The sequence below is a fragment of the Kitasatospora sp. NPDC022785 genome (genome assembly GCF_055561295.1).
Window position 1 is genome coordinate 113108 of the sequence record NZ_JBVHHB010000017.1, and the last position, 54551, is coordinate 167658.

Annotated in this window: 56 protein-coding genes and 1 pseudogene (1 of these 57 cut by a window edge); 26 read left to right on the forward strand and 31 right to left on the reverse strand. The window is 74.6% G+C overall.

The genetic code is table 11. The features are described 5' to 3' along the window. Positions 1–6 carry the 3' end of a hypothetical protein gene (locus ACZ3YO_RS24785; RefSeq protein WP_465573068.1) on the forward strand. 909 nt of this gene lie to the left of the window's left edge, so the window shows 6 of its 915 coding nt (coding positions 910–915); its start codon lies beyond the left edge, outside the window; it ends in the stop codon at positions 4–6. A gap of 183 nt (positions 7–189) precedes the next feature. Here ACZ3YO_RS24785 and ACZ3YO_RS24790 read toward each other — a convergent pair whose 3' ends face one another. Genes ACZ3YO_RS24790 through ACZ3YO_RS24805 form a run of 4 tightly spaced genes read right to left on the reverse strand, consistent with a single transcriptional unit; the run spans position 190 to position 8697 of the window. Continuing rightward, on the reverse strand, positions 190–4203 hold the full coding sequence (locus ACZ3YO_RS24790; protein ID WP_465573070.1) for a TIR-like protein FxsC: 4014 nt from the start codon (positions 4201–4203) through the stop codon (positions 190–192). After that, entirely contained in the window at positions 4200–5279 is a 1080-nt protein-coding gene (locus ACZ3YO_RS24795; RefSeq protein WP_465573072.1) for an AAA family ATPase, read from the reverse strand. The genes ACZ3YO_RS24790 and ACZ3YO_RS24795 overlap by 4 nt, the downstream gene beginning before the upstream one ends. 41 nt (positions 5280–5320) lie before the next feature. Beyond that, entirely contained in the window at positions 5321–7402 is a 2082-nt protein-coding gene (locus ACZ3YO_RS24800; RefSeq protein ID WP_465573074.1) for a VMAP-C domain-containing protein, read from the reverse strand. Beyond that, positions 7399–8697, reverse strand: coding sequence for a hypothetical protein (locus ACZ3YO_RS24805; RefSeq protein ID WP_465573076.1), 1299 nt, complete (start codon positions 8695–8697; stop codon positions 7399–7401). The genes ACZ3YO_RS24800 and ACZ3YO_RS24805 overlap by 4 nt, the downstream gene beginning before the upstream one ends. Positions 8698–8995: 298 nt before the next feature. On the opposite strand from ACZ3YO_RS24805, the gene ACZ3YO_RS24810 reads away from it, so the two are divergent. Continuing rightward, the gene (locus ACZ3YO_RS24810) at positions 8996–9421 is read left to right on the forward strand and encodes a nuclear transport factor 2 family protein (protein ID WP_465573078.1); all 426 of its coding nucleotides are present in this window, start codon (positions 8996–8998) and stop codon (positions 9419–9421) included. Positions 9422–9471: 50 nt separating this feature from the next. Here the strand turns inward: ACZ3YO_RS24810 and ACZ3YO_RS24815 are convergent, their stop codons facing one another. After that, positions 9472–10572 carry a baeRF3 domain-containing protein gene (locus tag ACZ3YO_RS24815; RefSeq protein WP_465573080.1) on the reverse strand — a complete coding sequence of 367 codons (1101 nt, stop codon included), beginning with the start codon at positions 10570–10572 and terminating at the stop codon, positions 9472–9474. A 177-nt stretch (positions 10573–10749) separates the two neighbouring features. On the opposite strand from ACZ3YO_RS24815, the gene ACZ3YO_RS24820 reads away from it, so the two are divergent. Then, complete coding sequence (locus ACZ3YO_RS24820; protein WP_465573082.1) at positions 10750–11001, forward strand: hypothetical protein; 252 nt, start codon at positions 10750–10752, stop codon at positions 10999–11001. A gap of 87 nt (positions 11002–11088) precedes the next feature. Here ACZ3YO_RS24820 and ACZ3YO_RS24825 read toward each other — a convergent pair whose 3' ends face one another. From ACZ3YO_RS24825 to ACZ3YO_RS24835, 3 genes are all read right to left on the reverse strand, one after another. After that, positions 11089–12747, reverse strand: a complete 1659-nt coding sequence (locus ACZ3YO_RS24825; RefSeq protein WP_465573084.1) for a sigma-70 family RNA polymerase sigma factor — start codon at positions 12745–12747, stop codon at positions 11089–11091. A gap of 204 nt (positions 12748–12951) precedes the next feature. Then, on the reverse strand, positions 12952–13926 hold the full coding sequence (locus ACZ3YO_RS24830; RefSeq protein ID WP_465573086.1) for a CAP domain-containing protein: 975 nt from the start codon (positions 13924–13926) through the stop codon (positions 12952–12954). 222 nt (positions 13927–14148) lie between these two features. Next, complete coding sequence (locus ACZ3YO_RS24835) at positions 14149–14682, reverse strand: GNAT family N-acetyltransferase (protein ID WP_465573088.1); 534 nt, start codon at positions 14680–14682, stop codon at positions 14149–14151. 378 nt (positions 14683–15060) lie between these two features. Between ACZ3YO_RS24835 and ACZ3YO_RS24840 the strand changes: the two genes are divergently transcribed. The 5 genes from ACZ3YO_RS24840 to ACZ3YO_RS24860 all read left to right on the forward strand — a co-directional run bounded on the left by ACZ3YO_RS24840 (position 15061) and on the right by ACZ3YO_RS24860 (position 19362). Then, a complete protein-coding gene (locus ACZ3YO_RS24840; RefSeq protein WP_465573090.1) occupies positions 15061–16602 on the forward strand; it encodes an ATP-dependent DNA ligase in 1542 nt (513 codons plus the stop codon). A gap of 225 nt (positions 16603–16827) precedes the next feature. Beyond that, entirely contained in the window at positions 16828–17037 is a 210-nt protein-coding gene (locus ACZ3YO_RS24845; RefSeq protein WP_465573092.1) for a ferredoxin, read from the forward strand. 172 nt (positions 17038–17209) lie between these two features. After that, on the forward strand, positions 17210–18421 hold the full coding sequence (locus tag ACZ3YO_RS24850) for a cytochrome P450 (RefSeq protein ID WP_465573225.1): 1212 nt from the start codon (positions 17210–17212) through the stop codon (positions 18419–18421). Positions 18422–18734: 313 nt separating this feature from the next. Next, positions 18735–18896, forward strand: coding sequence for a hypothetical protein (locus ACZ3YO_RS24855; RefSeq protein WP_331741147.1), 162 nt, complete (start codon positions 18735–18737; stop codon positions 18894–18896). Between the two features lie 181 nt (positions 18897–19077). Then, a complete protein-coding gene (locus ACZ3YO_RS24860; protein WP_331742599.1) occupies positions 19078–19362 on the forward strand; it encodes a hypothetical protein in 285 nt (94 codons plus the stop codon). Positions 19363–19518: 156 nt separating this feature from the next. Here ACZ3YO_RS24860 and ACZ3YO_RS24865 read toward each other — a convergent pair whose 3' ends face one another. The 4 genes from ACZ3YO_RS24865 to ACZ3YO_RS24880 form a co-directional block, all read right to left on the reverse strand. Next, positions 19519–20427, reverse strand: coding sequence for a hypothetical protein (locus ACZ3YO_RS24865; RefSeq protein ID WP_465573094.1), 909 nt, complete (start codon positions 20425–20427; stop codon positions 19519–19521). 36 nt (positions 20428–20463) lie between these two features. Beyond that, positions 20464–20748 carry a DUF427 domain-containing protein gene (locus ACZ3YO_RS24870; RefSeq protein ID WP_331741145.1) on the reverse strand — a complete coding sequence of 95 codons (285 nt, stop codon included), beginning with the start codon at positions 20746–20748 and terminating at the stop codon, positions 20464–20466. Positions 20749–20901: 153 nt separating this feature from the next. Beyond that, positions 20902–21138: a DUF6296 family protein gene (locus ACZ3YO_RS24875; RefSeq protein ID WP_331741144.1), complete on the reverse strand. Its 237-nt coding sequence runs from the start codon at positions 21136–21138 to the stop codon at positions 20902–20904. Positions 21139–21207: 69 nt separating this feature from the next. Further along, positions 21208–21444, reverse strand: a complete 237-nt coding sequence (locus tag ACZ3YO_RS24880; protein WP_331741143.1) for a DUF2277 domain-containing protein — start codon at positions 21442–21444, stop codon at positions 21208–21210. A gap of 245 nt (positions 21445–21689) precedes the next feature. On the opposite strand from ACZ3YO_RS24880, the pseudogene ACZ3YO_RS24885 reads away from it, so the two are divergent. Next, positions 21690–22091: pseudogene (locus ACZ3YO_RS24885) on the forward strand (MFS transporter); the annotation flags it as partial. Between the two features lie 238 nt (positions 22092–22329). Here ACZ3YO_RS24885 and ACZ3YO_RS24890 read toward each other — a convergent pair. The 3 genes from ACZ3YO_RS24890 to ACZ3YO_RS24900 form a co-directional block, all read right to left on the reverse strand. Further along, positions 22330–22485, reverse strand: coding sequence for a DUF6131 family protein (locus ACZ3YO_RS24890; RefSeq protein WP_465573097.1), 156 nt, complete (start codon positions 22483–22485; stop codon positions 22330–22332). A 301-nt stretch (positions 22486–22786) separates the two neighbouring features. Beyond that, complete coding sequence (locus tag ACZ3YO_RS24895) at positions 22787–23350, reverse strand: Asp23/Gls24 family envelope stress response protein (RefSeq protein WP_465573099.1); 564 nt, start codon at positions 23348–23350, stop codon at positions 22787–22789. Then, a complete protein-coding gene (locus ACZ3YO_RS24900) occupies positions 23341–24024 on the reverse strand; it encodes an RNA polymerase sigma factor (protein ID WP_465573101.1) in 684 nt (227 codons plus the stop codon). The genes ACZ3YO_RS24895 and ACZ3YO_RS24900 overlap by 10 nt, the downstream gene beginning before the upstream one ends. A gap of 159 nt (positions 24025–24183) precedes the next feature. Between ACZ3YO_RS24900 and ACZ3YO_RS24905 the strand changes: the two genes are divergently transcribed. From ACZ3YO_RS24905 to ACZ3YO_RS24940, 8 genes are all read left to right on the forward strand, one after another. Then, positions 24184–24654: an Asp23/Gls24 family envelope stress response protein gene (locus ACZ3YO_RS24905; RefSeq protein WP_465573104.1), complete on the forward strand. Its 471-nt coding sequence runs from the start codon at positions 24184–24186 to the stop codon at positions 24652–24654. 91 nt (positions 24655–24745) lie between these two features. Continuing rightward, complete coding sequence (locus tag ACZ3YO_RS24910; RefSeq protein ID WP_465573106.1) at positions 24746–24931, forward strand: hypothetical protein; 186 nt, start codon at positions 24746–24748, stop codon at positions 24929–24931. Beyond that, complete coding sequence (locus tag ACZ3YO_RS24915) at positions 24928–25287, forward strand: Asp23/Gls24 family envelope stress response protein (RefSeq protein WP_465573108.1); 360 nt, start codon at positions 24928–24930, stop codon at positions 25285–25287. The genes ACZ3YO_RS24910 and ACZ3YO_RS24915 overlap by 4 nt, the downstream gene beginning before the upstream one ends. A gap of 94 nt (positions 25288–25381) precedes the next feature. Then, entirely contained in the window at positions 25382–26041 is a 660-nt protein-coding gene (locus tag ACZ3YO_RS24920; RefSeq protein ID WP_465573111.1) for a DUF6286 domain-containing protein, read from the forward strand. Between the two features lie 54 nt (positions 26042–26095). After that, positions 26096–26695 carry an alkaline shock response membrane anchor protein AmaP gene (locus ACZ3YO_RS24925; RefSeq protein ID WP_465573113.1) on the forward strand — a complete coding sequence of 200 codons (600 nt, stop codon included), beginning with the start codon at positions 26096–26098 and terminating at the stop codon, positions 26693–26695. A gap of 437 nt (positions 26696–27132) precedes the next feature. Beyond that, positions 27133–27936, forward strand: a complete 804-nt coding sequence (locus ACZ3YO_RS24930; RefSeq protein WP_465573115.1) for a DUF1206 domain-containing protein — start codon at positions 27133–27135, stop codon at positions 27934–27936. A gap of 186 nt (positions 27937–28122) precedes the next feature. Then, positions 28123–28956: a YhjD/YihY/BrkB family envelope integrity protein gene (locus ACZ3YO_RS24935; protein WP_465573118.1), complete on the forward strand. Its 834-nt coding sequence runs from the start codon at positions 28123–28125 to the stop codon at positions 28954–28956. Positions 28957–29157: 201 nt separating this feature from the next. After that, on the forward strand, positions 29158–29433 hold the full coding sequence (locus ACZ3YO_RS24940; RefSeq protein WP_465573120.1) for a hypothetical protein: 276 nt from the start codon (positions 29158–29160) through the stop codon (positions 29431–29433). Positions 29434–29532: 99 nt separating this feature from the next. Here ACZ3YO_RS24940 and ACZ3YO_RS24945 read toward each other — a convergent pair whose 3' ends face one another. The 3 genes from ACZ3YO_RS24945 to ACZ3YO_RS24955 all read right to left on the reverse strand — a co-directional run bounded on the left by ACZ3YO_RS24945 (position 29533) and on the right by ACZ3YO_RS24955 (position 32457). After that, the gene (locus ACZ3YO_RS24945; protein ID WP_465553492.1) at positions 29533–30075 is read right to left on the reverse strand and encodes a gamma carbonic anhydrase family protein; all 543 of its coding nucleotides are present in this window, start codon (positions 30073–30075) and stop codon (positions 29533–29535) included. A 91-nt stretch (positions 30076–30166) separates the two neighbouring features. Beyond that, entirely contained in the window at positions 30167–31513 is a 1347-nt protein-coding gene (locus ACZ3YO_RS24950; protein ID WP_465573124.1) for a serine hydrolase domain-containing protein, read from the reverse strand. 377 nt (positions 31514–31890) lie between these two features. Continuing rightward, positions 31891–32457 (reverse strand): DJ-1/PfpI family protein, encoded by a 567-nt coding sequence (locus ACZ3YO_RS24955; RefSeq protein ID WP_465573127.1) that lies wholly within the window; start codon positions 32455–32457, stop codon positions 31891–31893. Between the two features lie 262 nt (positions 32458–32719). Between ACZ3YO_RS24955 and ACZ3YO_RS24960 the strand changes: the two genes are divergently transcribed. Next, on the forward strand, positions 32720–33265 hold the full coding sequence (locus ACZ3YO_RS24960) for an RBBP9/YdeN family alpha/beta hydrolase (protein WP_331741137.1): 546 nt from the start codon (positions 32720–32722) through the stop codon (positions 33263–33265). 36 nt (positions 33266–33301) lie between these two features. On the opposite strand, the gene ACZ3YO_RS24965 is transcribed toward ACZ3YO_RS24960, so the two are convergent. Further along, positions 33302–33901, reverse strand: coding sequence for a hypothetical protein (locus ACZ3YO_RS24965; RefSeq protein ID WP_465573130.1), 600 nt, complete (start codon positions 33899–33901; stop codon positions 33302–33304). A 2-nt stretch (positions 33902–33903) separates the two neighbouring features. Between ACZ3YO_RS24965 and ACZ3YO_RS24970 the strand changes: the two genes are divergently transcribed. Then, positions 33904–35187 (forward strand): glycerophosphodiester phosphodiesterase, encoded by a 1284-nt coding sequence (locus ACZ3YO_RS24970; protein ID WP_465573133.1) that lies wholly within the window; start codon positions 33904–33906, stop codon positions 35185–35187. Between the two features lie 77 nt (positions 35188–35264). Here the strand turns inward: ACZ3YO_RS24970 and ACZ3YO_RS24975 are convergent, their stop codons facing one another. Together ACZ3YO_RS24975 and ACZ3YO_RS24980 are read right to left on the reverse strand one after the other, a co-directional pair. Further along, the gene (locus ACZ3YO_RS24975) at positions 35265–37577 is read right to left on the reverse strand and encodes a transglycosylase domain-containing protein (protein WP_465573136.1); all 2313 of its coding nucleotides are present in this window, start codon (positions 37575–37577) and stop codon (positions 35265–35267) included. A 185-nt stretch (positions 37578–37762) separates the two neighbouring features. After that, on the reverse strand, positions 37763–38842 hold the full coding sequence (locus tag ACZ3YO_RS24980) for a hypothetical protein (RefSeq protein WP_465573139.1): 1080 nt from the start codon (positions 38840–38842) through the stop codon (positions 37763–37765). A 118-nt stretch (positions 38843–38960) separates the two neighbouring features. Between ACZ3YO_RS24980 and ACZ3YO_RS24985 the strand changes: the two genes are divergently transcribed. The 3 genes from ACZ3YO_RS24985 (at position 38961) to ACZ3YO_RS24995 (ending at position 41726) form a co-directional block, all read left to right on the forward strand. Beyond that, complete coding sequence (locus tag ACZ3YO_RS24985; protein ID WP_465573142.1) at positions 38961–40001, forward strand: SPFH domain-containing protein; 1041 nt, start codon at positions 38961–38963, stop codon at positions 39999–40001. After that, positions 39998–40897, forward strand: a complete 900-nt coding sequence (locus ACZ3YO_RS24990; RefSeq protein WP_465573144.1) for an NAD(+)/NADH kinase — start codon at positions 39998–40000, stop codon at positions 40895–40897. Before ACZ3YO_RS24985 ends, ACZ3YO_RS24990 begins: the two co-directional genes overlap by 4 nt. Before the next feature lie 181 nt (positions 40898–41078). Further along, on the forward strand, positions 41079–41726 hold the full coding sequence (locus ACZ3YO_RS24995; protein WP_465573228.1) for an HAD family acid phosphatase: 648 nt from the start codon (positions 41079–41081) through the stop codon (positions 41724–41726). Between the two features lie 80 nt (positions 41727–41806). Here ACZ3YO_RS24995 and ACZ3YO_RS25000 read toward each other — a convergent pair whose 3' ends face one another. The 3 genes from ACZ3YO_RS25000 to map form a co-directional block, all read right to left on the reverse strand. After that, positions 41807–43153, reverse strand: coding sequence for a DUF2254 domain-containing protein (locus ACZ3YO_RS25000; protein WP_465573147.1), 1347 nt, complete (start codon positions 43151–43153; stop codon positions 41807–41809). 294 nt (positions 43154–43447) lie between these two features. Then, the gene (locus tag ACZ3YO_RS25005; protein ID WP_465573149.1) at positions 43448–43873 is read right to left on the reverse strand and encodes an acyl-CoA thioesterase; all 426 of its coding nucleotides are present in this window, start codon (positions 43871–43873) and stop codon (positions 43448–43450) included. A 96-nt stretch (positions 43874–43969) separates the two neighbouring features. After that, positions 43970–44737, reverse strand: coding sequence for a type I methionyl aminopeptidase (map, locus tag ACZ3YO_RS25010; RefSeq protein ID WP_465573231.1), 768 nt, complete (start codon positions 44735–44737; stop codon positions 43970–43972). Between the two features lie 80 nt (positions 44738–44817). On the opposite strand from map, the gene ACZ3YO_RS25015 reads away from it, so the two are divergent. Continuing rightward, on the forward strand, positions 44818–45087 hold the full coding sequence (locus tag ACZ3YO_RS25015; RefSeq protein ID WP_331741122.1) for a helix-turn-helix domain-containing protein: 270 nt from the start codon (positions 44818–44820) through the stop codon (positions 45085–45087). A 167-nt stretch (positions 45088–45254) separates the two neighbouring features. Here ACZ3YO_RS25015 and sigJ read toward each other — a convergent pair whose 3' ends face one another. Next, complete coding sequence (gene sigJ / locus ACZ3YO_RS25020) at positions 45255–46199, reverse strand: RNA polymerase sigma factor SigJ (RefSeq protein WP_465573152.1); 945 nt, start codon at positions 46197–46199, stop codon at positions 45255–45257. Between the two features lie 171 nt (positions 46200–46370). Between sigJ and ACZ3YO_RS25025 the strand changes: the two genes are divergently transcribed. Further along, positions 46371–46775 (forward strand): hypothetical protein, encoded by a 405-nt coding sequence (locus ACZ3YO_RS25025; RefSeq protein ID WP_465573155.1) that lies wholly within the window; start codon positions 46371–46373, stop codon positions 46773–46775. A gap of 380 nt (positions 46776–47155) precedes the next feature. Here the strand turns inward: ACZ3YO_RS25025 and ACZ3YO_RS25030 are convergent, their stop codons facing one another. Together ACZ3YO_RS25030 and ACZ3YO_RS25035 are read right to left on the reverse strand one after the other, a co-directional pair. After that, positions 47156–48331, reverse strand: coding sequence for a serine hydrolase domain-containing protein (locus ACZ3YO_RS25030; protein WP_465573157.1), 1176 nt, complete (start codon positions 48329–48331; stop codon positions 47156–47158). A 210-nt stretch (positions 48332–48541) separates the two neighbouring features. Next, the gene (locus tag ACZ3YO_RS25035) at positions 48542–49306 is read right to left on the reverse strand and encodes a maleylpyruvate isomerase family mycothiol-dependent enzyme (RefSeq protein WP_465573160.1); all 765 of its coding nucleotides are present in this window, start codon (positions 49304–49306) and stop codon (positions 48542–48544) included. A 64-nt stretch (positions 49307–49370) separates the two neighbouring features. On the opposite strand from ACZ3YO_RS25035, the gene ACZ3YO_RS25040 reads away from it, so the two are divergent. Continuing rightward, a complete protein-coding gene (locus ACZ3YO_RS25040; protein WP_465573163.1) occupies positions 49371–50357 on the forward strand; it encodes a MerR family transcriptional regulator in 987 nt (328 codons plus the stop codon). Positions 50358–50565: 208 nt separating this feature from the next. Here the strand turns inward: ACZ3YO_RS25040 and ACZ3YO_RS25045 are convergent, their stop codons facing one another. From ACZ3YO_RS25045 to ACZ3YO_RS25055, 3 genes are all read right to left on the reverse strand, one after another. Further along, positions 50566–51327, reverse strand: a complete 762-nt coding sequence (locus tag ACZ3YO_RS25045) for an SDR family NAD(P)-dependent oxidoreductase (protein WP_465573166.1) — start codon at positions 51325–51327, stop codon at positions 50566–50568. Beyond that, on the reverse strand, positions 51324–52721 hold the full coding sequence (locus tag ACZ3YO_RS25050; RefSeq protein ID WP_465573169.1) for an MFS transporter: 1398 nt from the start codon (positions 52719–52721) through the stop codon (positions 51324–51326). Before ACZ3YO_RS25050 ends, ACZ3YO_RS25045 begins: the two co-directional genes overlap by 4 nt. A gap of 187 nt (positions 52722–52908) precedes the next feature. Then, positions 52909–53499 (reverse strand): TetR/AcrR family transcriptional regulator, encoded by a 591-nt coding sequence (locus tag ACZ3YO_RS25055; RefSeq protein ID WP_465573172.1) that lies wholly within the window; start codon positions 53497–53499, stop codon positions 52909–52911. Positions 53500–53666: 167 nt separating this feature from the next. Between ACZ3YO_RS25055 and ACZ3YO_RS25060 the strand changes: the two genes are divergently transcribed. Next, entirely contained in the window at positions 53667–54152 is a 486-nt protein-coding gene (locus tag ACZ3YO_RS25060) for a DoxX family protein (protein ID WP_465573175.1), read from the forward strand. A gap of 59 nt (positions 54153–54211) precedes the next feature. Here ACZ3YO_RS25060 and ACZ3YO_RS25065 read toward each other — a convergent pair whose 3' ends face one another. Continuing rightward, positions 54212–54505, reverse strand: a complete 294-nt coding sequence (locus tag ACZ3YO_RS25065) for an MTH1187 family thiamine-binding protein (RefSeq protein WP_465553532.1) — start codon at positions 54503–54505, stop codon at positions 54212–54214. Positions 54506–54551 lie beyond the last annotated feature (46 nt).

Genomic DNA, 54551 nt, shown 5'->3' on the forward strand with positions numbered 1-54551 from the left:
GACTGACCGCCGTATCCCCCGCCCCCCGAAGGCGGCTGCGCCGTGCCCGTACCCGGTCCTGCCCGCGCCACCGCCTCCCCGCCGGGCCGGGCTGCTCCCGGCCGGGGGCGCACCACCGCACCGGCCCGGCCGTCCGGGCGCGTGGCCCCGCGCGGTCACGGGCCCCACCGGCCGACCGGGCCGTCGCGGTCACACATCGGCGATCCGCGGGTGCCCCTCCCCGGCGCTGTCCGGGTGGCCCCACCGGCCCTCCCTGAAGGCGCGCTCCGCCCTCGCCACCACCCTCGGCAGGGCCTCCTCGAACTCGTCCAGGCCGCCGATGGTCTGCTGCCCGCTGTGGGTCTGCCCGGCCCGCAGGGCCTCCCCGGCCGACAGCGCACGGCGGCTGAGCGCGGCCGGCTCGGAGGCGTCGGCGGCCGCCCCGGGACCGTCCGCGCTCCACGGCTCGAGCACGCCCATCCAGCCCGTGTTCCGTGCGCTGACGCGCCGCAGCAGCGAGAACCGGCGGGTGTCCCGCAGCGCCCACCGGTCCAGCAGCAGGACCGTCGGGCCGGCGGGCGCCCCGTCCTCCAGAAGCCGCTCCGCCTCCGGCTCGAAGTCCTGGACCGAGGGGCTGAACCCCCACTGCCGGGCCAGGCCCTCCGTGTGCTCGGCGAGCGAGCGCGCCAGCACACCCCGGTAGGGGTTCCAGTCGGTACGCCGGGGCCCGTAGGCGTCGGGTCTCCGCCCGGGCGGCACTTCGTCCCGCCGGTAGGCGAGCACCAGGATCCGCAGCTCCCGCGGCGGCGTCGCGTCTTCGAACGCGCTGGGCAGCGTGGCGAGGTCGAGCACGCGGCCGACCGGGATCACCGTCTCCTCCGCCACCTTGACGATCCGCCGGGCCAAGCGGTGCACCGCCAGGTCGTAGGCGGACCGGAAGGAGCCGATCGTCATCAGGGCGTACATGCCCTCGGCCGCGTAGTCCGGGCCGAAGCCGCCCTGGTTGACCTGGAGTTGAGCCGCGGCCTCGGGCAGCCGGTGGCGCGTCGGCGGAGTCCACTGGACCGGGACGATGCCGCTGCTGCGCTCCGAGTCGGCGCTCACCGGGAACACCTGCCGCCGGGTGAAGGCGTGCCACTCCCGGCCGCACGGCACGCTGGCGAAGTACCGGGGCGAGTACAGCGGGACGAACACCCGGCAGGTCGCCAGCGCCTGGGCCCGCCGTTCGGACGCGCCCCGGCTGCGCCCGTCGTCCATCATCCCGACAGGCACTCCGTCGGGCACGTTGGTGAGCTGCAGGATCGCGTCGCTGAGGTCCTCGCAGAGCTTGCGCACCCAGAAGCCCGGGTCCATCCGGCCCTCGGTGGGCGGTGCGTGGGCATGGCTGAGGTAGAAGTACGGCCGGACCACGTCCTCCTCGTCCTCGCCCCCCACGGCCGGCAACCGCGGCAGTCGGCGGGTGAGGTAGGCGTCCGCCGCCGCCTCGATCGCCTCGGCACGGTCGTCCGCGCCGAGGCCCCGGGCCCCCTGGGCGAGGCGGAGAAGGTCCCCGCGGTCCGCGTGCTCGAGCAGGGCCTGCCACAGCGTCTCCGGCGGGATCAGCCCGGGTGGCCGGCGCCTGTGCTGCCAGCCCTCCACGAGCGGATGCATGGTGTACGAGAAGCCGTCGGCGGCAGCGCCGGAGGCCGTCCGACGGTCGGCGCGGAACAGCCCGACGCGGCCGGCCTCCTGCGAGGTCGCGTAGGCCATCGCGCCCCCGAACCAGTCCTCCGGCCCGCTGCTCCGCCCGTACCCGCTCAGGTAGCCGGGTGCCGCCGCCTCCAGCAGCCGGTCGGGCAACGCGCGCCGGTGCCCCAGCCGGAGGGTGTCCAGCGCCGCGTCCAGGACGGCGCGCACCATGACGGGCGCCTGTTCGAAGCCGGCCCGGAGCCCGGGTGCCGCCGCGACCACCTGGACGACCCGGCGATCCCGGGCCACCTGGACCGCCTCGGCGAGCCGGGGGTCGAGCCGGGCGGCGGCGTCGGCCTCCTCACGGGTGAACTCCTCGGGCACGTGGACCCGGGCCCGGTCCAGGAGGCGCTGCAGGAGACTGCCGGCGAACCTCGCTCGCGGGCTGTCGTCCGGGTCCTTCATCCGGAGCGTGCCGAGCACCAGGACCGGGCCTCGGGAGCGGTCGGCGAGCAGCTCCGCCAGCTGGTGGGCCGGCCCGCCGCCGCCGGCCCGCGGGGCGGCGAGCACCTCCACTGCCTCGTCGAGCCAGACGACCGTGTGGGGTCCGATCCCGTCCAGCCCGGCAGCGCCCGCCCCCGGGGGCTCGGGCTCGGGCCGCCAGAGCCGCCACCCGGCCGGCAGGCGGCGCAGCGCCTCGAAGCACGCCCTGGTCTTCCCGGTGGCCCGGGCGCCGGTGACCAGCACGACCGTGGTCCCGCTCGCCAGGCCACGCCGCACCAGCTCCGCCACGGCGGTGTCCAGTTCGCGCCGGACGTAGGGCACCAGCGTCGGCAGGGGCTCGTCCGGCGGGCGGTCCGCGGGCTTGACGCCGAGCAGTTCGGGCCGCTCCAGGGCCTCGGCGACCGACATGGCCACCCGATGCGACTCCCGGCCGGCGGCACCCCCCGCCGACTCGGCGAACGGCAGCGCTCCCGGTGCGACCGCGCGGGCCCGCGTTCCGTCCGCGACGTGGCCGGCCAAGAAGTCGGCGGCGGCGGTGCGGCGCGACCGGAGGTAGGCGGCGACCTGGTGCCGGACTGTCCGGCGGATCTCGGCGACGTCCTCGCGGCGCTGGGCACCGAGCAGGGCGTCACGGACACCGGGCAGGAAGTCGAACTCGACGCCGTCGGGGTCGGTGCCGGGCGGTGGGGCCTCCCAGGGGGCGAGCAGGCCGCCGAGCAGGACCTCGGCGAGGTGGCCGTGGTCGGCCTGCGGGAGCATCGCCCGGCGGACGAGCGTCATCACCGGGAGGACCAGCGGCACGGCGGACAGGTGGCCGGCCAGCTCCTGCGCCAGTGGAGAGGCGGTCTCGCGGAACTGCTTCAGCGCCAGTTCGGCGGTGGCCGGCGGTGTGGCGGGGGCGGCGGCCGGCGGTGCGGCGGGATCGACGGCGGGGACCGGTCCGGCCCCGCCGGCGAGCAGGCAGCTGAGCCGGCCGCGCCGGCCACCGCCGGACACCAGGGCGGCGAGCGCGGCCAGCGACGACGGGCTCGGGTCCACCACCGGCACCGGCATCGGCCGGACCCCCGTGCCGGCCCCGTCGCCCGGCGCGGCCCGCAGCCGCCGGTGGGAGCGCCCGCGCGGGCGGGTGGCGGCGGCCTCCCAGCCCGCGTTGGGGGCTGCCGGGCCGCTGGCGCGCAGCCAGAGCGGGGTGGGGCGGACGGCGCCGCGGGACCAGAGGCGTTCGGGCAGGACGTTGAGCACGGCGACGGACCCGTGCCGGCCCCACCCGCGCAGCACCGCGTCCAGGGCGGGCCCGCCCCAGCCGGCGCCGACGGTGTCGGTGACCACCAGGACCAGGCGGCGGCCGGACGGGTCGGCGATCTCCTGCGGCCGGCGCGGCGCCCCGCCGGGGCGGGCGGCGAGGCCGGGCAGTCCCCCGGCCTCGGTGCCGCTGAGGTACCAGGTGCGGACGTCGCGGAAGACGCCGGTCTGGGCGATCACCCGGCGCAGCTCGGCGACCAGGTCGTGCCAGAGGGTCATCGAGCGGTGGGTGTCGACGACGAGGGCGAGGTCGAGCCAGCGGCCGGGGGTGGGGCGCAGGACGGGCACCAGCAGGCGCTGGTCGACGCCGGCGCTGACGGTGGCCTCCTCGTCGAGTTCGGTCTCACCACGGCTGTGGGCGAGGGTGCGGCGGCCGAGCGGGCGCAGGGCGCGCATGACGGCGAGCGGGTCGGCGAGGGCGGCGGCGCGGGCGACGCGGACGAGGTCGCCGCGGGCGGCGCCGGGGCCCGGCTCCGTGCCGCCAGGGGCGGCCAGGTCGGCGGTGGCGTAGTGCTGTTCGAGCGGCCCGCCGGTGCGGCCGGGAGCGGGTCCCGGGCCGGCGGCAGCGCCTGGTCCTGGGGGCGGGTCCGCGGCCGGGTCGGCCGGGCCCGCGGGGCGCTGCGGCCGGTCGAGGGCGGCGCCGCCGAGGCAGCCGGCCAGCCAGAGGACGTCGGCCAGCTCCTCCGCGCCCAGGCCGGCGGCCGAGGCGGCGTCGGCGTCGGCGAGCGCGCGCAGCAGCCGGTCCGTCACGGCGAGGCCGGACCGGTGAGCTTCTGCAGGACGGTCTGCAGGAACACGTCGCGCTCGGTGTCGTCCGACCAGGCGCCGCTGAGCCGGAGCTGGACGGCGTTGAGGAGCTGGTCGGTGGCGAGGTCGCCCTCGGCCCGCCGCTCGTCGAAGGCGCGGATCAGGCCCTGGACGAGGTCGCGGCGCCGGTCGTCGAGGTCCGTGGGGAGGTGGAGCCGCTGTCTGATGATCTGTTCGAGCCGGGCCGGGCCGGGTGGCTGGACGTGCAGGCGGATGCAGCGGCGGAGGAAGGGCGGCGGGAAGTCGCGCTCGTTGTTGCTGGTGAGGACGACGATCGGGAAGGCGCGGCACTGGACGCGGCCGTGGTCGACGGCGACGGTGGTATCGGCGGGGCGCAGGCCCTCCGCGGCGTCCGGGGTGTCGTCGGTGCCGATCCGTACGCGTGGTTCGCGGGCGGCGATCCGGGCGAGTTCGGGGATCTCGAAGCCGCCGTCCTCGAAGACGGTGAGCAGGTCTCCGGGAAGGTCGATGTCGCTCTTGTCGATCTCGTCCACCAGCAGGACGCGCGGGCGTTCCTGCGGGAGCAGCGCGGTGCCGAGCGGGCCGAGCCGCAGGTAGGGGGCTATCGAGCGCGAGCGGTCGGGGGCCGACTGAGCCGGTGAACCGCCGTGCAGCTGCTGGAGGTTGGCGTCGTGCAGTCGGCTGATCGCGTCGTAGCGGTAGAGGCCGTCGCGCAGGGTGCTGCGGCTGGTGATCGGCCAGTGCAGGACCGGGCCGAGGCCGAGGTCGGTGGCGATGCTGTAGGCGAGGGTGGACTTGCCGACGCCGGGTTTGCCGGTGACGAGCAGCGGGCGGCTCAGGTAGAGGGCGGTGTTGACGGCGTCGGTCTCGGCCTCGTCGGCGACGTAGCCGGTGCCTCGCCGGGCGGTGCGGTCCCAGGCGTGCCCGGAGGGGCCGGGCGGCCGGTACTGCGGGTCCGGCGTGCCGTCGAAGTCGCGCCAGGGCGGCTGCTTGCCGGCCAGCCGGGCGAGGCGGGCATCCGGGGTGCCCTCGCCCTGGTAGATCCACCAGTCCTTCATATGCTGCTTCCTTCCCTTCCAGGCCGGAGGGCGATCCCCCGTCAGGACAGCGATCTGGTCCGGGGCCGGTGCTCGGGGTCGTCCCAGAGCAATCCCAGGCGTGCGCCCGCCGGGCAGTCGGCGCAGCCGCCCGGGGCCGATCCGATCCGTAACTTCCTTACTGCGTCGGGCAGCCGGTCGAGGTCGAGGGCTGGGGCGAGGGCGGGGGCAGAGCCGGCGGCCGCGTCCGCCGCGCGCGCCTCGTCGGCGTCGGCGTCGGCGTCGGCCGCGCCGGCACCGTCAGCCCCGTCGGTCACGGCGGCGAGGAGGGCGGCGAGGGTCTCGGACCCGGGGCAGCAGGCCGACTCCGCGCCGGTCCGCCGCCAGACGGCGATCGGCAGGCCCGCGTCCAGGACCAGTTCCAGCCGGTCGGCCAGCGGTGTGCCGTGCCGGTCGAGGAGGGCGCAGACCGGGTGGCCCTCGGCGCCGAGCCGGTCGGCGAGGCCGGGGCCGAGCGGGGTGCGCCCGGTGAGCGCGTGGACGGCGTCGGGGTGGCGGCCGCCGTGTTCGCGGTACCAGGCCCACTTGCGCCGCCACCGGTGGCCGGACTGGTGGGTGCGCTCCTCGGGGCAGCGGACCACCACCTCGTAGGAGGTGCCGAGTTCGGCGGAGCGGCGGCCGCGGGTGGGCAGCGGCCAGCGTTCGAACTCCTCGTCCAGCAGCGGTTCGGGGACGTGGAACTCGATCCGCCGCAGCTCGGGGCCGGCCGCGCCGAACAACTGCCGGACCAGCTCCTCCCGGACGGCGGCCAGGGCGATCGGGCGGGCGGACTCCCAGAGGGCTTCGAAGCCCCGCCGGTGGAGCCACATCCGGACCAGGTAGGCGTCCTCGTCGGCGGACTCGGTGAGCTGGACGTGCAGTTCGGCGCGGCCGTCGCGCTCCCGCGCCGGCGGTGCGGGGACGGCGTCGGCGCCGAGCCGCAGGCCGGTGCGCCGGACCCAGTCGGCCAGCCGCTCGGCCCGGGCCCGGTCCTCCTCGCGGGCGGCGAGGTAGCGGACGAAGGCGAGCGGGAGCGGGAGGCGGCGGGAGCCGGACCCGAGCCGGCGGTCGAGGTCGCGCACCACGGCCATCGGTTCGGCGGCCGGCAGCGCCGGTCCGGGCGGGGCGCAGCCGGCCGCCTCGAAGGCCCAGCGGTAGGCGCGGTAGGCGTCCGGTGGCAGGCCGGGCCCGGGGAGGAGCCCGTGCAGCTCGGCCCAGGCCTGGTCGTCGAGCCGGGGCGCGCCGGGCGGCTCCTGCGGCCAGCCGTCGTCGGTGACCGGATTGCCGTCCCAGTCGCTGATGCGCCACTGGATCTGCTGCCAGGCCTGGCCCCGGTCGGCGAGCGCGGCGAGATCGGCGTGCACCTCGCGGGCGATGTCGGGCAGGTGGCGCAGGCTCTCGTCGAGGCTGCGGGCGGCCAGCCTGGCCAGCAGGGTGTCGGTGAGCCGGCCGGCGCCGCCGATGTTCTGGGCGGGCAGGCCGGGCCGGGCGGCGTAGAGGACGAAGGTGCTGCGACTGCGCACCGGGCGGCCGTTGCCGTAGTCGACCCGGCCGAAGGTGGGGCCGGCTCCGGTGCGGACGTCGAGGCGGCAGGCGTCACCGATCGAGACCACCCGGCGGAACCGCTGGTTGACCTTGCTGGAGCGCCAGAAGCGCAGGGCGGAGTCGAGGTCGAGGTGACGGATCGGCGGAGCGGAGGCGTCGGCGAACGGCAGCAGCAGCTGGTCGTCGTCGCCCGCGTAGCCGTGACCGGCCCAGTAGATGAGGAGCAGGTCGCCGTCGCACTTGGGCAGTTCGCGCAGCAGCGCGTCCTCGATCTCGTTGCCGGTGGCGGGGCGGTGGGCGGGCAGCCGTGCTGCGGCTGCGGCGGGCGCGGGCGGGCTTCCCGGGCCGGCGGGGGCGGGCAGCGGGGAGAGGAAGAGCCGGACGTTGGCGGCGGGAACGCCGGCCGGGCCGGTGAGCCACTCGGCGAAACGGACGGCGTCCCGGGCGGGGCCGCGGAGGTCCCAGTCGGCGCCCACCCCGTACGACTCGATGCCGACGACGAGGGCGAAGACCCGTTCGGGCGCGAGGTGCTCGGCGTCGTCGCCGGCGAGCTGCCTCACCCGGCGGCTCCGGCGGCCGGCCTCGCGGGCGCGCTCCCGGCCAGCGCGGCGGCGATCCGGTCGTAGAGGGCGGGGAGCTTGAAGTAGGCGCTGTGGCAGTACGGGAACGGCTGACGGCTGCTCACCTCGTGGTCGGTGACCCGCCGGTCGCCGGGGAAGACCGGCCCGGCCCGGTAGCCGAGGACGTCCCCCGGGTCGTAGACGTTCAGCCAGTCCGGGAACCCGGCCGGCAGGGCGTCGCCCGGCTCCAGACCGTTGAGCGCGCCGAGTTCGTGCAGGAACGGCGCCTGGGAGCCGACGGTGACCAGCAGCCGCAGCCCGGCCGGGGCCTCCCGGCGGACCGCGGCGAGGGCGAGGCAGTCGACCAGGGCGATGCCGCCGAGGCTGTGGCCGATCACCACGGTCGGTCCGGGGGCGGCGGCGATCCGCTCGGCCAGGAAGGCCCGGAGCGGGCCGCCGCGCGCCTGGTAGCGGAGGATGTCGCCGAGCGCGGGGGTGGCACCGACGGTCAGGGCGCCGCGGTGGCGGTCGAGCAGTCGCTGGCCGCCGAGCCGCATGCCGAGCCGGCCGAGCACCCCGGCCGCCCGGCCGAGCGGTCCGCGGGCGGCCCCGCCGAGGCGGTCGGCGAGGAGTTCGACCAGCCGGTCGCGCTCGTCGGCGGTGCAGAGTGCCCCGGGGCCGGCCGCGGTGAGGAGTTCGGCGGTGAGCGCGCGGGCGGTGACGGCGATCAGTTCGGCGCCGGCGACCGGGTCGACGGCCCGCTCGCAGGCCTCGGCGAAGTCCTCGGCGGCGGCCACCCGGCGGAGGGCCCCCGACAGGTGCGGGGTGAGCGCGGTGGCGGCCAACAGGGCTTTCAGTTCAGCGAGTTCTTCGCTGACACCGTCGAGCACGTCATGGTCCGCCCCGGGGTGCGCGAACGCAGCCAGCCGGTCCGCGACGGCCTCGCCCGGGGTCCGCGCCCCGGGGGCGCCGAACCCGTCGTCCTCGACCGGGAGCCGGGCCAGCACCCGCAGCTCGCAGAGCGGGTCGACCAGCAGCAGCGTCCAGCCGCCGTCCACCCGGTCGACCAGTGCCTCCGGCTGTGCCGGGGCCGCTGCGGCGGGCGCCGGGAGGCCGGCGAAGCCCGGGATCGAGGCGCCGCCCGCTGCCAGCGTCGCGCCGTGGTCGTCGCCCCAGTAGCAGGGCTCGACGACGGCGTCCGGGAACCGGGCCGTCAACTCGCGGGCGACCAGCTCGAACAGCGGGTCGTACCCCTCACGCCGCACCCCGGTGCCGTGTACGAACAGGAATCGCATACCGCCCCCACGCTCCGCGCCGGCTCCCCCGGGCCTGGTGGGTCCGATGGTCCGATCGTCCGCTCAGCACCCTAGCGCCGCCCGCCGGCACGCGGCAGCCGGTCCGCCGCACATCCACGCGGCGGCGGGCCCGCCGGTCGAGGCCCGGGCGACCGCCGCGGCTGCGGACCGGCCGGCGACCGGACCTTCGGGCCCCTTCGGACCCTGCGCACCCTGGATTGTCAGTCCCCCTTGCTACCGTCGCGAGCGACTGAACAGGTACGAACAGTACGAACACATACGGACAAGGGGGACGTTCATGGGTGAGGAACTGCGGCGGTTCGGCGTCGGCGCGTACGAGCGCTGGACGGCGATGTGGAACGGCGAAACGGACCTGGCGGCGGAGATCATGGCCCCGGAGTTCACCCTGCGCTACGCCCAGGCGGGCACCGAGGCCTTCGACGACGCGCACACGCCCGGGCAACTCGCCGCGCTCATCGCCGGCTGGCACGGCCGCCGCCCCGGGCTGCGCTTCGTATCCGAAGGGGTGGCGGTGGTCGACCTCGCGATGGTCGACGGCCGGCCGACCGGGCTGGTCGCCCGCCCCTACCTCGCCACGTTCACGGACGAACAGGGCGCGGACGTGGCCCGGAGCGGAACGGACACCCTGCGGATCACCGACGGCCTGATCAGCGAGGTCTGGTCGGTCTCCTCGGGCGCCGCCGGGCGCACGTTCTACCGCTGACCCGCCGGGGGCCCGGCCGGTTGTGGCCGGGCCCCCGGAACGGGCGGTGGTCAGTACCGCAGCACAGCGGCGATCCGGCCACGGTCGGCCAGCTCGCCGGCGGGGACGAACTGCACCGTGGCGCCGGTGTCCAGCGCCCGTTCGACGATCTCGTCCACCATGTCCTCGCGGACGTCCGGCTCACCGGCGGTGGCGGGCACGAGGTGGTTGTCCGTCACCCTGACGGGCTCCCAGTAGTCCTCCTCCACCGTCAGCAGGCCGACCCTGCCCTCGGAGACGTTCTGCCAGACCTCGTCGATACCGCTCGCCAGCGCCTTGACGCCGATGGCCTGGTCGAGGCGCTCGTGCAACTCGGCGACGGCCCGCCGCGCCTGCTGCTCGGCGGTGGGCCGGGCGGCCTCGGCGACGGCGGCGGCCGAGGCGTGGCCCAGGCCTCCGCGCGGCACCTGGGCCGCGGCGCGCTTGACCGCGGTGCCGACCTCGTCCAGCAGGGCGAGCGCGGCGGCCTCACCGAGCACGTAGAGCGGACGCGGGTCGGACTCCAGCAGGGCGCCGAGCGCGGTGTCCGCCTCGCGCAGGAACCGGCGGGTCTCCTCGTCGCGGAAGGTGCTCGGAACGTCGCCGATCCGCTCCTGGCGCTCGACGTCCCAGTTCGGGCGGACCTGGTCCAGCGGGAAGCGGCCCCCCGTGTGCTCGGCCAGCCGCGGCCCGGTGCCGCCGAACAGGGCGACCCGGTCGGCGGCGACCGTCAGCACCCAGTACGGCGCGCCGGCGGTGTAGGCGGAGACGAGGTTGCGGGTCAGGAAGGTCTCCGAGACCACCACCCGGGCCGGCACGGTGCGCGGCAGCGACCAGACCTGGTGCTCACCGGGCGCCGCGAAGATCGCCAGACCGTCCTCGGCGTGCACCAGGTCGACCTCCCGCAGGGCCCGGTCCAACTGCTCGACCACGTCCAGCCGGTCGGCCCGGGAGACCGCCTCGTCGGCGTGCAGCCGGTTCTTGGCCTCCGCGATCAGGTTGCGCAGGCGCACCGGGTCCTGGGTGTTGTCGGGCTCGCTGCGGTGGGTCGGCAGCAGGACGGAGACGGCCGGGTAGCGCCGGGGGCGGCGCAGCTCGGCGAGGACGGCTGGCGTGAGCTCGGCTGCGTGCATCGGTTGCCCTTCTTGTCGCGGTTGGCTGGGCGTAGTCGGAAAATTCGGCTTTCGCCGGATTTGCTCCCCGACCCCTCCCCATCCCACCGCCCTCCTATGCCACCCGCCACCGGAAACCCGTCGGTCGTCCCGATGCCCGGGCCGTAACCCGGGTGGCGGAGCATCGTTGGACGGGGCATGAAGAAGCGCAGCATGCTCGCCGTCGCCTCGCTCGCCGTGGGCGTCGTGGCCTCCCTGACCGCTCCCAGTGCGCACGCGAGTGCGGTCGGCGGGCAGGGCGACCTCACCGGGCCGCTCCAGCAGGGCGGGGCCGTCACCAAGGCCCCTGGCGCCGTCCAGGGGCCGGTCGGTGACGCCGGCGGCGTGGTCGCCGACAAGACGGGCTATGTGACGGGTCAGGCGGACGGCCTGGTCGGGCTGCCCGCCTGACCACATGCGACCGGCTGCGCGGGTGAGCAGTCGCACGGGTGGGCAACCGCGGTGCCCGGCCGGACTCAGTGGCCGGGCGTGTGCCCGTCAGCCGAGCGGGGCGCCGAGGTCCTGGGTCCAGTAGAGACCCGCGGGTCCGGTCGCGACGCCGACGCCGACGTCCTTGAAAGCGCAGTCCAGCATGTTGGTCTGGTGGATCCCGCCGTCCATCCAGCGGGAGAACACGGTGGCGGGGGCGCTGGTCCCCCGGTCGAGGTTCTCGCCCCACCGCGACCAGTGGTAGCCGGCCGCGTTCAGGCGGGCGTCGGCGCGAGCGCCGTCCGGGTTGACGTGGTCGAAGAAGTTGCGGGCCACCATGTCGTCCGCGTGCTTCTGGGCCGCCGTGTGCAGCTTCGGGTCGATCCGCAGCGGGCCGCAACCGGCCTTGGCGCGTTCGGCGTTGACCAGGTCCACCAGCTGGCGTTCCGGGCTGGGCGGGGTCGCCGTCGGGCGGGCCGCGGTCGGTGACGGCGCGGGGGCGGCGGTGGTCGGCGGTGCGCTGGGCGCCGGTTCGGCGGGCACCGAAGCTGCCGTCACCGAGGGCGTCGGCGGCGCGGACGGCTCCGGGGCGGGCGGCAGGGGCATCGCGGCCGCCGGGACGAGGTCGGGAGCGACGGCCGGCGCGGTCGGTTCGGGCGCGGCCGGTTCGGGCTGCGAGTGCTGCGGCCAGACCAGGGCGAGGGTCGCGACGGCGAGGACCGCGGCCGCGCCGCCCGCGACGGCCGCCTTCCCCCGAGTGAGCGCGCTCCACGGGCCGCTCCCGCCGCCGGTGGGGTCGGCCGGCGCTCCGGCCACGCCGTTCGCGGCGCCGCCGTTCCCTGCGCCGCCGTTCCCTGCGCCGGTGTGGGCCGCTCCGCCGTTCGCCGCTCCGCCGTCGGCCGCACTGCCCGGCGTCACGGTGGCGGCCGTGGCCTGGAACGACAACGCGACCGGCGAGTCCAGCGGGACGGGCACCAGCGCCAGGCCGGCCAGCAGCCCCTCGGCGGGGAAGAGGTCGCGGCCGAGCCGGTCGCAGGCGGCGCAGCTGCGGATGTGCCGGGCTATGCGCTTGCGCCAGACCGAGTTCGGGGTGCCGTCCCAGCCCTCCGTCAGCTCCCCCAGCTCCGGGCAGCGCGGGTAGGCGGTGAGTGCCCGGACCACGACCCGGCCGGCTTCCAGCTGCTTCTTCATCCGCTGGACGCGGACCGCCGTGTGCTGCGGCGTCAGGTCGAGCGCCTCGGCCAGTTCGGCGCGGGTGAGGTCGCCGCAGGCCTCCAGCCACCAGAGGGCGAGCAGCTCGCGGTCGTCCGGGTCCAGCCACCGGGTGGCCTCGGCGACCTCGCGCCGCTGACCGGAGAGGCCGAGGCGCAGGATGGTGAGGTCGGTGAAGTCGGCCCGGGGGTCGGCGAGCTCCCAGGCCTCGTCGAGGCCGCCGACCGTGCTCTGCTGCTGGCCGGTGCAGCGGCGGCGGACCTGGTTCATGGTGATCGCGACCAGCCAGGAGCGGAACGACTCCGGGTCGCGCAGCCCGTCGAGGCCGTCCAGCGCCCGGATCATGGTCTCCTGCGCGACGTCGTCCACGTCGGCATGGCCGTTCAGCGCGCGCCCGGCGACGTTGTAGACCAGCGGCAGCCAGGTGGCGACCAGCGCCTCCTGGGCCTGCCGGTCGCCCGCCTGGGCCGCCAGCACCAGGGTCGTCCCGGTGCGGTTCTGCACGTCAACGTTCATGGGTCCGCACTCCGTCTTGCCGTCATCCGTCCGCCGCTGCCTCCTCGGAGACCTTCGGGGAATGCTCAGATAACAACAATTTGCGCGGATTCGGAAAACGGGGTCGGGGACAGGGGCCGGGGACGGCCTCCCGACGGGGCTCCGACCGGCCCGCCCGGCGTGGCCGGCGGTGGGACCGCCGGGGCCAGGGACGGCACTCCGCGGTCAGGACGGCGAGGCGAACACCTGCGTCCACCAGGGGCCGCCGGATCCGGTCTTCACCCCTACGCCGATCTCCTTGAACGAGCAGTTGAGGATGTTGGCGCGGTGGCCGGGGCTGTTCATCCAGGCGTCCATCACGGCGGCCGGGTCCTTCTGGCCACGGGCGATGTTCTCGCCCCAGCTGCTCCAGCGGTAGCCGGTGGCTTCGATCCGGTGGTCGGCGTGGTAGCCCTCGGGGCTGGCGTGGTCGAAGTAGTTGCGGGCTGCCATGTCCTCGCTGTGGCCCTGGGCGGCGGTGGCCAGCCGCGTTTCGGCGGTCACCGGGCCGCAGCCGTGCTCGGCGCGCTGCGCGTTCACCAGGTCCACGACCTGCTGGGCGTACTGGGCTGCGGTGCCGCTCGCCGGGGCGGCCGGGGCCGGGGCGCCGGTCCGGCCGGAGGTCGCGGTGGCGCTCGCGGCCGCCTTGGCGGCGCTGCTCGTCGAGGCGACGGGGCTCTTGGCGGACGCGGCCGCGCTCGATGCGGACGCGGTGGGCTTCGCGGACCCCGTGGCCGAGGGAGTCGGAGCGGCCGTGGTCCCACCGGTGGCCGACGGGGTGGCCGGGGCACCGGAGGCGGCGTGGGCCGCGTCGGTGGCGGCCGGGCTGCCGCCGGCTGCGGCGACGGCCGGGTCGAAGCCGCCGGCGCCGGGAATCTGTATGCCCTCGTGATCGCCGGCCTCCGCCGCGATCTGCGGCTCGAACGCCACCGCGTCCCGGTCGCTCCCGGCCCCGCCGTAGACGGCGTACCCGGCTCCGGCGAGCGCCGCGAGCACCCCGGTACCCGCCACCGCGGCGACAACGGCCACCACCGGGCCGACGCCCCGGCCGCGGCGGCCCCGCCCGCGCCGCCGGTCGGCGGCGCGGCGCGCAGCACGGCCGCCGGCCGCGGCGTGGTGGCCGGACGCGGGAAGGATGGTCGTCCTGTCTTCGCTGTTCACCTGGGCACGCTTCCTGTGTCGGGTCGGCCGGTACGAGTGCCGACACCTGGGAGACCCCGTGGCGGCGTGTCGATAACAGAAAACACGAACGAATTTCCGACTGCCGGTCGGCTCCGGGGTCGCGGGCCCGCTCCGGGCCCCCGTCCGGCCCCCATGGGGGCCCCATGGGCGGGCACTCGTGGCGGGCACTCGTGGAGCGGGCGCTCCGGGCGGGCCGTTCGGTCAGGCTTCGTCCGGCGCCATGTCGTAGGTGACGAACATGGTCCGGGTCGCGACCTGGTCGTACTTGCTGCGTGCCCGGTGGTTGTCGTCGGAGGTGATCCACCGCACCACGTTCCAGCCGCGCTCGGCGGCGATCTCCCGCAGCCGGGCGAGCAGCGCGTCCACCGCGCCGCCGCCGCGCGCGTCCGGACTGACGAACAGGTCGTCCAGGAAGCCGCCGACGGCGCCGTGCAGCGGTCGGGAGAACGGGCGGTAGTGGGCCAGCCCGACCGGCGTGCCGTCGGCGTCGCGGACCAGCAGGCCGTCCAGCTCGTGCGCCGGGTCGGTCAGCCAGGACCAGACCAGCTCCGCCTTCTCCTCCGGCATCGGGACGCGGTAGAACGCGCAGTAGCCCCGGAACAGCTCGCGCCAGGCGGCGAAGTCACCGCTCTCGGGCGCGCCGACGCTCCAGCGGGCGGCGGAGGCGGTCGCGGCGGGGGTCGCGGCAGCAGTAGCAGTGACGGTCGCGGCGGCGGTGGCGGTCTGGGGAGTCATCTCGGCCTCCAGGTGTCGGGTGGACCACGGTCGGCACGCGGCGGTGCACCGCGCGCGGTATCGCGCCAGCATGACGGTCCGTCGGGCCGCCGAAGATGGACGTCGCGGACAAGAGCACGGCGGGCTTCGCTCCACAGCGGCGCAGCCAGACTGCCACCCGCGAAGGCGTGTCCTGTGGTCCGGGACGGGCTCGTCGCCGATGCTGGAGCCCGCGCACGCCCTTGCACCGACGATCTGCACCGACGATCTGCACCGACGATCTGCACCGACGATCTGCACCAACGACCTGCACCGACGACCTGCACCGACGCCCTGGCATGCCCCGGCGCATCCGACCCGACGCATCCGACCTGCACCACCACCCCCGAGGAGCCCCGTATGCTGCTCCGTCACCTGGCCCAGACCTCCCGCGCCGTGGCGGGCGAGCCCGGCCGCCGGGCCAAGATCACGCTGCTGGCCGACTGCCTCCGCGAGCTCGGCCCGGCCGAGGCCCCGGCGGCGGTGGCGCTGGTCTCCGGCGAGTCGCACCGGCTGCGCACCGGCATCGGCCCGGCCTCCCTGCGCGACCTGCCGCCGCCCGCCGCCGAGCCCTCACTGGGCGTCCGGGAGGCCGAGCGGACGCTGGAGGCGATCGCCGGGGTGCACGGCGCCGGTGCGCAGGTCGAGCGCCGCCGGCTGCTGGCCGGACTGTTCGAGCGGGCCACCGACGTCGAGCAGGCGTTCCTGCGGGCGGTGCTGGTCGGCGAGCTGCGACAGGGCGCACTCGACGCAGTGGTGGCGGACGCCGTGGCCCAGGCCGCCGGGGTGCCGGCGGCGGCGGTGCGACGGGCGCTGATGTTCCGCGGTTCGGCCCGCGCGGTCGCCGAGGCGGCGCTGACCGGCGGGGCGCCGGCGCTGGACGTCTTCCGACTGGAGGTGGGCCGCCCGGTCCGGCCGATGCTGGCCGCCTCCGCGCCGGACGTCGCGGCCGCCCTCGACCGGATCGGCCCGGCCGCGCTGGAGTGGAAGCTCGACGGCATCCGGGTCCAGGTGCACCGGGACGGCCGGGACGTCGCGGTGTTCACCCGGAGCCTGGACGACATCACCGCCCGGGTGCCCGAGGTGGCCGAGGCGGCACTCGCCCTGCCGGTCCGCTCGGCGGTGCTGGACGGCGAGGCGATCGCGCTCGGCCCGGACGGACGCCCGCGCCCGTTCCAGGAGACCGCCGCGCGGACCGCCTCCCGGCAGGACCCCGAGCGGCTGCGGGCCGAAGTGCCGCTCAGCGTCTACTTCTTCGACCTGCTGCACCGCGACGGCGAGGACCTGGTGGACCGGCCGGGTCGGGAGCGCTGGTCCGCCCTGGCCGAGTCGGTGCCGGCCGGGCTGCGGGTGTCGCGCACCGAGACCGGCGACCAGGAGCAGGCGCTGGCCTTCTTCCGGGAGACCCTGGCGCTGGGGCACGAAGGCGTGCTGGCCAAGGATCCGGCGGCGGGCTACGCGGCCGGCCGGCGCGGCGCGGGATGGGTCAAGGTCAAGCCCCGGCACACGCTGGACCTGGTGGTGCTGGCCGCCGAGTGGGGCAGCGGCCGGCGCCGTGGCCGGCTCAGCAACCTCCATCTCGGCGCCCGGGCCGCCGGGGAGCCCGGGCTCGGTCCGTGGGTGATGCTCGGCAAGACCTTCAAGGGCCTGACCGACGAGACGCTCGCCTGGCAGACCACGGAACTCCTCGCCCGCGAGGTCGAACGCGACTCGTACACCGTGCGGGTACGGCCGGAACTGGTCGTGGAGATCGCGTTCGACGGCGTCCAGCGCAGCCCCCGCTACCCCGCCGGGCTGGCCCTCCGGTTCGCCCGGGTGCTCCGCTACCGGCCGGACAAGAGCGCGGCCGAGGCGGACACCGTGGCCACCGTCCGGGAGATCGCCGCGACGGAGGGGCTCTGAGGGGCAGTCCGCCGCCACCCGGGAGCCCCGTCCGCACACCCGTGCTGACGATCTCTCAAACATCCTCCAGACCAAGGGCATTCTCCATCGGAGCGAATCGGCCATTCTGCGCGAAAGCGGCGACGCACCCTTCGTGTGCGACAGAGCGGCGGTTAGGTTGACAACGACTGCGGGGGGCGGCCGGCCCGGGCGATCCGGTGCCACACCACTGAGAGGTGTCCGTACATGCAGGTGAGCGTCGACCCGGACCGCTGCTGCAGCTCCGGCCAGTGCGTCCTGACCGTGCCGCAGGTCTTCGAACAGGACGACCAGGACGGCCTGGTGAGACTGCGCCTGACCGTCCTGCCACCGGCGCGCCACGCCGACGTGCGGCTCGCCTCCGAGCTCTGCCCGGGTGGCGCGATCACCGTCACCGAGGACGACCGGGGCGCGTAGCAGCCGCACCCGCCCGCCGGCCCGCCCCGCCGACCTCCGGACACCCCGGAGCCCGCCGCCCGCCGCCCGCCCCGCCGACCTCCGGACACCGGGGCCCGGTTGCCCATCGACACCGGCGGCCCTCAGTCACCACCTGCCACCTGCCACGCAAGGAGATCCCACCTTGACGAGCATGCCCACCGCCCCTGCCTCCGCCCCGCTGCTGCCCGCCCCCCACGACAGCCGTTGTCCGTTCAGCCCGCCGCCCGTCTACACCGAGGCCGCCCGCGCGGGCTCCGTCACCCGCGCCGAGCTGCTGGACGGCTCCTCCTGTTGGCTGGTGACCGGCTACCGCGAGGTGCGCACGGTGCTCTCCGACCACCGGTTCAGCGCGGACGTCCGCCGGCCGGAGTTCCCGAGCCTCGTCCCCGGCCGGCGCGAGCTCGCCGCCGCCAACCCCAGCTTCCTCCGCCTCGACGACCCCGAGCACGCCAGGCTGCGTCGCATGGTCACCGGGGACTTCCTGGTCAAGCGGGTGGAGGCGATGCGGCCCGGCATCCAGCAGATCGTCGACGAGGCCCTGGACCGGATGACCGAGCACGCCGGCCCCGCGGACCTGGTCACCCGCTTCGCCCTGCCGGTGCCCTCGCTGGTGATCTGCCTGCTGCTCGGCGTCCCCTACGAGGACCGGCAGATGTTCCAGGAGCTCAGCCGGGTGCTGATCAGCACCACGACCGGCCAGGACGAGGTCGCCCTGGCCCAGGGCGAGATGCTGGACTACCTCGGCGGCCTCGCCGCGCAGAAGCGGCACCGGCCCGGCGACGACATCCTCAGCCGGCTGGTCGCCCGCGACGACCTCTCGCTCCGGGAGATCGCCTCGACCGGCCTGCTGCTGCTGTTCGCCGGGCACGAGACCACCGCCAACATGATCGCGCTCTCCACCCTCCTGCTGCTCCGCGACCCCGGGCAGGCGGCCCGGCTGGCCGACCCGGCGGCCGTCCCCGGGGCGGTGGAGGAGCTGCTGCGCCACCTCACCATCGTCCACACCGGCCTGCCGAGGCTCGCCGTGGAGGACGTCGAGCTGGGCGGCACCCTGATCCGGGCCGGTGAGGGGGTGATCGCGATGCTCTCCACCGCCAACCAGGACGAGGAGCTGTTCGGCACCCCGGGCACCCGGCCCGTGGACGAACTGGACGTGGACCGGGACGCGCGGCGCCATCTCGCCTTCGGCTTCGGCGTGCACCAGTGCCTGGGTCAGCCGCTGGCCCGGGCCGAGCTGCAGATCGCGCTCCCCACCCTGTTCCGCCGGCTGCCCGGACTGCGGCTCGCGGCGCCGGATGACGAACCGGCCTTCCGCTCGAACTCGCTCATTCACGGTCTGCGGGAGCTGCCGGTCACCTGGTGAGCCGCAGTGCGGGGCCGACGGCGGGGGCGACGGCGCGCGGGACGACGGCGGGGCCGCACCTCGGGACGACTCCGCGCGGGACGACGGCGGTACGACGCCGCGCGGGCCCGGCATCGTGGGACGGCGACACCCGCGACCGGCAGCATGCGGCCCGCGAGGGCCTGGCCGAATGTCCAGGCCCGGTTGGCCGTGGGGCGGGCGCGGGGGCAGGCTGGAAGGGCGAGACAGAGACCCGGTCCGGCGCCCGCCCGGCGCCACCCGCACCACGGCGCACCCGGACGTGCCCGGTCCGGCCGAGGAGACGGAGCCCGCGATGACCGACATGAGCGCACGGTCCGAGGTGAGCGTCGACCGCGAGGAGGATGTCCGCGCCGCCGACCCGGAGGAGGGCATCACCTCGATGCAGAACCAGCACGCGCAGGACACCTCGCAGGCGGAGGGCGAGCCTCTGGACGAACCCGAGGCACGCAGCTGACCGTCCGCGACGAATGAGTTTCCACGAGGCCGCCCGGTGCACGGGCGGCCTCCGCGACCGCGGGTGTCGCTGCCGCATCGGCGGCGGACCGGCGGGGGAGGATGGGCGCATGAGCGAGCAGCAGCAGGGCGCAGCAGCGGCGCAGGGCGGCCGGCCGGCCGAGCCGCCCGGGGATCCGCGGATGTCTTGGGCCACCTGGACCACCCAGTCGATCATCAGCGGGCCCGGCGGGGTCACCACCGCGGAGGTCGGTCCGATCTCCGGCGACCTCACCGTGCACACCACCTGGGTGGACGGCGAGGCCCGCCTGACCGTGCAGTACACCGGCGCGCTGGACTGGTACACCGTGTCCGGCAGCCCCGTCCCGGCGGCGGACGAGATCACCGCCAGGGCGATCCACCAGGCCATGGTGAACGCCGTCAAGGCCGGTCGCGGGGCGGCCGCCCCGCAGGCGCCCGGTATCTGACGCGGGCCGCGTTTCCGGGCCCCCTCCTGGCTGGGCAAGCCCCCGGCCGGGGCGGGGCCCGGCCTCGTCCCGGCTCACGGAAGCCCGGGCGCCGGGGTCGGCTGCCCGAAGCCGCCGCCTGTGGGGCCGCCGCCGGGTGTCCCTCGGGGAGCCCCCTCAGGGAGCCGTCTCGCCCGGCAGGGCCGGGGCGGCGGCGGACCAGTAGGCGGCGTCGGCGGGGCGGCGGGAGCGCAGGTCATCGCGGACCTGGCGGCCCACCTTGCGGGTGTCGCGCCGGTTGACGGTGGCGCCGATGCCCGCGCCGACCATCAGCGGGATGAGTGAGGGCAGGCGGCGCAGCGTACTGCGGGTGAGCCGTTTGCGGACCTGCTGGCGGACCTCCGCGCCGAGCGCCATCGCGGCCAGCCCGGCCGGCTTCACCAGCAGCGTCGGATCGATGCCCCGGCGGTTGGCCCAGGCGGCGACGTAGGCGGACGCCCGCTGGGTGACGTTGCCCTGGGCGCGGACGCCGTAGACCTCGTGCAGCTCGGCGATCAGCTTGATCTCGACGGCCGCCACGGCGAGCGTCTCGGCGGCGATCTCCACCGCCATCGCCGGCGGCACGGGCAGCATCGCCGCCGCCCCGACGCCGGCGCCGAGCGCGGCGGACGCGCGGGAGGCGCCGGTGATCAGCAGCGCGGCCAGCCGGTCGGCGTCGGCGGCCGTGGGGTGCTGGGCCCGGAGGGTGGCGAGGTTGCGGACCGGGATGCGCGGCGCCGCCTGCATCAGCTGGTCGGCCATGGCCCGGCCGCCGTACGCCGCGCCCTTGGCGGCGGACCGGCTGCCGGCGCCGATCAGCTTGGCGATCGAGGCGACCAGCGTCGCGCCCCGCCGCCGGCCGCGCTCGGCCCGGGACTCGACCTGGTACTCGGCGACCTGCCGGGAGGGACCGCCGTCCGCCGGACCGGCGGTGGGCTCTTCCAGCTCCTCGACCAGTTCGGCCAGCTCTTCGGCGACTTGCCCCGGGGTGGGCTCCGGGGTGGGCTTCGGCTGCCCGGAGCGTCCCGGCTTCCTGAAGATTGCCATGCTGTGCGGGTACCCGGTGGCGCGCGGCGGTACGCCCTATTCGGTGATCTCCACTCCGCGCCAGAAGGCGATCCGGCCGCGGACGTGCGCCGCCTCCGCCTTCGGATCGGCGTAGTACCAGGCGGCGTCGGGGTTGACCTCCCCGTCGACGTGGAGGGTGTAGTACTCGGCGATGCCCTTCCAGCCACAGACGGTGGTGGTGTCGGACGGCCGCAGGTACTCGGTGCGGACCGATTCGGCCGGGAAGTAGTGGTTGCCCTCGACGACGGTGGTGTCATCGCTCTCGGCGATGACCGTGCCCTGCCAGCGCGCTGTGGTCATGCGGCGATTCTGCCGGACGGCCGCGTGCCGTGGGAGGGGCCCCCGGGCCCGGTGGGCGGGTGCGCTGCCGCGGCCCGGTGGGGCGGGCGCGCCGGCGCGGCCCGGTCTGCGGGTGCGCCGGCGAGGGCGTGAGGCGGGTGGCCGACGGGGGCGTCACGGGAGCGGCTGGGCGTGGACCGGGAAGTGCGGGGACTGGTGGCCGCCACTGGCGAGCATCCGGACCTCGCCCGAGTCGCTGATCTCGGCCCGGACGATGCCGCTGGCGTCCTCGTAGACAGGGTGCCCGCCGGGGCCGGTCGCGCTGGTCCGGATGACCACGACGACGTCCTGCGGGGCCTGGGTGCCGGGCGTGCCCGGGAAGGTGAGCGCGTAACGGTCCGCGGGGCTCATCGCCGACCTCCTGTTCCTGCTGGTGGGGGCCGGCCTCGGTCCGGCCCGCCGCTTGCTGTGACCGCCCGGTCAGGCGGAGGCCTGAACGGTCCGCGTGGGCGCGCCGCGCACCTCCAGCTCCGCCAGTAGCCTGGCGGTCGCCTCGGTGACGGCGTCCACGGCGCGGTCGAAGGCCTCCCGGTTGTGCGCCGCCGGGGCCCGGAACCCGGACACCTTCCGCACGTACTGGAGCGCGGCCGCCCGGTAGTCCTCCTCGGAGGGGTCGGGCGTCACGGGTGGTCTCAGGGTCTTGATACTGCGGCACATGCCCCCAGTTTCGCGCGCGGGGGCCCGGCTGGCGACCCCCGTCCTCAACCGTTCCGACGCGGAGACCACTCGGGGTCGTCATCCGCTCGGATTAGGGTTTCGGACGAACTAATCTCTTTCGCCCTTACCCTCCCTCCCCTCTTCCCCGCGCTTCCCCTCCCCTCCCCCGTCTCCCGCCGGCCCGACGACCGTGCCGGCGACCGCTCCGCCCTGCCCTCGTGCGGGCGTCACCCCGGAGTCCCGCCGTGCCACTCGCGCTGGTCGCCCTGGCCGTCACCGCGTTCGCCATCGGCACCACCGAATTCGCCGCCATGGGGCTGCTCCCCCAGGTGGCCGACAACCTCCACGTCTCCATCCCGCAGGCGGGGTGGCTGATCTCCGCCTACGCCATCGGCGTGGTGATCGGCGCCCCGCTGCTCACCGCACTCGCCGCCGGACGGCCTCGCAAGGCGGTGCTGGTCACCCTGGCCGGCCTGTTCGCGACCGGCAACCTGCTCTGCGCGGTCGCACCCGACTTCTGGTCGCTGGCCGCGGCCCGGCTGATCACCGGCCTGCCGCACGGCGCGTTCTTCGGCGCCGGGGCGGTCGCGGCCGCCGAGCTGGTCGCACCGCACCGGCGGGCCCGGGCGGTCGCCGTGATGTTCTTGCCGCCGACGCGCTCCTGGGGTGACGCACAGGCGGGCCGCCCCGCTCCGCTGCCCGTCGTACTTGCCGTTGGCGGCGACGCGCCCACAACGGCAGGACGGGGGCGCTGCCGCACGCCGAACCGCTGCCCTGCCACGCCGGTCCGGAGGGATCGGAACTGAGTGCCCCGGCGGCACGGTCGGAACCCGCTGTGCGGACTCGCGACCGTGCCGCCGGGCCTGGGATGGCCTTGGGTGCGTCTCAGTAGTAGTGGCGGCGGCTGCCGACCTGGTGGCCGACGGCGCCCAGAATCCAGAGGATCAGACCGATGACGACCAGGACGATGCCGATGGTCCACAGGATGGAAATGCTGGTGAGGAATCCGATGACGAGGAGGATGACTCCCAGGATGATCACGATGACCTCCGTTGTGCGTTCCCCCCTGCCAATGTGGGTTCTCCGTCGGTGTGGAGGTGATGCTTCCCCTTTCCTGTGTTCCGCCGGTGTCTCTGAGGAATTGCGTGCGGTGCCGTTCCGGTCCCGCCGCCGGGGCTAGCTCCCCCGTGTCCGGTGTCGGCGGTGGTCAGGGGTGTGGGGTGAGGGTGGTGGTGAGGCCGGTGAGGAGGATGTCGAGGCCGCGTTCGCGTTCGGCGGCGCCGTCGTAGGTGGCCAGGGCGGTGACGAGGCCGAGTCGAGGACCGGTTAGGGTCCGGACTCGTTATTTCCTGCCGTGGCACATGGCATCGCGGTCGGGGCTGGGGGGTGCCTTCGGGGTGTGGAGGTCGTCGATGGTGATGTCGACGCGTGTGACGGCGAGTCCCAGGGCGTGTTGTGCGTTGTGCAGGACGGCCTGGCGGACCTGGTCGGCCTGGGTGAGCAGTGGGTGGGACGGGTCGGCGGTGAGGGTCATGGTGGCGTGGATGGTTCTGCCGTCGGGGGTGGGTGTGAGGCGGCAGCTGCCGGCCCGGGCGGTGCCGGCGTTGTCGGCGGCGCGGCGCAGTGTTTTGGCGGCGGTGTTCTCGTCGATGTGATGTCCGTGGGCGGGGTCGCCACGGGAGAGTCGTCGTCCTCGTCGGTGTTCGGCCCGTACCGCGCGCATGACCCGCCCGGGCAGGGCCGTGCTCTCGATGGATCCCTGGGCGCGTAGGGCCTCGGTGGCCTGACGCAGGAGGCACTCCTTGCGGGCGTCGTCGGGGTCATCGGGACGGTCCGGGGTCCGGCCGTTGCCGGGCCCGGTCATTGTCTGGTCGGCTGCGCGGGGCGGCCGGTGTTCTAGCGCCATGGGTCCATCGCCTTCGCCAGCGACCGGCGGGTGCGGAACAGCCTGCCGCGCACTGTCTGCTCGCTGATGCCGAGGGTCCGTGCGATGTCGCCGTAGTGCATGCCGTGCAGTTCGCGCAAGATCCAGCAGGCCCGCTGGCCGGGGTCGATGCCGGCCAGTGCGCGGGAGAGAGCGCGTATGGCGGCGTGGGCCTCGGCCACCTGCTCGGGGGCTCCGAGCGCGGGGAGGGCTGCGGGTTCGGGTTGGAGGTCGAGGGGGACGGCAGGCAGGGGGCGGCTGCGCAGGAGGCTGAGGCAGCGGTTGGTGACGATGCGGTAGAGCCAGGTGCGGAACGCGGCGTCGCCCCGGAAGTCCGGCAGTCGCCTCCACGCGCTGAGGAGGGACTCCTGGACCATGTCCTCGGCGTCCTGCCGGTTGCCGGTCAGGTGCCGGGCGAGGGTGAGGAGGGCGGCGCTGTGGCGGCCGACCAGGATGGCGAAGGCGTCGTCGTCGCCTTCCGCTGCGCGGACCGCGAGGATCTGGTCACTGAGCGGGGTGGTGTGGTCCGGGCCGACTGTGGTGGACGCGGGCGGGAAGCGCCGGGGCGCGGCCGGGCGGTCGCGTCGGGCGCTGGGCCGGGGCGGCGGAGGCCGCTCGCGGAGGCCGGCGGTGGTGGGGGTCTGTGCTGTGCTCATCGTGGCGTCCGGTCGCCGGTGCTGAATGCCCCTCCTCCTCTCGTCTGTCCCTTATCCGGACGGTCATGCCGAGGGCGTGACGATTTCGTGCGGGCGGCGTCCAACAGTTAGGCGGGCCCGGCCGGGCCCACACCGGGGCGAGGTCAAGGAGGCCCTGCCATGACGGACACCTCCAGCAGTTTCCCGCAGGGCGACGGACGCCCGGAGGACGGCCTGCAAGGTCCCACCGGCGCGGACCGGATGCCCGAGGATCGGGGGAAGACGACCATCGCGGACAGCGTCGTGGAGAAGATCGTGGGCACCGCCGCCCGGGACGTTCCCGGTATCCACGCTCTGGGAGCCGGGATGTCCCGCACCCTGGGCGCGGTACGCGAGCGCGTTCCGGGCGGGGGACGGGCGAATGTCAGGGGCGGAGTGAAGGTCGAGGTGGGCGAGCGCCAGACCGCCGTCGACCTCGTCGTCGTCGTGGAGTACGGCGTCCCCATCACCGAACTGGCGGGCGACGTGCGCGTCGCTGTCATCTCGGCGGTGGAACGCCTGACCAGCCTGGAAGTCGTGGAGGTGAACATCGCCGTCGACGACGTCCACCTCCCCGACGAGGACGAGGACACCGAGAGCCGCGTCGCCTGACCCGCAGCCGCCCGGCCCCGCACCGTCGCTGCCGGGACGCTGCCGCGTGACCGGGTAACGCCCGGGCGACACCGAACAAGGAGCATGTGAGATGAGCACAGCCGCAATCGGTCTGCTCGCGGGAATGGCGCTGGGATTCGCCGGATACTTCGGAGGCTTCTGGGCCTTCCTCCTGGTCCTGGTCCTCGGCGTGGTCGGCCTCGTTATCGGGCGCATCCTGGAGGGCGAGGACATCAGGGACTGGCGTCGGCCCCGATTCGAGGACCGGCGCCGATGACCCCGCAACCCCTCGCGGCGCGCGAGCGCGGCGCCACCGTCATCCCGGACCGCGTGGTGGCCGGGATCGCCGCGCGGGCCGGCCGGGAGGCCCTCGCCGCGCAGCCGCACCGCCGCGCGCGGCCCGCGCCGCCGACCCCCGACGCGTCGGCACACGTCCACGGCGGCTCCGCCCGGATCAGGCTGGCCGTCGAACTGCCCTACCCGATCGACCTCGCCGCAGCTGCCCGCGAGTTGCAGCGCCGGGTGACCCAGCGCGTGGGCCGCCTGACCGGACTCGAGGTCACCGAGGTCGCCCTCGCGATCCGCCGCCTCATTCCCGAGGGCAGCGACGGCCGCGTCGGCCGCGTGCACTGACCCGCAGCGCACACCACCCCCTCACCGAGCCCTCCCCGCGGACCACCGCCGGGACATCCGCCCGCCCACCGCCCAGATCTCAAGGAGAGCCGGCATGACACACCAGCACCCGGCCGTCTCCGACCCCGACCCCGAATCCGCCACCGCGCAGGGTGGCCCGCCCGAAAGCAGCCCGGCCGGCACACTCGCGGCCGACACCGAGCACGGCCGTACGGCGTCACGCTGGTGGTCCGAGCGGAGGGTTCCCGCCGCGATTGTGGCCCTCGTCATCCTGGCGGCCTGCGCGTTCGTGCTGTTCGACGTCGTCCGGGTGCGCACCGGCCACACCGCCGCCGCCTGGCGCAAAACCCTTGCTGACGAACTCGCCACCCGCCCCATCGATGACCCGTGGGTCATCACCGGCGCGGCAGTGGCAGCCGCCCTGGGCCTGTGGCTGATCATCCTGGCACTCACCCCTGGCCGCCGACACCTCCTGCCCATGGCCGCCACCGACGACTCCGACGGCCCACAGGCCGCACTCGACCGCGACGGCGCCGCCCGACTGCTGCGCGATGCCGCCCTGCGCGTGCCGGGCGTCTCCCACGCCGACGTGCGAGTACGCCGACGCCGGATCAACGCCCGCGCCCAGGTCGCCTTCCGCGACCTGGACACCGTGCGCACCGAGGTCACCGAAGCACTGACAGCGCAGCTCGACGCCCTCGCCCTGGCCCGGGTACCCCGGCTCACAGTCCGGGCCCGTCGGCGCGGCCCGTGACCGTGCTGCCGCAGCGACAACGACCTCGGGCCCATCGCCACAGGAGACGACCTGATGAACTCTCACTCCGTCCTCAACCGGACCTTGCTGGCCGTCGCGGGCCTGGTCATGCTGGGCGGGGGCCTGCTCGTACTGACCGGCGCCCTGGACCTCTACCGGCGCTGGAGTCTCGATCCGCCCGCCGACTGGCCCCTCACCGGCCCGCACGACGCCCTCCTGCCGACCCAAGACCGCACCCGCTGGACGGGCGAGGACTGGTGGTGGCCGACCGTCATCGCCGCCCTGACCATCCTCACCGCCCTGGCCCTGTGGTGGCTGCTGGCACAACTCCGCCACCGGCACCCCGGACGCCTGCCGGTCGGCAACCCGCCCTGCGACGGCGTCGAACTGCACGACAGCGCCCTCGCCGACGCCCTGGCCGCCGACACCGCCCGACTCCCCGGCGTCCACAAGGCGCACGCCCGCCTGACCGGTCACGCCCACCGCCCCCAGGCCACCCTCGACCTCACCCTCGATCCGGACGCCAACCCCCGCGACGTTCTCCACGCCCTGGAAAGCACCCTGCACCGCGCCCGCCAGAGCACCGGATGGGAGCAACTCCCCGCCCGGGTCACGCTGCGCGTCGCCTCCCACCGGCCCCACCGCGCCGAGTGACCCGCGATGACCAGGTCACGGCAACACCGAGCAGGCCGGAGCGAGAGCGTCCCGTCGAAGGCCGGCACGACGCTCACACATGCCGACACCTGCCCGCCCCAGCCTCTTCACCGCCCGGCTGCGCCCGTGACACGCCGACAGCGGAACAGCCGGGCACGGCGGGGCGATGAACGGCTCCCAGAACCCCGGGTAGCCTCCGGCCGCGCCGTATGGAAGTCCCGAAAGGCGCCTTCCAGCACCAAGCACTCCACTCTGCCTGACCGGCCCAACCCCGGCAGAGCGCCCGCCGGGTGGGCGCCAAGTGTCGGGTGTTGCCGACGACGCGGGGTACGTCGGCGGGTTTGATCCGGCACAGGGAGGTGTCGCGTATGGCCGTCAGGAACGGGAATACCGCAGGGGCCGGGTCGCAGGGGCGGCGCCTGGCCGACAGCCATGCCATGAGCACTGTGGCCAGGGTCGGGCTCTGCGCCCGGGGAGCGATCAACGTACTGGTGGGGGTCCTGGCCGTGCGGATCGGGCTCGGCGTAGGGAGCGGTACCGAGGCTGACCGGTCCGGCGCGGTACGGACCATCGGCGAACAGCCCTTCGGCCGCTTCCTGCTGTGGGCGCTGGTGGTGGGGCTGGCGGCGATGGCGCTGTGGCGGCTGTCCGAGGCCGCGTTCGGATCATCGGTGCCGGGCGGCGACAAGTGGACCAGGCGCCTGGGCTCTCTGGTGCTGGCCGTGTTCTACGCGGTGATCTCCATCGGCGTGGTGCAGACCGTCCTGGTCGGCGGCTCCGCCGGGGGCCGGTCCGGCAACGAGACGTCCAAGGAGTACACCGCGAGGGTGCTGGACTGGCCGGGCGGGCGGCTCCTGGTCGGCGCGGTCGGAGCCGTCCTGGCCGTCGTGGGCGTGGTGATGGCGGTGCGCGCCGTGATGCGGAAGTTCGAGGAGGATCTCCAGACAGATGACATGAGCCCGCGAACGCGGCGGGTGGTCGCGCTGCTGGGCATCGTCGGCGGCGTGGCATGCGGCGCCGCCGCAGCGGTGGCCGGCCTGTTCATCCTGCTCGCCGCCGTGAAGTTCGACCCCAGCAAGGCCAAGGGCCTGGACGAGACGCTGCGCTCGTTCGCGGACACACCCGCCGGACCCGTGCTGCTGATCGCCGCAGCGATCGGCTTCGTGCTGTTCGGCCTCTACTCCTTCTGCGAAGCCCGCTGGCACAAAACTCCTGAACAATCAGACCCGCCCGCGCGATAAGGGAAGGTGTGCCGGCAGAGCAACCGACCCCGTTCCGGGCAACACCGACAGCGCGCCGACCCACAACCCCTGGAAAGGGGAACCCGACCCCACCCGCCACCGCAGCCGGCGGGCCCATCGAAGCCCGGCAGGCCGCTCGCCGCGCCGTTGACACAGCGACGGCATCGACCGTGGTACTCAACACCCATGCCGAAGAAGCCCCCCGGCCCCGAGGGCCATCCGTCCCTGCTCGGGCGGCTGCGCCGCAGGGTCGGCCGTTCGCCGGCCGGGCGCGGATGGAGACGGGGCAGCGCTCTCGAACTGTGGCAGCGGTCGCTGGGCTTCGCGGCGCTCGGCTTCCTCACCCTCGTGCCACTGCTGATCGTCATCTCAGCGGCCGACCCGGCGAACGGGCAGGGCTTCGCACAATGGCTGGGCGAAGGACTCGGCGTGTCGGCACCCTCCAGGAGCAAGGTCGAGCAGCTGATCGCCCTGCCCGGCCAGACACTGCGCACCACGACGGCGTTCAGCCTCGCCGCCCTCGCCGTCTTCGGCCTGTCGTTCGGAGCGGCGGTGCAGACCACCTACGAGAAGATCTGGGACCTGCCACCGGCCCGCTGGTGGGCCAGGTGGCGGCACGTCGTGTGGCTCGCCGCCCTCATCGGGCTCCTCCTCCTGTCCGCCACCACCACCCTGTGGCGACAGACCCCGGCCGGCGGCGTCGCCGCAGTGCTGAGCGCCATCCTGTTCCTCTGGTGGACGCAGCGGATGCTGCTCGGCGGACGCGTCCACTGGGGCGCCCTGCTGCCCGGCGCCGTGGCCACCACAGCCGGGCTGCTCGGCCTGAGGCTCTTCTCCCGGCTCGTCTTCTCGCCACTGATCGCCACCAACACCCTCGCCTACGGGCCAATCGGCACCGTCCTGGTCATCCAGTCCTGGCTGGTAGGCGTCGGCGCCGTGGTCTACGGCGGCGCACTGGCCGGCCGGCTGCTCCACGACGAATATCCCCACGTGGCAGGTGCACTGAAACGACGAAGGTGAGGCCGGGGCCGTCCCAGAGAGCACATCACCCCACCGAGAGTCCGCTCCGTCAGGCCACGGCCTGGCGGACCGAACGCAGGAGAACGCCGCCCACCGGCACCAGGCCGTGGCCACACGCAGGCCCGGCGGCGGTGAGCGTGGGCAGGCTGGCGAGCGGTGGGAGCAGGCCCGGCGCGGGTGGGATTTCGGGATATCAACCCTGTGATAACGCCGGACGGTCCTACAGCTCCGTCCACCCGCCCGCCCGCCAGCGAGTGCCAGACCGGCGCGGACGGCCCTTGCTGCACCAAGTCCTCGATCCCGGCGGCGCCGGCCAGCATCTCGGCGACGGCCGCGTTCTCCTCGGCGGCCAGCCGCAGGTCCGCCACCGCGCCGCGCACCCCGGCCGACGACGCGCCGACCAGGACCACCAGCAGCCTAGGGAACGAGCGCCAGCGCCGCTCCCACGCCCGACCCGCCCCGTCCTCGCCCGCCTGAGCCCCCGGCCGGTACGCCGCCCCGCCTCGCCTTGAGTCCCCCTGGGGGGTCTGGGACGGCGACCGGGACGGCGTACCGGCTCACCACTGCTCCCCCGCCCTACCCGGCCCGGCGCTCGACCGGCTCGATCTCCCGGTGCCCGTCGGCCAGCAGGCGGTAGCCCTCGCCGTTGAACTTGATCCCGGCCCGCTCCTCCTCCGTCAGCTCACGCCGGACCTTGGCCGGGACGCCGGCCACCAGCGAGCCCGGCGGCACCTGCATGCCCTGCGGCACCACCGCGCCCGCCGCGACCAGCGACCCGGAGCCGATCCGGGCGCCGTTCAGCACCGTGGAGTTCATCCCCACCAGGACGTCGTCCTCGATCGTGCAGCCGTGAAGGACGGCGTTGTGCCCGACCGAGATCCGCTCGCCGATGACCAGGGGGAAGCCCTGGTCCGCGTGGAGGGTGCAGTTGTCCTGGATGTTGCTCCCCTCCCCGACCCTGATCGACTCGGCGTCGCCGCGGATCACCGCGCCGTACCAGACGCTCGCCCCGGCGGCGACCGTCACATCGCCCACCACCACCGCGTTCGGCGCGACGAACGCCGACGGGTCGACGGCGGGCACCCGGCCCCCGACTGCGGCGATCAGCGGCTCTGCCATGTCTCGTCCTCCTGTTGACGTGCGGCCATCATGTTCCGGGCATGATCGCACCCAGGGCCCCCGGCCCGACCGCCGTCCCCCTCGTTCGAGCTCAGTCGAGCAGGGGGACGGCCGGGCCGGCGGCCGACGGTATGCCGGCCGTGGCGGGCGGGTCGAGCGGCCGGGCGGCGGCCGGCGGGCGGCCGGCGCAGGTGCCGGCGGCGACGAGGGTCTCGAAGGCGGCGTTGGTGGCGGGCAGGTCGGACATGTCGTAGGGGTTGACCGAGGCGGCGAACTGCCGCCGCCCGTCGGCCGCGCCGTACATCAGGGTGTTGTAGCCCGGGATGCCGCCGCCGTGGCCCCAGAACTCGCCGCACGCCGTCACCGTCCGCTGGAGCGCCAGGCCGTACTCGGCGGGCCCGCTCAAAGGTGTCGTCCGCTTCATCTCGGCCAGCTCGGCCGGACCGAGCAGCCGCCCACCGAGCAGGGCGGAGATGAACCTGGTGAGGTCGGCGGTGGTCGAGATCCCGGCACCCGCCGAGCCGGCCATGCTCGGGTTCAGCAGGGTGATGTCCGCCGGGCCGGCGGCGAGTTTGTAGTAGGCGTGGGCGTGCGGGCCGGGGACGAAGGGCGAGTCGACCGGCATCGAGGTGCCGCTCAGCCCGAGCGGCCGGATGATCCGCCGCTCCACCTCGTCGCCCCAGCTGCGGCCGGTGAGCCGCTCGATGAGCAGCCCCGCGACGATGTAGTTGGTGTTGGAGTAGTGCCACCCCCTCCCTGGGGCGAAGTAGGGCGGGTACTTGGCGGCGATGCCGATCAACTCCTGTGGCGTGTAGGAGCGCCAGCGGCCGGTGCTGAGCCACTGCTGCAGGGCGGCTGGGTCCTCCTCGAAGGAGAAGCTCGGGTCGTCGGTGTAGTTGGCGAGGCCGCTGGTGTGGTTGAGCAGCTGGCGGACGGTGATCTGCCCGCCGCCCGGCACCAGGCCGGGCAGGTGACGCTCGACCGGGTCGTCCAGGCCGAGCCGGTGCTCGGCGACGAGCTGGAGGACCACCGTCGCGACGAAGGTCTTGGTCACGCTGCCGATCCGGAACCGGCCCTCGGCCGTGGCCGGGGCTCCGGTGGCGAGGTCGGCGGTGCCGGCCGCGCCCTTCCAGACGGTGCGGCCGCGCTCGTCGACCCGCCCGAGCGTGGCGGAGGCTCCGCCTGGGCTCACCAGGCCGCGCACGGCGGCGTCGAGGGCCGCCCGGTCGACCCCACGGGCGGCATCTGCCGCGGAATCGGCCGCGGGGGCGGCAACACCGAGCGCCGCGCCCGGACCGCCGGTGACATCGCCGCCCGAGCCCGTTTCGTCCGTCACCGTCAACCGGTAGGGCACCGGTGGTGTGGCCCGGGCGGCGGTCATGGGGGTGAGTGCGCCCACCAGGCCCGCGCCCGCGAGCACGACGGAGGCCGCACGCACGGCCGGCCCGCGCCGTCGCCGTGCCCGCACGCTCCGATGTTCGCTCCCCCGTGCCGTGCTCCCCGCCTGTTCGTACGCTGCTTCCGCCATGCCGCCGCCCTCCCGCGGATCGAACGGACGGCCTCCCCCAACAGCCGTCCGGGTTCTGACAGCTGACACTCTGACAGTCGGACACGAAGCAGTCGTCAGCCCCAGGGCCGGAACCTCTCCGCCCCAGGTCTCATCCGCCTCCGGCGTGTCGCTCCATCTCAGGTCGAAGGCGACCCCGAGAGCACCCGGGGGTCCGCCTGCGCCGGCAAGGCCCTGCGGCCCGAGGTGGCCCCGGGCGTCCCCGGGCGTCCCGGGCGGGCGCAACCGCACCCGGGACGCCCGCCGGATCAGGAGAGCGGGGCCTTCACCCGCAGCACCTCGACGAACGCCCGGATCCACGCCGGGTGGTCGGGCCAGGCACGGGCCGAGACGACCACGCCGTCGACGACCGCCTCGCCGTCCACGTACTCCGCGCCGGCGGCGGCCACGTCCGGCTCCAGTGCCGGGTATGCGGCGCTGCGGCGGCCGGACAGCACCCCGGCGGCGGCACTGACCAGCGGGCCGTGGCAGATCTGCGCGACCGGCTTGTCGGTCTCGAAGAAGTGCCGGACGATCCGCTGCACGTCCGGGTTGTTCCGCAGGTACTCGGGGGCGCGGCCGCCCGGGATCACCAACGCGACGTAGTCGGCCGGGTCGACGTCCGCGACGGCGAGGTCGGCGGGCCACGTGTAGCCGGTCTTCTCGGTGTAGGTGTCGAAGCCGTCCACGAAGTCGTGGACCACGAACTGGAGCCGTTTCTTCGCCGGCGCCGCGATGTCGACCTGGTAGCCCTCCTCGCGCAGCCGCTGGTAGGGGTAGAACACCTCCAGCGACTCCGCGGCGTCACCGGTGACGAGCAGGATCTTCGATGTCATCGCCGACATCCCTCCACATGATCGACCGTCAGACATGGTGCGGGCCCGTCCCGGTGGCGACCGGCGCGGGCCGGGAACAACCTCCCGCACCGGGCGCCCCCGCCGCAACAGGGCGCACCGGGCGCGCAGCAGCGCGTGAGCGCCCGCGTGCGCCCGTCCCCGGCCGTGTGCGCGGAAGGTCCTCCACCTGCGCCCCCTCGCCACCAGGACCGTAAACTCCACGGTGCCCACGCCACCGTCCTCCCGGAGGGAGTCCGCACCGATGTCGGACCGCGTCACCTACCTCGTCCTGCCCGGCTACGAGAGCTCGGGGCCCGAGCACTGGCAGACCCACTGGGAGGCGGCCGACCCGGCGTTCCGGCGCGTCGAGCAGGAGGACTGGGACCACCCGGAGCCGGACGCCTGGGTCGCCACCGTGGACGCCGCCGTCGCGGCGGCGGCGGCCGACGGCCCGGTGGTCCTGGTCGCCCACAGCCTCGGCTGCGCCGCGGTGGCCCGCTGGGTGGCCACGGCGCCGGCCGAGCGGACCGGTGTCGTGCGGGGTGCGCTGCTGGTCGCGCCGGCCGACATCGACAACGCCGACGTGCCCGCGCTGTTCGGCTTCCGCCCGGTGGCGCGGGAGCCGTTCCCGTTCCCGGCCCTGGTGGTCAACAGCACCGACGACCCGTGGGTCACCCCGGAGCGCGGCCGCGGCTTCGCCGAGGCGTGGGGCGCGCGTTACGTCGAGGTCGGTGCGCACGGGCACCTCAACTCCGCGTCCGCCCTCGGCGACTGGCCGGAGGGCCGGAAGCTGCTGGCCGAGCTCTGACGGCCGGAGGTACGCGACGCGGCCGGCCCGCGGCGCTCAGCCCAGGCCGGCCGCGTGCGCGGCGAGGGTGAGCAGCGCCGCGTTGCCCACCGCGCCGGCCGCGGCGGCGGAGAGCAAACGGGCGGGCGTGCCGTCCCGGAACGGGTTGAGGGCCAGGGCGAGGAAGAAGCCCGGCATCGTCCGGAGCGCCACCGTCCACTGCCGGTACGCGCGGGCGGCGGCGACGGCGAACGCCAGGGATAACGCGAGGTACCCGGCGGCGGGCCAGAGCACGGCGGGAACGCCGGGGACGACGGGAACGCCGGGGACGACGGGGTGCGGCATGGGCCCATCCTCCGCCGGGCGCCGGGCGGCCGCATGAGTACCCGTACTCCGACGGGCGATCGGTGCGCACCCGTGCGACCCCGGCAACACACGGACGAGCGGCGGAACTTCTCCCGCAGTTCGCCCGTAGGCCACCCGGCCGCGGGCCGCTGCTCCTAGTCTGCGGGCGACGAACGCCACCTCGACGAGCTGGACATCGACGAGCACCGCCTCGACGAGCTGGACATCGACGAGCACCACCGCGACCGGCACCACCGCGGCCACCACCGTCCCGGCCACCACCGCCGCGCCACCAGCGCGGGCAAGGAGCATCCATGACGTACCGTCCGCTCGACGGCAGCACCCCGGCAGAGCCCGTGCAGGGCGCCGACTCCTCGCGCCGCCTGTTCCTGCGCGCGACCGGCGTCGCCGGCCTGGGCGCGGCCGCACTGGCCGCCGGCGTCGGGGACGCCTTCGCGGCGCCCGGCGCCGACCAGCCCGACGCCGGGCAACCCGACGCCTCCGACGAGCGCGCGGCCGCCGCCCGCCCGGCCGGGACCCGCCCGCCGGTGCGCACCGGCACCGGCCTGGACCGCCTGCCGCACCCGCTGGTCATCGGCCACCGCGGCGCCCCCGGCTACCGTCCGGAGGAGACCCTGGGCTCCTACGAGCTGGCGCTGGAGCTGGGCGCGGACGTCATCGAGCCGGACCTGGTGCCCACCAAGGACGGCCATCTGGTGATCCGGCACGAGAACAACATCGCCGAGACCACCGATGTCGCCGGCCACCCCGAGTTCGCGGGCCGCCAGACCACCAAGACCATCGACGGCACGCCGCTCACCGGCTGGTTCACCGAGGACTTCACGCTGGCCGAGCTGAAGACGCTGCGGGCCAAGGAGCGCCTGCCGCAGCAGCGCCAGCGCAACACCCTGTACGACGGCCGCTGGCAGATCCTCACCTTCCGCGAGCTGGCCGACTTCGCGCGCAAGCGCGGGCGCGAGCTGGGCCGCGAGGTCTGGCTCTACCCCGAGACCAAGCACCCGAGTTACTTCCGTTCGATAGGCCTGCCCCTGGAGGAGCGGCTCGCGGACGAGCTGCGCCGCACCGGTCTGGCGGGCAAGCGCGGGCGGGCGATCCTGCAGTCCTTCGAGCCGAGCAGCCTGCAGCGGCTGGCGAAGCTGGTCGACAACCCGCGGGTCCAGTTGCTCGGCGCCGCGACCACCCAGCCGTACGACTTCGTGCTCGCCGGTGACAAGCGGACGGTGGCCGACCTGGTGACGCCGGAGGGGCTGCGCTGGATCGCCTCCTTCGCGCACGGCATCGGCCCGACCACGCAGCTGATCGCGCCGGTGGACGCGAGCGGCAAGCTCCAGCCGCCGACCACCCTGGTGCGCGACGCGCACGCGGCCAACCTGCTGCTGCACCCGTACACGGTGCGCAACGAGAACGGCTTCCTGCCGCTGGACTACCGCCGGGGCACCGACCCGAACGCGTACGGCGACGCGATCGGCTGGGCCACGTACCTCTACGAGCTGGGCGTGGACGGCTTCTTCACCGACCAGACCGACACCTCGATCCTGGCCCGGCAGGACTTCTGGGCCGCCAAGGGCGTCAGCTGAGCAACCGCTGAGGCCCCGTACGTGACGGTGCCCCGGACCGTGGGCCGGTCCGGGGCACCGTCATCGTCGTGCAGGGGTCAGTGGTCGTCGCCCTGGTCGGTCGGCGGGGCGCTGCGGGGCCGTCCGGGCGGGGGCGTCCGGCCGCCGGGCCGTCCCGGCGCGGTCTCGGGCCGGCTGCTGCCCGGGTCGGCGGTGCCGCTCGGGCCGCTGCTGCCCGTACCGGAGCCGCCCGGGCTCGCACTCGGGTCCTTCTTCGGCGGAGGGTCCGGGATGTAGACGGTCTGGAAGTCCTCCTCCGGCATGCCCTTGACCGCCTGGCTCATCGCCATCTCCCAGATCGGGCCGGGGCCGGTGGCGCCGAAGATCTCCTCGTAGTACTTGCCGCCGATCCGGATGTTCTTCATCGGCACGCCCTTGGCCGGGCCGCCGAGCCAGACCGAGGCGGCGAGCTGCGGGGTGTAGCCGCTGAACCAGGCCGCCTTCTTCTCGTCGGCGGTGCCGGTCTTGCCGGCGATCTGCCGGCCGTCGTCCAGCCCCAGGTCACGGGCGGTGCCCTTCTCGGTCACCCCGAGCAGCACGGTGTTGATGACGTCGGCGGTGGACTCGGAGACCGCCTGGCCGCACTTGACCGGGGTGACGGGCACGTCCCGGCCGTCCACGGTGGTGATCTTGTTGATCGCAATCGGCGTGCAGTAGGTGCCCCGGGCGGCGAAGGTGGCGTAGACGTTCGCCATGACCAGCGGGCTGACCTCCTGGGTGCCGAGGCCCAGTGCGGGCAGCTCCTGGAGGGGGTCGCCGCTGGCCTTGCCCGCGACGCCCAGCTTGTTGGCCATCTGCTTGACCGAGCAGAGGCCGATCTCCTGCTCCATCTGGACGAAGTAGGTGTTGACCGAGAGGGCCATCGCCTGCTTCAGCTGGTACGGGCCGACCTCACTGGCCGACTCGTTGGGGACGGAGCCCTCCTTCTTGCCCTTCTGCAGGTTCTTCCAGTTGCCCGAGCAGGTGGACATCGTCGGCCAGTCCATCCGGTTCGGCGACGGGTACTGCTGGGTGGGCGACAGCCCGGCCTCCAGTGCGGCGGCGGCCACGATCGGCTTGAAGTTGGAGCCGGGCTGGAAGCCGTTGCCGCCGCCCATCGCCGCGTCGACGTTGTAGTTGACGACGGTCTGGTTCTTGTTCGGGTCCAGGCCGTACGGGCGGGTCTGGGCCATCGCCAGGATCTTGCCGCTGCCCGGCTCGACCATGGTCATCGCCGCCGAGACCGGGTCGGAGACGAACACCTTCTTGGTCACCGCGTTCTGCGCGGCAGCCTGCTTCTGCGGGTCCAGGGTGGTGTAGATGTTGAGACCGCCCTGGTCCCAGAGCTTCTTCCGGTCGGCGGCGGTCTTGCCGAACACCGGGTCCTGCTTGACCACGTGGCGCACGTAGTCGCAGAAGAAGCCCATCCCGGCGTTGGCGGTGATGCAGCCGTTCTGCGGCTCCTTGTAGCGCAGACCGAGCGGGGCGGCCTTGGCCTCCCTGGCCTGGTCCGCGGTGATGTGCTTGTTCTCCACCATCTTGTCGATGACGGTGTCGCGGCGCTTCTGGGCGGCGACCGGGTGCGTCTTGGGGTCGTACTGCGACGGGTTCTGCACCAGCCCGGCGAGCGTGGCCGCCTCGGGGAGGGTCAGGTCCTTGGCGTCCTTGCTGAAGTAGCGCTGGGAGGCGGCCTGGATGCCGTACGCCTGGTGGCCGTAGAAGGTGATGTTCAGGTAGTTGGAGAGGATCTGGTCCTTCGTCAGGTCCTCTTCGAGCTTGATGGCGTACTTGAGTTCCTGGATCTTGCGGCCCAGGGTCTTGCGCTGGGCCTCCAGGACGGCGGCCTGGTCGTCGCCGGCCTTCTCGACGTTGACGTTCTTCACGTACTGCTGGGTCAGCGTGGAGGCGCCCTGGACGGCGGTGCCGCTCTCGGCGTTCTTGGTGGCGGCCCGGAGCACGCCCTTCAGGTCGACCGCGCCGTGCTCGTAGAAGCGGGCGTCCTCGATGTCCACCTGCGCCTGGCGTATCAGCGGTGACATCTGGTCGGCGGGTATGACCGTGCGGTCACGCTCGTAGACCTTGGCTATCAGCACGCCCGTGGCGTCGTAGATCTGCGAAGCCTGGCTCAGCGGCGGGGTCTTGAAGTCGTCCGGGATGCTGTCGAAGCTGTCCGCCGTGCTCTTGGCGGACAGCCCGAGCGCACCCGCCGCCGGCAGGGCCACCCCTGCCAGCAGGACGCCGGCCAGCGTGCTGTAGCCGAGGAACTTCACCGCGTGGCCCACCAGGCCGAGCGGCGTCTCGCGGCGCCGGGGACGCGGGATCCAGGTGTCACCCTGTTCCGGGGAGACGGTGCGGCGGCTCTTCCGTGACATAGCCGGAACACTACGTCCACGAAAACCGCCTGTGGGGCGGGTGTTGGCCAAGGTATGTCACAAATCTGCGACAGATTCGCCGCATCCGGGCCGGTCGGACACACGTCCGCCCCAACTCCGCGCAGCCGCGCGGGTCGTTCGTCTACACCCGCTCGACGGCTCCGGGCGGGCACGGTGAACGCCCGTCAGCCCGACCGGCGCTTCTTCCGCAGCCCGAGCACCGCGCCCACCACGGCGAGCAGGAACACCACGCCCAGGGCGCGGTCCGACGGTCCCGCGGAGGAGTCGGACGAGGAGGAAGAGACCGAGGATGCCCCCGAGGGCGAGGAGCCGGCGGCCTGGCCGGGGGCCGCCGCGGCGCCGCCCGACGGCGAGGGGGACGCCAACGGCTTGACGGTGTCCGGGAGCAGGTCGTCGTCCAGCGGCTCCCGCCAGACCGGGCTGTCCTTGCCCTCGGTGCCGTAGAGCACCGCCCGGCCGTCCGCCGTGAACGTGACCGACTCGCCCTGGCGCTGCAACGGCGGGGAGAGCGCGCCGAGTTCGGCGGGCGCGCCGTCCTTCCAGCGGTACATCTCGGCGGCGAGGTAACCGCGCAGCACGAGCCGGGTGCCGTCGGGCGAGAAGGCGCCGTCGGTGACCCAGGGGACGTCGCCGATCCGGCGGAAGGTGTTGATGCCGGCGGTGGAGAGCTTCTCCGGCCCCTGGTAGAGGCCGCCCCCGCCCTCCTTCTTGCTGGCGATGTACGCGCGGCCGGTGACCGGGTGGACCATCAGCGCCTCGGCGTCGCGCGGCCCGTCCTCGTAGCGGACCCGGTAGCGGACGGCGTCCACCGACTGGTCGCGCAGCTCGGCGGGCTCGGCGAAGGAGTAGATCCAGACCTCGGACCACTTGCCGCCGAGGTTGTCACCGATGTCGCCGACATAGACCCGCCCGTCGGGACCGAGCGAGATCGCCTCGACGTCGCGCGGCTCGACGCCGCGCAGGGTGACGGTGGCCACGGTGCGGCCTTGCGAGTCGACGGCGTAGACGTACGGGCCGTCGTCGCTGTCGTTGTGCGTCCAGTAGACGCCGGGGTGGGCGAGGCTGGCGGCCAGGCCGCTGGACTCGGTGATGCGCGGGTCGCCGATGGTGAACGCCTGCCCGGCGCCACCGGCCGCGCGGGCGGGCGGGGCGGCGGTGAGGGCGGTCACCGCGAGGGCCGCCGCGAGAGCGGCCGAGGCGCGCGCCGCCCCCCGATGCCGCTGCCGCCGTGTCTTCGTTCGCATCCTCAGCACCCGCCGATCCTCCCACGACGCGAGAGGATCGACCGGAGCCCCTTTTCGTCATCTTGACGAGATTGCCGGGCGCCCAATATCGTCGCAGTGACGAAAAGGGGTCCCACTCATGGCCGACATCACCAAGCGCTTCGGACTGCGCCACCTGCGCGCCGTCCCCACCGCCCACATCCGCCACCTCGACCGGGGCAAGGTCGCCCACGACGGCGCCGGCCTCGCCTTCTGGTTCCGCCCGCTCACCGCCGCCCTCTCCGAAGTGCCGGTGGACGACCGCGAGCTGGCGATGCTCTTCCACGCCCGCACCTCGGACTTCCAGGACGTCACCGTGCAGGCCACGCTGACCTACCGGATCACCGAACCCGCCACCGCGGCCGCCCGCGTCGACTTCGGCATCGACCCCGACACCGGCGCCTGGCGCGCCGCCCCGCTCGACCAGATCGCCACCCTGCTCACCGAGACCGCCCAGCAGCACGCGCTCGGCCTGCTCGCCCGCACCCCGCTCGCCGCCGCGCTGGTCGACGGCGTCAGCACCGTCCGCGACCGGATGGCCGCCGGGCTCGGCGCCGAACCGCGGATCACCGAGACCGGCCTCGCCGTGATCGCCGTCCGTGTCGTCGCACTGCGCCCCGAACCGGAGGTGGAGCGCGCCCTGCGCACCCCCGCCCGCGAGCTGGTCCAGCAGGAGGCCGACCGGGCCACCTTCGAGCGGCGCGCCGTCGCCGTCGAGCACGAGCGCGGCATAGCCGAGAACGAGCTCGCCAACCAGATCGAACTGGCCCGGCGGGAGAAGCAGCTGATCACCCAGCGGGGCGCCAACGCGCGGCTCCAGGCCGAGGACGAGGCGGTCGCCGACCGGGTCCGCGCCGAAGCCGAGGCCGAACGCCGCACCCGGCTCGCCACCGCCGAGGCCGAAGCCGCCCGCGCCCTCTCCGGCGCGGAGGCCGACGCCGCCCGGGCGCTCGGCGCCGCGAAGGCCGAGGCCGAGGCCGCCTGGCTCACCGCCCACCAGCAGGCCGACCCGGCCGTGCTGCGAGCGCTCGCCCTGATGCGGCTGGCCGAGCACCTGCCGCAGATCGACAGCGTCACCGTCACCCCGGACCTGCTCACCGGGCTGCTCGCCAAGCTCGCCGGCCCGGCGGGTGAGCGGTGACGCTCGCCCCCCGGGCGGTCCTGGTGCACCGCCGCACGGAGTACGAGGAGCTGCTCGCCCACCACGGCACGCCCGGGCAGGCCGCGTTCTTCCTCTCCTCGCGCGGCCGGTCCGTCGCGGAGGTCGAGCACCGTCACCACCGGCAGGCCGAGGCGCTCGCCCGGGCCGCGGCCGCCGTCCCCCTGGACTGGCGGCGCACCCGGGTCGAGCGGGCCGACCTGCCGCGCTTCCTGTTCGAGCCGGAGGACGTGGTGGTCGTGGTCGGCCAGGACGGGCTGGTCGCCAACGTCGCCAAGTACCTCGACGGCCAGCCGGTCATCGGCGTCGACGCGGACCCGGGCCGCAACCCCGGCGTCCTGGTCCGCCACCGCGCCGACGCCCTGCCCGCCCTCCTCCCGGCCGCCGTCGCCCGCAGCGGCGCGCGGCACCTGGAGGAGCGCACCATGGTCGAGGCGGTCGCCGACGACACCCAGCGGCTGCTGGCGCTCAACGAGGTGTACGTCGGACAGCCCGGGCACCAGACGGCGCGGTACCGGCTGGCCACGGACGAGGAGTCACCGGAGCCCCAGGCCTCCTCCGGGGTACTGGTCGGCACCGGGACGGGCGCCACCGGCTGGTGCCGGTCGGCCTGGCTGGAGCGCGGCGGACCGCTCGCCCTGCCCGAGGCGGCCGCTCCCGCGCTCGCCTGGTTCGTCCGCGAGGCCTGGCCCTCCCCCGCGACCGGCACCAGCCGGGTGCACGGGGTGCTGGACGCCGGCCGGCAGCTGGTGCTGACGGTCGAGTCGGACCGCCTGGTCGCCTTCGGCGACGGCATCGAGACGGACGCGCTGGAACTCACCTGGGGGCAGAGCATCCGGCTGGGGGTCGCGGCGACCCGGCTGCGGCTGCTCGGGTGACCGGCCGGCTCCGCGCGGCACCCGAAGCGTTCACACGCGGGATGCACAGCAGATTGTTACCTGCCGGTAAGCGCGAGTCCTGTCGCAGGACCTGATGGTGTGCGAGATTTGCCATGACCGCGTCGCGTTCGTCGCGCCGCGGCTCCCGACACCATGACAGAAAGGCTCCCCGGTGGCAGGTATGAGACTGGTCGGCAAAGCAGCCGCCCCCGTCGTTCTGGCCGGCATAGTCCTCGCGGGCCTCGCCGGCCCGGCGGCGGCCGCCCCCGTACACCCGGCACCCGCCGTCGCGCAGACCGCGCCCCAGGCCGCGGCGCCGGCCGCGCTCTCCGCGGCGGGTGTGACCGAGAGCCAGTGGCTGGCCGACGTCCGCACGGCCCTCGCCCCGGCCCGCGGCTACATCGAGCAGCGCACCTCCGGCGCCGACGCGGCCGTCCGGCCCGCGATCGTGTTCGACATCGACAACACGACGCTCCAGTCGCACTTCCACCCGTTCAGCCAGCCCGCGGTCGGCCCCTCGCTGGACCTTGCGGCCTACGCGCACTCGCGCGGCGTAGCGGTGATCTTCATCACCGCACGCCCGGACTTCATCGACTCGCTGACCCGCTGCGCCCTCCAGCGCGCCGGCTACCCGGTGGACGGCCTGTACGGTCGCGACCTCGACGACCTCTTCCAGCCGGTCCAGGACTTCAAGACCGACCAGCGCACCGCGGTCGAGCAGCAGGGCTACACGATCATCGCCAACGTCGGCAACAACACCACCGACCTGGTGGGCGGCCACGCCGATCGGACCTTCAAGCTCCCCGACTACGACGGCCTGCTCTCCTAGCACGGCCGCGTCACCGGCGCCCCGGTGCCCGGTACCGCCCGACGGCGGTACCGGGCGGCGGCGGTACCGGGTACCGGGCGTCAGGGCTGCCCGGTACGGCTCGCGTACACGGCGAGCACTGCCAGGTAGCGGCGGCGCACGTCCTCGCGGTCGGCCGGCTCGGTCACCGACTCCGCGCTCAACCGGTCGATCATCGCGGCCTGGCGGAGCAGCACCCGGCGCTGCGCCTCGGTCGTGGTCTCCACCATGATCTCCGCCAGCGCGTCGAGCTGGCGGATCAGTACCGCCGGCATCCCGTGGGCGGTCTGACGGATCTTCTCGAACGCACGCTCGACCAGCCGCTCGTAGCTCACCGGCGCGGAGATCACCCGGATGTACCCGGCCGCGTCGCGGTGGACCGGGTCCGGGTGCCAGCGGGCCGCGATCCGGCACAGCCCCTCGCCGAGCCAGTCGATGCAGGTCAGGGTGGTGAAGGTGTCGTTCACCGCGGTGGACAGCGCCCGGATGGCGATCTCCACCAGCTGGTCCACCGCGAAGGCGATGTCCTGGGCGAGCGTCCTGGTCGGGCCGGTGATGTGGGCGCGGGCGAAGCTCCGCGTCACCTCGGCCGCCGCCTCCGCGGGCCAGACCGTCGCGAGCTGGTGCCCCTGCACCAGGAAATGCCCAGGCCGGTGGTCCAGCCGGATGACGGCGTCGAGCTCGGTCGCCATCCGGACCAGCGTGCGGTGCCGGACGAACTGCAGGTAACCGCTGGCCGGCGCCGGCACGGCCGCCCCCGCCGCGTTCAGCCGGGCGTGCAGTTCGGCCGGCGGCGGCCCCCGCTCGACGTCGCCGCCCGGTGCGGGCTCACCCGCCCCCGCCTCGATCGCCGCCGACAGCTCGGCCGCGATGTTGGCGATGACCCGGGGCAGCTGGATCGACGTGGCGATGTGGTGGATGAAGTAGATCAGCACCCCGAGGTCGGCCAGTACCAGGGCCATGCACACGGTGATGGACAGGTGCGGGACGAACTCTCCGCGCGAGGACGGTCCGATCACCACCAGCGCCAGCACCGCGAAGACGAACGTCCCGACGAAGGTGCCCAGGGTCAGCTGGGTGGTGCGGTCCCGGATGAAGGTCCGCAGCATCCGCGGCCCGAACTGGGTGGAGGCCAGCGTCAGGGTCACGATCATGATCGAGAACACCACGCCGACGACTGTGATCAGCGCCGCCGCGATGGCGGCGAGGATCTGCCGGGCCGCGTCGGCGGTGCCGCTGATGACCCAGGTCGGCAGGGTCAGCTCACCCCGGTAGGCCGCCCGGTCCAGGGACCACGTGAGCAGGAAGAGCAGTCCGGCGAGGAGCACCTCCAGCATCGGCACCACCCACAGGTTGGTCCGCAGCGCCTCCCGTCGCCACTGCGCCTCCAGGTGGACCCCACCGATCACCTCGCCCGCCTCCAGTCCCTGCGCACCGGCCCGCCGAACGCCTGCTCACGTCAAGCGTTGGCCGACCGGGCTCCGACCGCCTGCCGGGCCGCCCGCCCGGGGGCCGGTCGGGTGGTGGCGTGCCCGGCGGCGGCAGCACCGCGGCGACGCGGCCGGGCGGGCGGGATGACGAGGGGGGCGGAGTCGGCGGGCGGCGGGCGGAGTCGGCGGGCGGCGGGCGGCGGGCGGCGGGCGGCACCAAGGGTGGCGAGGACCGCGAAGGGCGGGCGGCGAAGCCCCCGGCCGTGCGGAGGCTCAGAGCCCGAGCAGCCCAGGGTCCGACGCCAGGGCGAGCATCGGCTCGCGCGGGTCCGCGACCAGCCGCCGCTCCGCCAGGTCGAGGAAGCCGCCCACACAGGTCACCTCGGCGGCGAGGACGCCGTCGGCCCGGGTGACGGCCTGCACCAGTTCGAAGGTCTTGCCGGAGCCCCAGACGAAGCGGCAGCTCACGTCCACCTCGTCACCCGCGCGCAGCTCCCGCCGGTACTTGACGGTGGTCTCCAGCACCACCGGGCCGATCCCCTTGGCCAGGAGCTCGGCCTGCCGCACGCCCGCCGCCTGGAGGTACTCCCACCGGGCGTGCTCGGCGTACTGGAGGTACACCGCCTGGTTGAGGTGGCCCTGTGCGTCGGTCTCGTAGCCGCGGACGGTGACCCGCACCGTGAAGTCCTGATCCGTCATGACCCGCACGCTACTCCGGACGCCGGGCCGACAAAGCGTGGCGTCCGTCACGGATCGCCCGGCGAGCACCGGGGCCGGCGGGGGCCGCCGAAAGGGCTACCGCAGGGTCAGGATGCGAGGGCCGTCCTCGGTGATCGCCACCGTGTGCTCGATGTGGGCGGCACGGCTGGCGTCGGTGGTGCGCAGCGTCCAGCCGTCCGGGTCGGTCGCGTAGTCGTCCCGGCCGCCGGCGGTGAGCATCGGCTCGATGGCCAGCACCAGCCCCGGCCGCAGCGGGTATCCGCGCCCCGGGCGGCCCTCGTTGGGCACGTGCGGCTCCTCGTGCATCCGCCGGCCGATGCCGTGCCCGCCGAACCCCTCCGGCAGCCCGTAGCCGGCCCCGCGCGCCACGCCGGCGATCGCGTGTGCGATGTCGCCGGTCCGGTTGCCGGCCACCGCCGCGGCGATACCCGCCTCCAGCGCCCGGCGGGTGGTGTCGATCAGCTGCTCGTCCTCCGGCCGCGGCATCCCCACCGTGAAGCTGACGGCGGCGTCGCCCGCCCAGCCGTCCAGCACGGCCCCGCAGTCGATGCTCACCAGGTCGCCGTCCCGCAGCCGGTAGCCGTCCGGGATGCCGTGCACCACGGCGTCGTTGACGGAGGCGCAGATCACCGCCGGGAACGGCACGGGCGCGAACGACGGCCGGTAGCCGAGGAACGGTGACGTCGCCCCGGCGGCGCGGAGCACCTCGCGGGCCACCTCGTCCAGCTCCAGCAGGCTCACCCCGACACCCGCCGACTTCTCGACCGCAGCCAGTGCGTCCGCGACCACTCGCCCGGTCTCCCGCATCCCCGCGAGTCCCGCCTCCGACTTGAGCTCGACCATGCCGCTGATCCCCTCGATCCGTACAGCCAATTCTTATACCGGTATATCTATCACGGTTGCGGCGGTATTAGTATCGGCACATGGTGAGGACCCCGCTGACCCCCTGGGAGCGCGAACGCGGCGAGCGCTTCGGCGCCTTGCTGCGCGAGGCGCGTGGCACACGGAGCATGGTCGAGGTGGCGGCCGCGGCCGGCATCTCCTCCGAGACCCTCCGCAAGATCGAGACCGGCCGCGCCCCCACGCCGGCCTTCTTCACCGTCGCCGCCCTCGCCCACGCGCTCGGCCTCTCCCTCGACGACCTCGCCGAGGCCAGCGCCCTCGCGGAGGACGGCGAGGCGCTCACCGCGTAGGCGACGGCCCCCGGAGATCCGCCCCGGGCGTCCCCTGCCGCTCTGCCGGGGTGCCGCTCCGCCGGGGTGCCGCTCTGCCGGGACGCCGGGGTGCGGCTCTGCCCGGGACGCCGGGAGCGCACGGGACGCCGAGGTGCCGGCAGCCTCGCCGGGTTCCCGGCGCCGGGTCAGCCCCGCCCGTGCTCGGTCCAGGAGCGGAGCTTCTCGGGGTTGCGGACCGCCCAGATGCTCGTGATGCGGCCCCCGGTGAGGCTGAACGCCGCCACCGTCACGGTGACACCGGCGACCTGGGCGACCAGGCCGGGCCGGCCGTTGACCCTCCGCTCCAGGAGCGTCAGCCCCGGGGCCTTCCCGGCGATGTGGATCAGGTACTGGGCGATGCGCTCGCTGCCCTCGACCGGGCGCAGGACGGCGCCGACCAGACCGCCGCCGTCGGCGACCATCGTGGCGTCGGGGTCGAGCAAACCCACGAGGGCCTCGATGTCCCTGGCCTCCCACGCCTCCTTGAAGTGCCGCACCAGACCGGCCTGCCCGGCCGCCGGCCCCGGCGGAGCCTGCGCGGCGCGAACACGCCGACGGGCCGAGGAGGCCAGCTGCCGGCAGGCCGCGGGCGTCCGGCCGACGACCTCGGCGACCTCGGCGAAGGGGTAGCGGAAGACGTCGTGCAGGATGAACGCCACGCGTTCGGCCGGAGTCATCGACTCCAGCACGACCAGGAAGGCCATGGTCACCGACTCGTCCAGGGTGATCCGGTCGGCGGGGTCGGCCGGCTCGGCCCTGCCGCCGCCCGCCTGCCCGCTGAACCATTCCGTGCGGTCGGGCAGTGGCTCCGGTATCCACGCACCGACGTAGCGCTCGCGGCGGGCGCGCGCCGAGCCGAGCACGTCCAGGCAGATGCGGCCGGCCACCGTCGTCAGCCAGGCGCCGGGCGACTCGACGGCCTCCTGCCGCTGCCGCGACATCGCGTACCAACGGGCGTAGGTCTCCTGCACGGCGTCCTCGGCCTCGGCCAGCGAACCGAGCAGCCGGTAGGCGAGATTGAGCAGATGGCGCCGCTCGTCGACGATCACGCTCTCGCCCGGCTCGGACCGGGTCTCGGATGGGGTGTTCATGGCTGTGCCCGCTCCCTGGTTCTTCGCGTCCGCGTCCGCTCTCGCCACTGCGACGGATCACCGCACCGGACTGTCCGGCCGGCGCTTCACCTCACATTCCGCGGGCCTGCGTCGTCGGACTGGCGAGACAGTACCGATCCACCGCCGCGAGGCAGAAGAGGGGACCGCATCATGGCCACACGGACGACGGCCGAACCGAACAGGGTGACGTTCCTACAGGTGGCGATCGCCCTGCAGACCCTGGCCATCTTCTTCCAGGCGGCCACCGCCGGACTGCTGCTGACCTCGCCTCAGGGCGAGACGCTGCACAGCGCCGGAGCGCGCGTGATGTACGGCGCCTCGATGGTGTACGTGCTCGCCGCGATCCTGGCGTGGCGGCCCGGCGGCGGGCCGGGCCGCCCCATCCTGTACGCGTCCGGCTTCCTCGCACTCGCCTCGGTACAGGTGGTGCTGGGCATCGCACACAAGCCCTCGCTCCACGTGCCCCTGGGCGTCCTGATGTTCGGCCTGAGCGTGCTGGCGCTGGGCCAGGTGCTGTTCACCCGCCCGACAGGGCACGCCGGCGCCCGGTCGTAGTCGCGTCCTTCTCCGGACCGCGGTCACGGCCTGACGCGGTCGTACCCTGACGCGGTCACGGCCTGACGCGTGCCCGCCGGCGACGGCGCTGCCGGGCACGCGTTCCACCGCTGTCACGGCGACGGCGCGGCCACCCGCGGTGGGGCGGCCCTTGACGGATCGTCACACATTGCTCCCGGCCGCCGGCCGCTTCCCGCCGGGCCTGCCGGCTGTGACCGAGAAGGTTCACCGGGTCAGTGGTGGTGGGAGTTCGGCTCGCTGCACCCCGCGGGTTGGGGGCACGCTCGGACGGGCGGGATGCGGCGCCCGCCGCAGACCGGCTCCTGTGGGACCAGAGTGCTCACCACCGCGTGACGTCGACGCGGTGTCGTGACGTCGCGTCAGTCGCACAGGGCTGCCACTTGCGCCTTCACCAGTCCCGTGCTTCGCGGGATGCGCTGCTCGTTCCTCAGGTCGGCCCCGAGGTCGAAGACGTTGGCGGCGAGGACCAGCTGTCGCTCACCGTCGACGGTGGCGAGCGAAACGCTGGTGAACCCGGGTCCGCCGCCGTCGGTCTCCCAGACGCTGACCGGCGGCTCGGTGTCCGGCCCCGAGCCGCATGGCAGGTCCATGCGCTGCACGCCGAGTCCGTACGCCGCCGACATGCCGGGGAACTGCACCGTGGTCAGGAGTTCGCGCTGCTGGGCGGGGCGCAGCAGCTTGCCGGTGAACAGGGCCCGGTGGAATCGGGCCAGGTCGTTGACCGTGGAGATCATGGCGCCGGCGGTCCAGTCGTACGACGGGCTGAATCGGGTGACGTCCTGTGCCTTGAGGTCGTAACCGTGCAGATGAGGGCCGTGAATGGCCGGGTCGGTCAGCGGGAAGGAGGTGTCCTTGAGGCCGAGTGGCTCGAGAATCCGCCGACGGATCTCGGCGGGTGCGCTGTCGCGTGTGGCCGCCTCGATCACCAGACCGGCGAGTAGGTAGTTGGTGTTGGAATAGTCCCAGCGTTCGCCGGGCACGAACAGCGGATTGTGCCGGACGGCACGGGCGATCACCTCCCGAGGGGTGTAGACGTGGTCCCAGTCATGGCGTTCCAGATAGGGGGCGAAGAACTCCGCCTCGGTGGTGGGGTCGTAGATGCCCGAGGTGTGGTTGAGCAGCTGCCGGACGGTGATGGCCCGGCCGTCGTTGCCGTTTCCCTGGACCACACCGGGCACCCAGTTCTCCACGGTGTCGTCCAGCGAGAGCCGTCCTTCGCCCTCCAGCTGGAGAAGCACCGTCGACACAAATGACTTGGTGTTACTGGCAATCCGGAACCGCTGATCCGGCCGGGCTCGCTCGCCGCTCGCCGTGTCCGCGAGCCCGGCCGCCATCCGTGACTCCCGCTCTCCGCGCCTGGAATACGCCACGACTCCAGGGAATCCGTCGGCGACCGCCTGCTCGATGCCCTCCACGAGGCCGGCGGGCGGCGATGCCGGCACCTGCTTCGCAATGGTCGCCGCCGGGAGGAACCCCAACACCGCCACCACACACATTCCCGTAAACAGTGCTGCGGCCCCCACACGTACCCTCATCGCTCTCCCCTGTGTCTGGTGTCCGGCCCCCGTTCACGTCCAGCGTGCCGGGCCCTCGCACCGGTCGCCGATCGTGCTGACACCCGGGTTGGTAGGCCGGTTTTCCTCACCCCTCGACCGTCCTGCCCCTCGCCACCTCCGTCCACGGCGAGCTCTTGACCGGCGGTGGGCCCACCCTCGCCGACCCGGTGAACCTTCTCGGTCACAGCATCAGAGCGCCGTGCGGGCCAGCCAGTGGTCCAGCAGCGCGCGGTCTCCCGTCACCGTCACGCGGTCGTCCTCCGGCGGCACGCGGCGGGAGAACAGCAGCATGAGGTCCGCCACGGCCCCCGACACCAGCACGTCGGCCTCGTCGGCCTGCCCGCGCTCCCACCGCGGGCCGGCGGGCGTCCTGGTGATCACCCAACCCTCCATGGCCGCCGGCCGGAACCCGATCCGCTCGCCCCGGCCGCGCAGCTCGGCGACGGCCGGCCTGGCCGTGGCAAGGGCCGGCGTCGAGAGCAGGTCCAGGTTCTCGCCGATCACGTCGGCCGCGAGGTCGTCGGCGATCCCGAACGCGGTGTCCGTCGCAGACGCCGCGTCGTAGTGGTGGACACAGGTGTCACTCATCATCCTGCGCAGGCAGAAGACCGCCGGCCGCGGCCCGACGAACGTGTGCGTCCCGGCGTCCGCGCCGCTCTCCCGGATGGCGCGGACCAGCTCCTCCGCGCCCTCGCGCAGCCACCGGGCCCACCCGTCCGGGGCTCCGGGATCGGCCTGCCGCGGGTCAGGGGCGGGCAGCCGCTCCCCCGTGCGCACGAGTGCGGCCGCCCACCGGTGCTCCTGGCCCACGTGCCCGACGAGGGTCCGCAGCGGCCAGTGCGGACAGCTGGGCACCGCGGTGTCCGGGTTCCGCCCGGCGACCGCGCGGGCGAACCCTCCGGTCTGCTCCCGCAGGCCCTCCACGAGCCGTGCGGTGTCCAGGGTCGACGTCATCACGAAAGCTCCTCTCACGGGGTGACGCCGGTACGGTAGAACCTCCAGTCCGGTGGAGGTTCAAGTGCCTTTGCTCGATGAGACGCTCGGAATCGGCGACCTGGCCCGGCTGACCGGTGTGCCGGTGCGGACCGTCCGCTTCTACTGCGACGAGGGCATCGTCGACTCGGTGCGCAGCACGGGCGGGCACCGCAGGTTCGACCGGGCGGCCGTGGAGCGGCTCGTCCTGGTCCGGCGGTTGCGCGGGCTGGGGCTCGGGCTGCCCGCCGTCCGGCACGTGCTCGCCGGCGACCGCTCCGTGACGGAGGTCGTCGCGGCCGAGCGGGCCGCGCTCGACGTGCGGCTCGCAGGTCTGGCCTGGCGGCGGGCCTCGCTGCGCGCGGTCGAGGAGGCCGGGCCGGCCGACCGGGCGGCGCGGCTGGAGCTGCTGGCCGCCGTGCAGGACGGGGCTGCCGCCCGCGACGCGCTGGTCGATTTCTGGCGGCGCGCGATGGTCTCCCCGGTCTCCGAGGGGATGCTCGCCGCGTTCGTGACCATGGCCGTGCCCGAGCCGCCCGCCGACCCGACCCCGTCGCAGGTGGTGGCATTCGCCGAGCTGTTCGTCCTGGCCGGCGACCGGCAGCTGAGAGGCGGCCTGCTGGCCATGGCCCGGGCCAACGCCGAACTGGTCGCCGACGAGGCCGAGTTGTCGCTCGGGATCGGCGAGGCGTGCGTGCTGGCCCGGCCCGTGGTGCGGGCGGGCGAGGCGCCCCGCGCGGGCCCCGAACTCGACCGGTTCGTCGCGGCGCACGCCTCGGTGCGCGGCGGCAGCGACACCCCGCGGTTCAGGGGCCTGCTGCTGGCCCACGTGGCCGCCGACCGCGTCCCCGGGATGCGCCGCTACTGGCGGCTCGTGGCCGAGGCCGGCGGCGACCGGGCCAGCCTCGGCGCGGTCCATCTGTGGCTGACCGACTCGCTCGAACGCTCCGTGCGGGCCGGCACTACCGCCGGGGCGGGGAGCGCGGGGCCGACGGCGGCTCCGCCGGCACCGGACAGCGCGCCAGGCGACTGACTCGGAAGGCGGGTTGGCCCCAGGCGCCATGCGGCGGAGTGGGGCCTGGCCGTCCCGGACGACGAGCGCCCGCCTCACCCCGGGCGTGCCCTGGGCGGTGCCGCCGGGCTCCTGGCCTCCCGGGGGCGGGCACCGAGGGAGGCGGTTCCCCGGTGCGCGGGTGAACGGCCGGCTGGTGGGGCGGCCGGCCGTTCACCCCGGCGGCCGGTCAGGCCGTGACGCCGCCGTCGAGGACGAGGTCGGCGCCGACGGTGTAGGCGGCTTCCGGGGAGGCCAGGTGGAGGACGGCGGCGGCGATCTCCTCCGGGGTTCCGGCGCGGCCCACGGGGACCTGGGCCTTCATGCGGTCGGCCTTGTCGGTGGCGTTCTCGCCGGGGCGGGTGGACATGGTGGTCTCGACCGGGCCGGGGCTGACGGAGTTGATCCGGACGCCGTCGGCGATGTGGTCGCGCGCGGCGGCGCGGGTCAGGGTGGCGACGGCGGCCTTGGTGACGGCGTAGGTCCCGAGGCCGGCCAGGCGCATGTGGGTGCCGAGGTTGGACGAGATGTTGACGATGGCGCCGCCGCCGTTCTCGCGCATCCGGGCGATCTGGTGCTTCATGGCGAGCCAGGTGCCGGTCAGGTTGGTGTCGATCAGACGCTGCCAGTCCTCCTCCTCGACGTCCGCCAGCGGGGCGGGGGTGCCGAGGATGCCGGCGTTGTTGACGGCGACGTCCAGGGTGCCGAAGTACTCGACGGTCTCCCGGACGAGGCGGGCGGCGTCGCCGCTCTTCGCGACGTCCCCGATGAGGGCGACGGCCTTGCCGCCCTGGCCCTCGATCAGGGCGACGGTCTCGGCGAGCGAGCTCTCCGTGCGGCCGGCGACGGCGACGCGGGCTCCCTCCCGGGCGAAGGCGAGGGCGACCGCGCGGCCGATGCCGCTGCCGCCACCGGTGACCAGGACGGACTTGTCGGCGAATCGGGTGGTCATGCTGAGTACTCCTCGGTGCGTGTGAGCTGGCGCTCTGAACGGGTGGATCGGATCAGGAGGGCGGCCGCCGTGGCGGTCAGGGCGAGCCCCGCCGCGGCGGCCGCGAAGGCGGCGGCGTAGCCGCCGACCACGGTCGGGCGGGTGGCGGCGAGCGCCATCAGGGCGGCGACGCCGGTGGTGGGGCCGAGTTCCATCGCGGTGTTGAGGACACCCGCCGCGAGGCCGGTGCGCTCGGGCGGAACGCCGCGGGTGGCGAGCACCGCCGCGCCGGCGAAGGCCGGACCGGCGCCGGCGGGCAGCAGGAGCAGGCCGGGCAGCAGGCCGGTGGTGTACGGGCTGCCGGGGGCGAGGCCGGCCAGCAGGGCCAGTCCGGCGGCGGCCACGGCCAGACCACCGGCGGTGACGGCGGCGGCGCCGTACCGGGCGGTGAGCGGTGCGGCCAGACGGCCGGCCAGGAGCAGCGCCGCGGCGTACGGCAGGAAGGCGGCGGATATCGCCAACACGCCCCATCCGCGGACCTGTTGGAGGTAGAGCGGGAGCAGCAGGAAGGCCAGGGCGGTGCCGGCGGCGGTCACCATGACGGCGGTCAGAGCGGTGGTCCGGCGGCGGTCGGCGAGGAAGCCCGGCGGCAGCAGCGGGTCGGCGGTACGGCGTTCGGCGGCGGCGAAGGCGAGCAGCAGGGCCGCTCCGACGGCCAGCGGACCGAGGACGAGGGGTGTGCGCCAGCCGTGTTCGCCGGCGGCGACGAGGCCGTAACCGGCCGCGCAGACACCGGTGGTGGCGAGAGCGGCGCCGCGCAGGTCGAGTGCGGACGCGGTGCTGCGGACCGGCCGGGCGGGCGGGAGCAGCCGGCCGGAGAGGGCGAGCCCGGCGAGGGCGACGAACACGGGCACGGCGAACAGCCAGCGCCAGGAGGCCCAGGCGGTGACCGCTCCGGAGAGCAGGCTCCCGGCGGTGGCGCCGAGGACGGAGAGTCCGCCCCAGGTGGCCATCGCCCTTCCGTAGGAGGCGGGTTGGGGGAAGAGCGCCCGGACCACCGCGACCGCCGCCGGGGCCGCGAGGGCGGCGCCGACGCCCTGTGCGAACCGCGCCGCGAGCAGGAGCGGGAAGGTCGGGGCGGCGGCGGAGGCGGCCGAGGCGGCGGCGAGCAGCAGCAGGCCCGCGCGCAGCATCCGGCGGCCGCCGTGCCGGTCGGCGAGCCGGCCGCCGAGCAGGAGCAGGGAGCTGAAGGAGAGTCCGTAGGCGGCGCTGAGCAGGAGGACGCCGGAGGGGCCGAGGGCGAACTCCCGGGCCACCAGGGGCAGGGGGACGGAGAGGATCATGATCGTGAAGATCAGCGTCGCCTGGACGGCGCCGAGCAGCGCGAAGGCCGACCGCGCACGCCCGGGCCCCACCGTGCCTGGCCGTGCGGACGCCGACCCGGCGAGAGCCGACCCGGCGAGAGCCGACCCGGCGAGAGCCGACCCGGCCGAGCCCGGCCGTAAGGACAGCGGAACCATTGAAACCCCCCTTACTATATTTACCGTTCGATCCAGAATCTGGACCGGCGAAAACGGCGGCCACGGGGCCGCCCGAAGCGACTCAGTCCAGCAGCTCGAGCGCCTGCTCCGCCGCGTCGTCCAGGCGGGCCGCACCGTCGCCGGCCTTGCCGATCACCCGCATGCCCTGCAGCAGCACCAGCAGCATCCGCGCCAGCGCCCGCGGGTCACGCCCCGCGGGCAGCTCCCCCTGCGCCTCGGCGCGGACCAGGGCGGCCGTCAGCGCCGTCTCCAGGTGGCCGAGGCTCGCCGCCACCCGGCGGGCCGCGCCCGGGTCGTGCGGGGAGAGTTCGACCGCCGTGTTGGTGACGAAGCAGCCGCGCCGGAGCCCGCAGTCACCGTCCTCGGCGGCCTCCCGCGCATAGCGGCGGACCAGCCCGCGGACGGCCGGCAGCACCGGGCCGGGCTGCGACAGCTCGGCCAGCAGAGCCGGATCGCACTGCTCGCCGTAGCGCTCCAGCGCACGCAGGTACAGCTCGCGCTTGCTGCCGAAGGTGGCGTAGATGCTGGCACGGGCGATCCCCAGCCCGTCGACCAGGTCGGCCATCGAGGTGGCCTCGTAACCGCGCCGCCAGAACAGCTCGAGAGCCGACTGGAGGGCGGCGTCGGGATCAAATGCCTTGGTCCGTGCCATGACTGAATCCTAGTCATATCGAGACCGCTCGGTCAAGAAAGGCCGAAACCCCAGGGCATCACTTCGGGCACGGCCTATTTGACGGAGCGTTGTCAAATACTGTCGGTGAGGTTACCCTTACCGCCGTTTCTTGCTTCCCGTCCCCTCCCCACTGGAGACCCGCCCCCATGCCGATAACCCTGCAACAGGCGCTCGACTCCGCCCGGCCATTCGTTCTGACGGCCTTTCGGGCCGTCGTCGGACTGCTCTTCGCCTGCCACGGCGCCGCCTCGCTCTTCGGCGTGTTCGGCGGCGCCAAGGGCGGCGGCACCGTCCCGGCCGGCCAGTGGCCCGGCTGGTGGGCCGCGCTGATCCAGCTCGTCGGCGGCGTGCTGGTGCTGGCCGGCCTCGGTACCCGGATCGCGGCGCTGATCTGCTCCGGTTCGATGGCCTACGCGTACTTCACCGTCCACCAGGAGCACGCGCTGCTGCCGCTGCAGAACGGCGGCGAGCCCTCGGTGATGTTCTGCTGGGCGTTCCTGGCGATCGCGGCGCTCGGCTCCGGGCCGTTCGCACTGGACCGGCTCTTCACCGGGCGGACGTCCGCCCAGGACGCCCACACCGGGCGCACCGACCACGCCGGGAAGAGCTCGCAGCCGACCCCGGCGGCCTGACCGGCGAGCGCGGTGGGACGCCCGGCCCGGCGCCGGCCGTCCCGCCGCGCTCCCGTACGTCACCCGGCCAGGTACCGCTCCACCGCGGCCACCTTGGAGGTGAGCCCGTCGGTGACCCCGGCCCGGTCGTCGATCTTGATGACGGTGCTCACCCTGCCGCTGTACGCCTTCACCGCCTCGATCGCTTCACGGATCACCGGCATCACCTCGTCCCACTCCCCCTCGACGCTGGTGAACATCGCGTCGGTGCGGTTCGGCAGCCCGCTCGCGCGGACCACCCGGACGGCGGCGGCCACCGCCTCCCCCACCTCCTCGCCGACCCCCAGCGGGGTGACCGAGAATGCTGCGATCACGGTTCTGCTCTCCTCTCCCGGACGACTGGTCACGGCACCCCGGCCC

Coding starts and splice junctions, on each gene's coding strand:
- ACZ3YO_RS24795 (WP_465573072.1), bottom strand. CDS start 5,279: ATGAAGGACTGGTGGATCTACCAGGGCGAGGGCACCCCGGATGCCCGC.
- ACZ3YO_RS24805 (WP_465573076.1), bottom strand. CDS start 8,697: ATGCGATTCCTGTTCGTACACGGCACCGGGGTGCGGCGTGAGGGGTAC.
- ACZ3YO_RS24810 (WP_465573078.1), top strand. CDS start 8,996: ATGGGTGAGGAACTGCGGCGGTTCGGCGTCGGCGCGTACGAGCGCTGG.
- ACZ3YO_RS24815 (WP_465573080.1), bottom strand. CDS start 10,572: ATGCACGCAGCCGAGCTCACGCCAGCCGTCCTCGCCGAGCTGCGCCGC.
- ACZ3YO_RS24820 (WP_465573082.1), top strand. CDS start 10,750: ATGAAGAAGCGCAGCATGCTCGCCGTCGCCTCGCTCGCCGTGGGCGTC.
- ACZ3YO_RS24825 (WP_465573084.1), bottom strand. CDS start 12,747: ATGAACGTTGACGTGCAGAACCGCACCGGGACGACCCTGGTGCTGGCG.
- ACZ3YO_RS24835 (WP_465573088.1), bottom strand. CDS start 14,682: ATGACTCCCCAGACCGCCACCGCCGCCGCGACCGTCACTGCTACTGCT.
- ACZ3YO_RS24840 (WP_465573090.1), top strand. CDS start 15,061: ATGCTGCTCCGTCACCTGGCCCAGACCTCCCGCGCCGTGGCGGGCGAG.
- ACZ3YO_RS24845 (WP_465573092.1), top strand. CDS start 16,828: ATGCAGGTGAGCGTCGACCCGGACCGCTGCTGCAGCTCCGGCCAGTGC.
- ACZ3YO_RS24850 (WP_465573225.1), top strand. CDS start 17,210: ATGCCCACCGCCCCTGCCTCCGCCCCGCTGCTGCCCGCCCCCCACGAC.
- ACZ3YO_RS24855 (WP_331741147.1), top strand. CDS start 18,735: ATGACCGACATGAGCGCACGGTCCGAGGTGAGCGTCGACCGCGAGGAG.
- ACZ3YO_RS24860 (WP_331742599.1), top strand. CDS start 19,078: ATGTCTTGGGCCACCTGGACCACCCAGTCGATCATCAGCGGGCCCGGC.
- ACZ3YO_RS24865 (WP_465573094.1), bottom strand. CDS start 20,427: ATGGCAATCTTCAGGAAGCCGGGACGCTCCGGGCAGCCGAAGCCCACC.
- ACZ3YO_RS24870 (WP_331741145.1), bottom strand. CDS start 20,748: ATGACCACAGCGCGCTGGCAGGGCACGGTCATCGCCGAGAGCGATGAC.
- ACZ3YO_RS24875 (WP_331741144.1), bottom strand. CDS start 21,138: ATGAGCCCCGCGGACCGTTACGCGCTCACCTTCCCGGGCACGCCCGGC.
- ACZ3YO_RS24880 (WP_331741143.1), bottom strand. CDS start 21,444: ATGTGCCGCAGTATCAAGACCCTGAGACCACCCGTGACGCCCGACCCC.
- ACZ3YO_RS24895 (WP_465573099.1), bottom strand. CDS start 23,350: ATGGCGCTAGAACACCGGCCGCCCCGCGCAGCCGACCAGACAATGACC.
- ACZ3YO_RS24900 (WP_465573101.1), bottom strand. CDS start 24,024: ATGAGCACAGCACAGACCCCCACCACCGCCGGCCTCCGCGAGCGGCCT.
- ACZ3YO_RS24905 (WP_465573104.1), top strand. CDS start 24,184: ATGACGGACACCTCCAGCAGTTTCCCGCAGGGCGACGGACGCCCGGAG.
- ACZ3YO_RS24910 (WP_465573106.1), top strand. CDS start 24,746: ATGAGCACAGCCGCAATCGGTCTGCTCGCGGGAATGGCGCTGGGATTC.
- ACZ3YO_RS24915 (WP_465573108.1), top strand. CDS start 24,928: ATGACCCCGCAACCCCTCGCGGCGCGCGAGCGCGGCGCCACCGTCATC.
- ACZ3YO_RS24920 (WP_465573111.1), top strand. CDS start 25,382: ATGACACACCAGCACCCGGCCGTCTCCGACCCCGACCCCGAATCCGCC.
- ACZ3YO_RS24925 (WP_465573113.1), top strand. CDS start 26,096: ATGAACTCTCACTCCGTCCTCAACCGGACCTTGCTGGCCGTCGCGGGC.
- ACZ3YO_RS24930 (WP_465573115.1), top strand. CDS start 27,133: ATGAGCACTGTGGCCAGGGTCGGGCTCTGCGCCCGGGGAGCGATCAAC.
- ACZ3YO_RS24935 (WP_465573118.1), top strand. CDS start 28,123: ATGCCGAAGAAGCCCCCCGGCCCCGAGGGCCATCCGTCCCTGCTCGGG.
- ACZ3YO_RS24945 (WP_465553492.1), bottom strand. CDS start 30,075: ATGGCAGAGCCGCTGATCGCCGCAGTCGGGGGCCGGGTGCCCGCCGTC.
- ACZ3YO_RS24955 (WP_465573127.1), bottom strand. CDS start 32,457: ATGACATCGAAGATCCTGCTCGTCACCGGTGACGCCGCGGAGTCGCTG.
- ACZ3YO_RS24960 (WP_331741137.1), top strand. CDS start 32,720: ATGTCGGACCGCGTCACCTACCTCGTCCTGCCCGGCTACGAGAGCTCG.
- ACZ3YO_RS24965 (WP_465573130.1), bottom strand. CDS start 33,901: ATGCTCCTTGCCCGCGCTGGTGGCGCGGCGGTGGTGGCCGGGACGGTG.
- ACZ3YO_RS24970 (WP_465573133.1), top strand. CDS start 33,904: ATGACGTACCGTCCGCTCGACGGCAGCACCCCGGCAGAGCCCGTGCAG.
- ACZ3YO_RS24975 (WP_465573136.1), bottom strand. CDS start 37,577: ATGTCACGGAAGAGCCGCCGCACCGTCTCCCCGGAACAGGGTGACACC.
- ACZ3YO_RS24980 (WP_465573139.1), bottom strand. CDS start 38,842: ATGCGAACGAAGACACGGCGGCAGCGGCATCGGGGGGCGGCGCGCGCC.
- ACZ3YO_RS24985 (WP_465573142.1), top strand. CDS start 38,961: ATGGCCGACATCACCAAGCGCTTCGGACTGCGCCACCTGCGCGCCGTC.
- ACZ3YO_RS24995 (WP_465573228.1), top strand. CDS start 41,079: ATGAGACTGGTCGGCAAAGCAGCCGCCCCCGTCGTTCTGGCCGGCATA.
- ACZ3YO_RS25005 (WP_465573149.1), bottom strand. CDS start 43,873: ATGACGGATCAGGACTTCACGGTGCGGGTCACCGTCCGCGGCTACGAG.
- map (WP_465573231.1), bottom strand. CDS start 44,737: ATGGTCGAGCTCAAGTCGGAGGCGGGACTCGCGGGGATGCGGGAGACC.
- ACZ3YO_RS25015 (WP_331741122.1), top strand. CDS start 44,818: ATGGTGAGGACCCCGCTGACCCCCTGGGAGCGCGAACGCGGCGAGCGC.
- sigJ (WP_465573152.1), bottom strand. CDS start 46,199: ATGAACACCCCATCCGAGACCCGGTCCGAGCCGGGCGAGAGCGTGATC.
- ACZ3YO_RS25025 (WP_465573155.1), top strand. CDS start 46,371: ATGGCCACACGGACGACGGCCGAACCGAACAGGGTGACGTTCCTACAG.
- ACZ3YO_RS25030 (WP_465573157.1), bottom strand. CDS start 48,331: ATGAGGGTACGTGTGGGGGCCGCAGCACTGTTTACGGGAATGTGTGTG.
- ACZ3YO_RS25035 (WP_465573160.1), bottom strand. CDS start 49,306: ATGACGTCGACCCTGGACACCGCACGGCTCGTGGAGGGCCTGCGGGAG.
- ACZ3YO_RS25045 (WP_465573166.1), bottom strand. CDS start 51,327: ATGACCACCCGATTCGCCGACAAGTCCGTCCTGGTCACCGGTGGCGGC.
- ACZ3YO_RS25055 (WP_465573172.1), bottom strand. CDS start 53,499: ATGGCACGGACCAAGGCATTTGATCCCGACGCCGCCCTCCAGTCGGCT.
- ACZ3YO_RS25060 (WP_465573175.1), top strand. CDS start 53,667: ATGCCGATAACCCTGCAACAGGCGCTCGACTCCGCCCGGCCATTCGTT.